General features: G+C 52.4%; 55 protein-coding genes and 4 pseudogenes (2 of these 59 cut by a window edge). 23 read left to right on the top strand and 36 right to left on the bottom strand.

From position 1 onward, the window contains the following. From GA0061070_RS05890 to GA0061070_RS05865, 6 genes are all read right to left on the bottom strand, one after another. Window positions 1-397: the start of an HDOD domain-containing protein gene (locus GA0061070_RS05890; RefSeq protein WP_090134469.1), read on the bottom strand. Its footprint begins 680 nt before the window's first position; 397 of the gene's 1,077 nt are visible here — the first part of the coding sequence; the start codon lies at window positions 395-397; the stop codon falls past the left edge of the window. A gap of 2 nt (window positions 398-399) precedes the next feature. Further along, on the bottom strand, window positions 400-1,494 hold the full coding sequence (locus GA0061070_RS05885; RefSeq protein WP_090134467.1) for a sensor histidine kinase: 1,095 nt from the start codon (window positions 1,492-1,494) through the stop codon (window positions 400-402). Continuing rightward, window positions 1,494-2,609: an FIST N-terminal domain-containing protein gene (locus tag GA0061070_RS05880; protein ID WP_090134466.1), complete on the bottom strand. Its 1,116-nt coding sequence runs from the start codon at window positions 2,607-2,609 to the stop codon at window positions 1,494-1,496. Before GA0061070_RS05880 ends, GA0061070_RS05885 begins: the two co-directional genes overlap by 1 nt. A 71-nt stretch (window positions 2,610-2,680) precedes the next feature. Then, window positions 2,681-4,345, bottom strand: a complete 1,665-nt coding sequence (locus GA0061070_RS05875; RefSeq protein WP_090134464.1) for a methyl-accepting chemotaxis protein — start codon at window positions 4,343-4,345, stop codon at window positions 2,681-2,683. 98 nt (window positions 4,346-4,443) lie between these two features. Then, entirely contained in the window at window positions 4,444-7,050 is a 2,607-nt protein-coding gene (locus GA0061070_RS05870) for a bifunctional diguanylate cyclase/phosphodiesterase (protein ID WP_090134463.1), read from the bottom strand. Between the two features lie 493 nt (window positions 7,051-7,543). Continuing rightward, on the bottom strand, window positions 7,544-8,008 hold the full coding sequence (locus GA0061070_RS05865) for a hypothetical protein (RefSeq protein ID WP_090134461.1): 465 nt from the start codon (window positions 8,006-8,008) through the stop codon (window positions 7,544-7,546). A gap of 527 nt (window positions 8,009-8,535) precedes the next feature. Here GA0061070_RS05865 and GA0061070_RS05860 point away from each other — a divergent pair. Next, complete coding sequence (locus GA0061070_RS05860) at window positions 8,536-9,078, top strand: FlhC family transcriptional regulator (RefSeq protein ID WP_090134459.1); 543 nt, start codon at window positions 8,536-8,538, stop codon at window positions 9,076-9,078. 324 nt (window positions 9,079-9,402) lie between these two features. Here GA0061070_RS05860 and GA0061070_RS05855 read toward each other — a convergent pair whose 3' ends face one another. Further along, entirely contained in the window at window positions 9,403-9,807 is a 405-nt protein-coding gene (locus tag GA0061070_RS05855) for an H-NS family histone-like protein (RefSeq protein WP_090118560.1), read from the bottom strand. Between the two features lie 602 nt (window positions 9,808-10,409). Beyond that, window positions 10,410-10,730, bottom strand: a pseudogene (locus tag GA0061070_RS05850) (BamA/TamA family outer membrane protein); the annotation flags it as partial. On the opposite strand from GA0061070_RS05850, the pseudogene GA0061070_RS25865 reads away from it, so the two are divergent. The 5 genes and pseudogenes from GA0061070_RS25865 to GA0061070_RS05830 form a co-directional block, all read left to right on the top strand. Continuing rightward, window positions 10,686-11,087: pseudogene (locus tag GA0061070_RS25865) on the top strand (VOC family protein); the annotation flags it as partial. The pseudogenes GA0061070_RS05850 and GA0061070_RS25865 sit on opposite strands and share 45 nt — an antisense overlap. Before the next feature lie 61 nt (window positions 11,088-11,148). After that, a pseudogene (locus tag GA0061070_RS25465) lies at window positions 11,149-11,220 on the top strand (putative quinol monooxygenase); the annotation flags it as partial. 138 nt (window positions 11,221-11,358) lie between these two features. Beyond that, window positions 11,359-11,535, top strand: a pseudogene (locus GA0061070_RS25460) (fatty acid desaturase); the annotation flags it as partial. Continuing rightward, window positions 11,501-12,319, top strand: a complete 819-nt coding sequence (locus GA0061070_RS05835) for a phosphate/phosphite/phosphonate ABC transporter substrate-binding protein (protein ID WP_167353536.1) — start codon at window positions 11,501-11,503, stop codon at window positions 12,317-12,319. The pseudogene GA0061070_RS25460 and the gene GA0061070_RS05835, both read left to right, overlap by 35 nt. 120 nt (window positions 12,320-12,439) lie before the next feature. Continuing rightward, on the top strand, window positions 12,440-13,531 hold the full coding sequence (locus GA0061070_RS05830) for an NADH:flavin oxidoreductase/NADH oxidase (RefSeq protein ID WP_090134453.1): 1,092 nt from the start codon (window positions 12,440-12,442) through the stop codon (window positions 13,529-13,531). A gap of 57 nt (window positions 13,532-13,588) precedes the next feature. Here the strand turns inward: GA0061070_RS05830 and GA0061070_RS05825 are convergent, their stop codons facing one another. The 3 genes from GA0061070_RS05825 to GA0061070_RS05815 all read right to left on the bottom strand — a co-directional run bounded on the left by GA0061070_RS05825 (window position 13,589) and on the right by GA0061070_RS05815 (window position 16,381). Further along, complete coding sequence (locus tag GA0061070_RS05825) at window positions 13,589-13,786, bottom strand: hypothetical protein (protein WP_090134452.1); 198 nt, start codon at window positions 13,784-13,786, stop codon at window positions 13,589-13,591. A gap of 126 nt (window positions 13,787-13,912) precedes the next feature. After that, on the bottom strand, window positions 13,913-15,622 hold the full coding sequence (locus GA0061070_RS05820) for a pectate lyase (RefSeq protein ID WP_090134450.1): 1,710 nt from the start codon (window positions 15,620-15,622) through the stop codon (window positions 13,913-13,915). Between the two features lie 57 nt (window positions 15,623-15,679). Then, the gene (locus GA0061070_RS05815; RefSeq protein ID WP_090134448.1) at window positions 15,680-16,381 is read right to left on the bottom strand and encodes an oligogalacturonate-specific porin KdgM family protein; all 702 of its coding nucleotides are present in this window, start codon (window positions 16,379-16,381) and stop codon (window positions 15,680-15,682) included. A 771-nt stretch (window positions 16,382-17,152) separates the two neighbouring features. Here GA0061070_RS05815 and GA0061070_RS05810 point away from each other — a divergent pair. After that, entirely contained in the window at window positions 17,153-17,713 is a 561-nt protein-coding gene (locus GA0061070_RS05810) for a helix-turn-helix transcriptional regulator (protein ID WP_090134446.1), read from the top strand. A gap of 94 nt (window positions 17,714-17,807) precedes the next feature. On the opposite strand, the gene GA0061070_RS05805 is transcribed toward GA0061070_RS05810, so the two are convergent. Together GA0061070_RS05805 and GA0061070_RS05800 are read right to left on the bottom strand one after the other, a co-directional pair. Continuing rightward, window positions 17,808-18,701, bottom strand: coding sequence for a proline iminopeptidase-family hydrolase (locus tag GA0061070_RS05805; protein WP_090134444.1), 894 nt, complete (start codon window positions 18,699-18,701; stop codon window positions 17,808-17,810). Window positions 18,702-18,785: 84 nt separating this feature from the next. Then, window positions 18,786-19,538, bottom strand: a complete 753-nt coding sequence (locus GA0061070_RS05800; protein WP_090134443.1) for a helix-turn-helix transcriptional regulator — start codon at window positions 19,536-19,538, stop codon at window positions 18,786-18,788. A gap of 268 nt (window positions 19,539-19,806) precedes the next feature. Between GA0061070_RS05800 and GA0061070_RS05795 the strand changes: the two genes are divergently transcribed. The 5 genes from GA0061070_RS05795 to GA0061070_RS05775 are packed head-to-tail and all read left to right on the top strand — an operon-like array spanning window position 19,807 to window position 25,096. Further along, window positions 19,807-20,745, top strand: coding sequence for an ABC transporter permease (locus GA0061070_RS05795; RefSeq protein ID WP_090118591.1), 939 nt, complete (start codon window positions 19,807-19,809; stop codon window positions 20,743-20,745). Continuing rightward, window positions 20,742-21,587 carry an ABC transporter permease gene (locus tag GA0061070_RS05790; RefSeq protein ID WP_090134441.1) on the top strand — a complete coding sequence of 282 codons (846 nt, stop codon included), beginning with the start codon at window positions 20,742-20,744 and terminating at the stop codon, window positions 21,585-21,587. Before GA0061070_RS05795 ends, GA0061070_RS05790 begins: the two co-directional genes overlap by 4 nt. After that, a complete protein-coding gene (locus GA0061070_RS05785; protein ID WP_090134439.1) occupies window positions 21,584-22,567 on the top strand; it encodes an ABC transporter ATP-binding protein in 984 nt (327 codons plus the stop codon). Before GA0061070_RS05790 ends, GA0061070_RS05785 begins: the two co-directional genes overlap by 4 nt. Further along, entirely contained in the window at window positions 22,564-23,601 is a 1,038-nt protein-coding gene (locus GA0061070_RS05780) for an ABC transporter ATP-binding protein (protein ID WP_090134437.1), read from the top strand. Before GA0061070_RS05785 ends, GA0061070_RS05780 begins: the two co-directional genes overlap by 4 nt. Then, window positions 23,582-25,096, top strand: coding sequence for an ABC transporter substrate-binding protein (locus GA0061070_RS05775; protein WP_090134435.1), 1,515 nt, complete (start codon window positions 23,582-23,584; stop codon window positions 25,094-25,096). The genes GA0061070_RS05780 and GA0061070_RS05775 overlap by 20 nt, the downstream gene beginning before the upstream one ends. A 68-nt stretch (window positions 25,097-25,164) precedes the next feature. Here the strand turns inward: GA0061070_RS05775 and GA0061070_RS05770 are convergent, their stop codons facing one another. Further along, window positions 25,165-26,031, bottom strand: a complete 867-nt coding sequence (locus tag GA0061070_RS05770) for a LysR family transcriptional regulator (RefSeq protein WP_090134433.1) — start codon at window positions 26,029-26,031, stop codon at window positions 25,165-25,167. 128 nt (window positions 26,032-26,159) lie between these two features. On the opposite strand from GA0061070_RS05770, the gene GA0061070_RS05765 reads away from it, so the two are divergent. Next, the gene (locus tag GA0061070_RS05765) at window positions 26,160-26,450 is read left to right on the top strand and encodes a YciI family protein (RefSeq protein ID WP_090134432.1); all 291 of its coding nucleotides are present in this window, start codon (window positions 26,160-26,162) and stop codon (window positions 26,448-26,450) included. A 46-nt stretch (window positions 26,451-26,496) separates the two neighbouring features. Here GA0061070_RS05765 and GA0061070_RS05760 read toward each other — a convergent pair whose 3' ends face one another. The 5 genes from GA0061070_RS05760 to GA0061070_RS05745 form a co-directional block, all read right to left on the bottom strand. Further along, a complete protein-coding gene (locus GA0061070_RS05760) occupies window positions 26,497-27,429 on the bottom strand; it encodes a nucleoside recognition domain-containing protein (RefSeq protein ID WP_090134430.1) in 933 nt (310 codons plus the stop codon). Window positions 27,430-27,580: 151 nt separating this feature from the next. Next, window positions 27,581-27,679, bottom strand: a complete 99-nt coding sequence (locus tag GA0061070_RS24670) for a YoaK family small membrane protein (protein WP_035889721.1) — start codon at window positions 27,677-27,679, stop codon at window positions 27,581-27,583. 312 nt (window positions 27,680-27,991) lie between these two features. Next, window positions 27,992-28,225, bottom strand: a complete 234-nt coding sequence (locus GA0061070_RS05755) for a KTSC domain-containing protein (protein WP_090134428.1) — start codon at window positions 28,223-28,225, stop codon at window positions 27,992-27,994. 263 nt (window positions 28,226-28,488) lie between these two features. After that, window positions 28,489-28,716: an Hha/YmoA family nucleoid-associated regulatory protein gene (locus tag GA0061070_RS05750; RefSeq protein WP_090134426.1), complete on the bottom strand. Its 228-nt coding sequence runs from the start codon at window positions 28,714-28,716 to the stop codon at window positions 28,489-28,491. A gap of 396 nt (window positions 28,717-29,112) precedes the next feature. Beyond that, window positions 29,113-29,679 carry a LuxR C-terminal-related transcriptional regulator gene (locus tag GA0061070_RS05745; protein WP_090134424.1) on the bottom strand — a complete coding sequence of 189 codons (567 nt, stop codon included), beginning with the start codon at window positions 29,677-29,679 and terminating at the stop codon, window positions 29,113-29,115. 310 nt (window positions 29,680-29,989) lie between these two features. On the opposite strand from GA0061070_RS05745, the gene yjbE reads away from it, so the two are divergent. The 5 genes from yjbE to GA0061070_RS05715 all read left to right on the top strand — a co-directional run bounded on the left by yjbE (window position 29,990) and on the right by GA0061070_RS05715 (window position 35,338). After that, window positions 29,990-30,238: an exopolysaccharide production protein YjbE gene (yjbE, locus tag GA0061070_RS05740; protein ID WP_090134493.1), complete on the top strand. Its 249-nt coding sequence runs from the start codon at window positions 29,990-29,992 to the stop codon at window positions 30,236-30,238. Between the two features lie 500 nt (window positions 30,239-30,738). Beyond that, window positions 30,739-32,352, top strand: a complete 1,614-nt coding sequence (locus tag GA0061070_RS05735) for a methyl-accepting chemotaxis protein (protein WP_090134422.1) — start codon at window positions 30,739-30,741, stop codon at window positions 32,350-32,352. Between the two features lie 116 nt (window positions 32,353-32,468). Next, window positions 32,469-32,801 (top strand): helix-turn-helix domain-containing protein, encoded by a 333-nt coding sequence (locus GA0061070_RS05730; RefSeq protein ID WP_043954427.1) that lies wholly within the window; start codon window positions 32,469-32,471, stop codon window positions 32,799-32,801. 426 nt (window positions 32,802-33,227) lie between these two features. Continuing rightward, on the top strand, window positions 33,228-33,920 hold the full coding sequence (locus GA0061070_RS05720) for a heavy metal response regulator transcription factor (protein WP_090134418.1): 693 nt from the start codon (window positions 33,228-33,230) through the stop codon (window positions 33,918-33,920). An 11-nt stretch (window positions 33,921-33,931) separates the two neighbouring features. After that, window positions 33,932-35,338, top strand: a complete 1,407-nt coding sequence (locus tag GA0061070_RS05715; protein WP_090134491.1) for a heavy metal sensor histidine kinase — start codon at window positions 33,932-33,934, stop codon at window positions 35,336-35,338. Window positions 35,339-35,348: 10 nt separating this feature from the next. Here GA0061070_RS05715 and GA0061070_RS25100 read toward each other — a convergent pair whose 3' ends face one another. Continuing rightward, on the bottom strand, window positions 35,349-35,525 hold the full coding sequence (locus tag GA0061070_RS25100; RefSeq protein ID WP_167353535.1) for a hypothetical protein: 177 nt from the start codon (window positions 35,523-35,525) through the stop codon (window positions 35,349-35,351). 18 nt (window positions 35,526-35,543) lie between these two features. On the opposite strand from GA0061070_RS25100, the gene arsC reads away from it, so the two are divergent. Beyond that, window positions 35,544-35,969: a glutaredoxin-dependent arsenate reductase gene (gene arsC, locus GA0061070_RS05710; protein WP_090134415.1), complete on the top strand. Its 426-nt coding sequence runs from the start codon at window positions 35,544-35,546 to the stop codon at window positions 35,967-35,969. A gap of 84 nt (window positions 35,970-36,053) precedes the next feature. Here the strand turns inward: arsC and GA0061070_RS05705 are convergent, their stop codons facing one another. The 4 genes from GA0061070_RS05705 to GA0061070_RS05690 all read right to left on the bottom strand — a co-directional run bounded on the left by GA0061070_RS05705 (window position 36,054) and on the right by GA0061070_RS05690 (window position 39,001). After that, window positions 36,054-36,308 (bottom strand): YdgH/BhsA/McbA family protein, encoded by a 255-nt coding sequence (locus GA0061070_RS05705; RefSeq protein WP_090134413.1) that lies wholly within the window; start codon window positions 36,306-36,308, stop codon window positions 36,054-36,056. 209 nt (window positions 36,309-36,517) lie between these two features. Continuing rightward, the gene (gene ompC, locus GA0061070_RS05700; RefSeq protein WP_090134411.1) at window positions 36,518-37,645 is read right to left on the bottom strand and encodes a porin OmpC; all 1,128 of its coding nucleotides are present in this window, start codon (window positions 37,643-37,645) and stop codon (window positions 36,518-36,520) included. 641 nt (window positions 37,646-38,286) lie between these two features. Further along, complete coding sequence (locus GA0061070_RS05695) at window positions 38,287-38,643, bottom strand: helix-turn-helix domain-containing protein (protein WP_090134409.1); 357 nt, start codon at window positions 38,641-38,643, stop codon at window positions 38,287-38,289. A 103-nt stretch (window positions 38,644-38,746) separates the two neighbouring features. After that, complete coding sequence (locus tag GA0061070_RS05690; protein ID WP_090134407.1) at window positions 38,747-39,001, bottom strand: YdgH/BhsA/McbA family protein; 255 nt, start codon at window positions 38,999-39,001, stop codon at window positions 38,747-38,749. 272 nt (window positions 39,002-39,273) lie between these two features. Here GA0061070_RS05690 and GA0061070_RS05685 point away from each other — a divergent pair, with 272 nt between their 5' ends. Both GA0061070_RS05685 and GA0061070_RS05680 read left to right on the top strand, forming a co-directional pair. Beyond that, on the top strand, window positions 39,274-40,170 hold the full coding sequence (locus GA0061070_RS05685; protein ID WP_090134405.1) for a LysR family transcriptional regulator: 897 nt from the start codon (window positions 39,274-39,276) through the stop codon (window positions 40,168-40,170). A gap of 360 nt (window positions 40,171-40,530) precedes the next feature. Beyond that, window positions 40,531-41,427, top strand: a complete 897-nt coding sequence (locus tag GA0061070_RS05680) for a LysR family transcriptional regulator (RefSeq protein WP_090134403.1) — start codon at window positions 40,531-40,533, stop codon at window positions 41,425-41,427. A 151-nt stretch (window positions 41,428-41,578) separates the two neighbouring features. On the opposite strand, the gene GA0061070_RS05675 is transcribed toward GA0061070_RS05680, so the two are convergent. The 11 genes from GA0061070_RS05675 to GA0061070_RS05625 all read right to left on the bottom strand — a co-directional run bounded on the left by GA0061070_RS05675 (window position 41,579) and on the right by GA0061070_RS05625 (window position 54,579). After that, the gene (locus GA0061070_RS05675; protein WP_090134401.1) at window positions 41,579-42,814 is read right to left on the bottom strand and encodes an EAL and HDOD domain-containing protein; all 1,236 of its coding nucleotides are present in this window, start codon (window positions 42,812-42,814) and stop codon (window positions 41,579-41,581) included. A 283-nt stretch (window positions 42,815-43,097) separates the two neighbouring features. After that, complete coding sequence (locus GA0061070_RS05670; protein ID WP_090134398.1) at window positions 43,098-44,384, bottom strand: Zn-dependent hydrolase; 1,287 nt, start codon at window positions 44,382-44,384, stop codon at window positions 43,098-43,100. 15 nt (window positions 44,385-44,399) lie between these two features. Beyond that, window positions 44,400-45,848, bottom strand: a complete 1,449-nt coding sequence (hydA, locus tag GA0061070_RS05665) for a dihydropyrimidinase (protein WP_090134396.1) — start codon at window positions 45,846-45,848, stop codon at window positions 44,400-44,402. 25 nt (window positions 45,849-45,873) lie between these two features. Further along, window positions 45,874-47,178, bottom strand: coding sequence for an NAD-dependent dihydropyrimidine dehydrogenase subunit PreA (gene preA / locus GA0061070_RS05660; protein ID WP_090134394.1), 1,305 nt, complete (start codon window positions 47,176-47,178; stop codon window positions 45,874-45,876). Next, window positions 47,171-48,562: an NAD(P)-dependent oxidoreductase gene (locus GA0061070_RS05655; RefSeq protein WP_090134391.1), complete on the bottom strand. Its 1,392-nt coding sequence runs from the start codon at window positions 48,560-48,562 to the stop codon at window positions 47,171-47,173. The genes preA and GA0061070_RS05655 overlap by 8 nt, the downstream gene beginning before the upstream one ends. 202 nt (window positions 48,563-48,764) lie before the next feature. Further along, entirely contained in the window at window positions 48,765-49,412 is a 648-nt protein-coding gene (locus GA0061070_RS05650) for a TetR family transcriptional regulator C-terminal domain-containing protein (RefSeq protein ID WP_090134389.1), read from the bottom strand. Window positions 49,413-49,453: 41 nt separating this feature from the next. Beyond that, window positions 49,454-50,467: an ABC transporter substrate-binding protein gene (locus tag GA0061070_RS05645; RefSeq protein WP_035886058.1), complete on the bottom strand. Its 1,014-nt coding sequence runs from the start codon at window positions 50,465-50,467 to the stop codon at window positions 49,454-49,456. A gap of 45 nt (window positions 50,468-50,512) precedes the next feature. Continuing rightward, complete coding sequence (locus GA0061070_RS05640; protein WP_244153046.1) at window positions 50,513-51,592, bottom strand: ABC transporter permease; 1,080 nt, start codon at window positions 51,590-51,592, stop codon at window positions 50,513-50,515. Beyond that, a complete protein-coding gene (locus tag GA0061070_RS05635) occupies window positions 51,589-52,470 on the bottom strand; it encodes an ABC transporter permease (RefSeq protein ID WP_090134386.1) in 882 nt (293 codons plus the stop codon). The genes GA0061070_RS05640 and GA0061070_RS05635 overlap by 4 nt, the downstream gene beginning before the upstream one ends. Beyond that, a complete protein-coding gene (locus tag GA0061070_RS05630; protein ID WP_090134383.1) occupies window positions 52,460-53,299 on the bottom strand; it encodes an ABC transporter ATP-binding protein in 840 nt (279 codons plus the stop codon). Before GA0061070_RS05630 ends, GA0061070_RS05635 begins: the two co-directional genes overlap by 11 nt. Window positions 53,300-53,811: 512 nt before the next feature. Further along, window positions 53,812-54,579, bottom strand: a complete 768-nt coding sequence (locus GA0061070_RS05625) for an SDR family NAD(P)-dependent oxidoreductase (RefSeq protein WP_090134381.1) — start codon at window positions 54,577-54,579, stop codon at window positions 53,812-53,814. Window positions 54,580-54,761: 182 nt separating this feature from the next. On the opposite strand from GA0061070_RS05625, the gene GA0061070_RS05620 reads away from it, so the two are divergent. Both GA0061070_RS05620 and GA0061070_RS05615 read left to right on the top strand, forming a co-directional pair. Continuing rightward, complete coding sequence (locus tag GA0061070_RS05620; RefSeq protein ID WP_090134380.1) at window positions 54,762-56,099, top strand: aspartate aminotransferase family protein; 1,338 nt, start codon at window positions 54,762-54,764, stop codon at window positions 56,097-56,099. 160 nt (window positions 56,100-56,259) lie between these two features. Next, on the top strand, window positions 56,260-56,967 hold the full coding sequence (locus tag GA0061070_RS05615) for a GNAT family N-acetyltransferase (RefSeq protein WP_090134377.1): 708 nt from the start codon (window positions 56,260-56,262) through the stop codon (window positions 56,965-56,967). Between the two features lie 34 nt (window positions 56,968-57,001). Here the strand turns inward: GA0061070_RS05615 and GA0061070_RS05610 are convergent, their stop codons facing one another. Then, on the bottom strand, window positions 57,002-57,053 hold the final stretch of the coding sequence (locus GA0061070_RS05610) for an ABC transporter ATP-binding protein (RefSeq protein ID WP_090134375.1). The gene runs 653 nt beyond the window's last position; only the last 52 of its 705 coding nucleotides appear in the window; its start codon lies off the right edge, out of view; it ends in the stop codon at window positions 57,002-57,004.

The raw sequence follows: 57,053 nt of genomic DNA, 5'->3' as shown, positions 1-57,053 counted from the left end.
CGACCAGCGTGACGACGGCGGGATCTCTGAAAAGCGTGCGCAGTGCCAGCGCGTTTGCCACCATCTCCAGTAATTGCGTACTGTCGCAGGGTTTGGAGACGAACCGGTGCGCAACGCCCAGCATACGAACCGTCGCTTCGGGTTCTGAGTAACCGGACAAAATGATCCGGATCGTGCTGGGCCAGCGGTTACGTACCTGCGTCAGGAACTCTGCGCCATCCATCAGCGGCATGCGCATATCCGACACCACAACGTCGGCCGGGGTTTCTTCCAGCAGGCTCAGCGCTTGTTGACCGCTGGTGGCGAATCGGCATTTCCACTCGCTGTCCTGCATCATTAAGGCGCGCTCAATCCCCGAGAGGATGCGTGTTTCGTCATCGACGAACATCACCTGCATGCTTACTCCTCCTGTTGCACGAAGAGGGGAAAGCTCATGATGAACGTAGCGCCAGAGCCGGGTTTCGACTCGCAGCGTATCTGTCCACCATGCTTGTCCACGACGGTCGAGTAGGCAATTGCCAGCCCCTGTCCGGTGCCTTTGCCCACCGCTTTGGTGGTGAAGAAAGGATCGAAAATGCGATCGCGTATCGCCTCAGGGATGCCGGTGCCATTGTCGGCGACGCGAATCTCCATCATATCGCCGACCTGCTCCGCAGAGACGAGGATATGCCCTTTTTCCCGCTCGCGGGTCTGAAGGCTGTCCGCAATAGCGTGTGCTGCATTGACAATAAGGTTAAGCATCGCCTGGCCGACCATATCGCGCAGACAGGGCAGAAGCGGCAAATCACTGGCGAAGTGGGTTTCCAGTTCCGCCACGTATTTCCACTCGTTGCGGGCGACGGTCACGGTGGTATTGATGATGTCGCGTATGTCCACATACTCCTTTTTATTTTGCGAGGGATGGGAGAACTCTTTCATGGCAGCGACAATCCGGGAGATATGACCAAGCCCGTCGAGTGATTCATCTAAAGACTGGGGGATCTGACGGCGCAGAAACTCAATTTTGCTGCTCTTGAGCAGAGTATCGAATGTTGCAAGCGTTGGCTCGTCGGCCATTTTTTCCCGCATCACGGCGGCCATGGCGATCGCCGCATCCAACAGGTTGAGCAACGAATAGTTGGCGGTCTTCACGAATCCGACATTGTCAGAAACATACTGCGTGGGTGTATTAATTTCATGAGCGATCCCGGCGGCAAGCTGGCCGATAGACTCCAGCTTTTGCGCCTGAAGAAGCTGCGCCTGTGTGAGACGTAGCTCAGCAAGCGCCTTCTCTAACTCATGGCGCTCGTTTTCCAGTTCGATGGTTTTACGGGCAACCACTTTCTCCAGTCCCACATTCTGCTCAAGAATGGCGAACGGGGTCATGTGGCTGTGTCGGCTCTCCTGCGCAATGCGTCGCTTTAACACTTCGATGGTTTTGTCCCGCGCGACAAGTTTGCGTTGATAATCGGCAAGGGAGAGTGTTGCGACTGCTGCTTCGGATGACGGAGACATTATTTACCTCCTATTGCCATGCCCGTGAATGTCTGGTTGACGTGCAGCCCGTTATACTGCTCGCCATAAGTTGAGAAACCCACGATCCGGTTTTGCACCATAAAATTGCCGATCTGCAAGTCAAGTTCTTCCTGCTCAAACTGCAAACGCCGCAGGATACAGTCGCAGCCAATAATCACAGCCGGTTCCGGTATGGTTTCATGAACTTTTGCCAGCGCCCGATTAAAAGTTTCGAGCGGATCTCCCGCAATGCCAATCGAGACGATCAACCCTTCCTCAATCGCGCAGTAACAGGTCAACGAGAGATCATCGTTCATTTTCTGGATCGAGCGGACATAAGGTTCGTCACCAAAAGAGAGCACTAGCGGATTGCGGGAAAAAACGGTGGGTGTTAGTTCTGCCACGGTGATACCCAGCGATTCGGCATACACCTGTGCGGCTGGCTCGCCGTTGATTTCCCGGATCAGCCGTTTTTCGGGATCGGCCTCGGTAATGATTAATTCCACCTCGCCGGGTTCGAAATGCTGAACTTTAAAAATCTCCACCGGTGAGGACGTTTCTATAACCGCGAACACTGCGGCATCGGAAAGAAACTCACCTTCACCGTTATAGACGTAACTCTTTTCGAAACGCAGATCGTCACCCGCAGAACCGCCGATAACCGGAATGTTTCCCGTCTGTTGATAGAGATTAGCGATAAGGCGTTCTTCAGCCATCGACAAGCCATCAACCAGTAACAAACCAAATCGTTGCAAATTGGGTCTGGCCGCGCTGTCGCGACGGATCTCCTCGGCAATTTCTGCAATGGTTGCGGAGTAATCGGTCAGGGGATGAATCACAAAAGAGCGGGTACGAAATTTGGCACCCAGACCAAGCCCTAACAGCCCGGAATGCTGGAAACCGTTGGTGCCGATCTGCCCGGATGAGGTACATCCAATACAGGGGCAGCGAAATGTTTTTTGCATCTCACGGCCCAGAATATTCAGGTCATAGTCCGGGGAACAGAAGAAAATAACCGTCTCGGGTTCGTCCGGAACCATCTGTCTGGCAAATTCCGCAACCGCCAGCACGGGGTCAGTCAATTCGCTAATTGCATATCGGATCTGGAAATTCACGTTGTTTCTCCTAATGCTAAAGCGTGGCCTGGCTGGCGGCGTTGTGCAATCAACGCCGCAGCGCGTTGGGTTTAAAATGATTGCCAGTTTTCGTTGGCAGTCGCGTTTCGGGTGACTTTGCGCGAAGGCGTTTTTGCCGCCGTGGTAGTTTGTGTTGCCTGCCCTGAAAGGGCGGTCACGGGGTGACCTCCTAAATCAAAGAGCGCAATGGCGTCGTTTAATCGCCCGGCTTCTTCTTCAAGAGCGATGGCATTTGCTTTGGCCTCCTGAACCAGTACCGCGTTCTGTTGCGTCGCCCGATCCATTTCTGTCATCGCCTGGCCAATCTGATCGATGCCCTTACTCTGCTCGTCGGAAGCAAGGGTGATTTCACCCATCAATGCATTAACCTGACCTACGGTACTGATAATTGTCGACATTGCCTCTCCGGCCTCTTGTACCTGCTCTGCGCCCGTTTTCACTCTGTTAACGGATTCACTAATCAGTGCGTCGATCTCTTTAGCGGCCTGGGCGCTACGCTGCGCAAGTAAACGTACTTCGCTGGCGACGACAGCAAAGCCTCGTCCCTGTTCTCCGGCGCGTGCTGCTTCCACTGCCGCATTCAGCGCCAGCAGGTTGGTCTGGAAAGAGATGCTGTTTATTACGCTGGTGATATCCGCAATCTTCTGCGAGCTTTCCGAAATACCGTGCATCGTGGCGACAACTGTCGACGTAATATCACCGCCTTGTTTCGCCACCTGTCTTGCGTTTCCAGCAAGTTTTTGTGCTTCGCGTACGTTTTGCGCGTTGTTTCTGACAGTCGATGTCAACTCTTCCATACTGGCGGCGGTTTGCTGAAGCGCCGCGGCCTGTTGATCCGTGCGACCGGAAAGATCTTCGTTCCCGGTGCGGATTTGGTTGGTGCTGGTAAATATGGTGGCTGAGCTGCCCTGAATCGCCTGCACGGTTTTGTACAGATTTTCCTGCATCCTCTGAATAAAGGGGATCAAGCGACCGGCGCAGTTACGACCAAACTCCTCAAGCCTGGCGTGCAGCTTGCCGCTGGCAATGGTCTCAAGGTGCCTGGCAATGGTTTCAAGCGGTTTAACCAGATAATTGACCAGATAACGATCGGTTAAGAACAGCGTCACAATACCGGCGATTAACGCGCTGATCAGTACCAGTTCGTTAAAACTAACTTTCGCCGTGGTTTGTGTGAAGAAGTCATCATTTTGAATGGCTTGGGTATATTTTTCTGCGGTCACGCCAAATTGCACGCTCAGCGGTGGATAGGTTTTGCGAAACAGTTCGCGGAACTGATCGGGCTGCTTATCCTGCGCTGCTTTATACATAGGAATAACGGCGTTGTTCAGCAACGTTTCCCAGTCCTGAACCATGCTCTGAACAATCTCATCGCTGACGCCGGGATGCTTGCTCTGGCGGAACTTCGCCAGCATATCCTGGCTGATCTCCAGCGCTTTACTTGCGGAAATCAATGTCTTATCTGCATTGGCATCATCGCCGGTCTGGCGGTAATCCACAGCGCGCAGCATGCGTGTTACGGTGCGGAAATATTGGTCGTTGCCTTTAACCAGGTAAGAGTATGAGTTTTTTTGCGTAGCATTCTGCGTTAATAAGTTTTCGATGGTGGCGAAGTTAAATAATGTCATCGCCGTGGCGATGCCCCAGATGCAACTGAACAGCACGAGGATGAGTAAAACCATTTTTCTGATTGTTATATCGCGAAGTATTTTCATCGTATTTCCCCACTACGTATTGGGTAAGCTTTTCTGCGGCACTGTGATGAGCCGCAAGAAAAAGAGTGCACTTCTTAAACTGCAATTATTGTTGGTTGTTATAGGGTCGCATCACACCTCGCTTCGATATTACATTCAATAATGTGCAGGTTATCCTTGAGAGCCTCTAATGAGACTGGACGACCTATGTAATATCCTTGTGCAACGTCACATTTGTATTTTATTAATTGCTGCAATTGCTCTTGTGTTTCAATACCTTCCGCAGTTACTTCAAGGTTGTAATCTTTGCCGAGCCCAATGATCTTTTCCACAATACTCTTTGCCGATTGTGAATCGTTCATCGCGAAGATAAATGACTTGTCGATTTTTATGCCATGGAAAGGAAAACTGTGCAGGTAATAAAATGAGGCATAGCCAGTACCGAAATCATCGATCAGCAGCCGGATACCTAAGGTTTTTAATTCTTGCATTACGGTATGTGCATTTTCGGGGCTACATAATGTCACGGTTTCAGTGACTTCAAGTTCAAGACGTTCTGCCGGGAAATGGGTTGCTGCCAGTACGTTTTTAATGCGTGTGGTAACATCGCTGTCTTTGAATTCTATCGGGGAAATATTGACTGATACAGAAATATGGTTAAATTCCTTGCCGATATCCCGGCAGGCATTGACCAGCACCCAATCCGTCAGGTCGGTAATAATTCCAGACTCCTCAGCCAGCGGAATAAACTGATCCGGCATCAGTAACCCGTGACGTGGGTGTAGCCAACGCACCAGCGCTTCGACAGAGTGAATGCGGCCTGCATGAATGTCGAAGCGAGGCTGGTATACGAGAAATAATTGATCTTCTTTAATCGCTTCCCGTAATTCATTTTCCAGTTCGCGTCGTTGTACGATCTGTTTCGCCATGTCAGCCTGATATAAAACAAAATTGTTACTACCCAGATTTTTGGCTTCATACAGAGCAATGTCTGAGAAGCGTAACAAATCGCTGGCCGTCAGGGCATCTTGTGGCGATTGTGCCGCGCCGATATTGACGCCGATAGAGACTTTATTGCCGGACACGTTAAATGGCTCGCTGATGACCGCAATAATGAGCTGGCAGAGATCCCGGATATCCTCTTTTTTATGAATAGCGGGGGCGATAATAATAAATTCATCACCGCCCTGGCGTGCGACCAGATCGGTTGCGCGTAAACAGTCACGCAATCTCTGTGCCACCTCGCCCAGTACCTTATCGCCAGCTCTATGACCGTAGATATCATTGACCAGTTTAAAATCGGTCAGATCGAGACTAAGCATCACCAGCGTGCTATTCGCTTCACTGCGTGAGTGCAGTTTTCCGTCGAGGAATTCTTGCATCATGACGCGGTTCGGCAGACCGGTTAACTCATCGTGATAGGAGAGGAAGCGAATACGTTCATTGGACTCCACCTCCAGCGTCACGTCAGAAGCCGTACCACGAAAGCCGATCGCGCCATCCGGCAGGGTGATTCTTTTTAATGTGATATTGCAGTAGCGTTGGCTGCTGAGCGCGGAAACATAACGGCAGTGCGACAACGTTAAATAATCGCCCGGATGCGGCAGTGTTAACCAGTGGCTGATGGTTTGCTGGCTGTCGACTAAAAAATCGGTGAAGCTTCGCCCCAGCCACTCTTCAATTCGATGACCTGTGATCACCGGAAAGCGGGCAGAAATCCAGGTAAGGGCAAAGTTTTCATTGGCTTCCCAGATCCAGTCTGTCGTGGTTTCAACAATATCTCTGAAACGCTGTTCGCTGGCGGATAACGCTGCGCGGCTTTGTTCCAGCAGAAGGGTTTTTTCATCATGCATGCGCGCTTTCGTTAATGCTTTACGCATCAAACTTATGGCGAATAGAACAGAAACCACCATCAACAACATCAGTAAAGGCAGCACTTTGCTTAACAGTGTTTCAACGGGGTTTTTGCTCTGCCATTCGACATAAATGCGATCGTTTCCAGCCGTAAGAAACATAGCATCTTTGCGCATTGCTGCCACTTCAGGCGACAAAGTGCTTAACCCATTAATTTCGTACTCGTTGCCAAGTTGCTGAAACTTTTGCGGCGTGAGCTTATCGACAAAGATCATCACCGCATGCTCTGCTGGATTTATCCCGGCAGTAGTGGCATCCTCCGGCATGATCCATGATGCGGCGACGAGTGTGGGCTGGTTATGGATAGCGATCAGCCGGGTGAAAGCGGCTCCCTGGTTAGTGGCTAATGTTGTCATTAACGTGTTGGTCAGGTTCACGCCTAACCAGGTTTCAAAGGAAACATGCCCGAGCTGGCCCTCCAGCACGCTATAGCGGGTTACGCCATCCGGCGACAGGACAAAAACGCCTTCATATTGAAACTTATTAAAAAGCGATTTTCCCAGGTTCTGCATGCCCCATGCCCAGTGCACATTCACGGTACTTGTCAGATTTTGAAAAGCCTCATCCCAATTGGCGTAATCAGCAAGATGTAATCGTAAGTTTTCCTGACTGTTTTCAAGTGCTTTAGTCAGCAAATGCATTTTTTGCCGATGCTCAGTTTTCTGAAGGTCGCTTTTTGTCTGGATGAGGGTGAAAAGGATGGTAAAAAAGATGAATATCATTAGCACCAGCATTAATGTTGCTGTCTGCTTGAGTATCCCATGCGTATTGCCTGCCAGCGAAGGCAGGTTTTTATCATCGAGAACATGCATGCTTCACCTTTTTCTTGTGATGAATAAAATACGCGGGTCTTTTTACATTAACGGCCTGCGCTGTGTTTTATTTAATGCAAATATCATCGGTGACACTTTTTTGTGATAGTTATCAAACTTCATTCTGTTTTTAATTTTTATATGTGCCTAAGTATTGATTTTTCCTTAAGTTGGTGGTCTGAAATGCTATAAAAACGTTTTTTGCAAGATTGATATTTTTTAATGTCGGTAACTACTAATATGAAACACCGGTTTTAAATATATTTTATATTCTTGTTTTGCCAGTGATGTATTTATCGTATGCAAAATCAATACGTTGTTTATTAATAGTAAGTATTTTCTTATGCAGGATAGTGTAAATACCTCCTGGTGGGTATTTTTGGCGTGAGTCTGCTAGCGGGATGACAGAAAAAGAGGCCTGTGCGTGTCTTGCTAATCCCCTACAAGCCTTTGCGGTGGGAGGTTATTGTTCTCCCACCGGGTTTACTTCACATTAGAATGTTTTACGCAGACGCAGGCTGATTGCCTGAGCGTCGAAGTGCGGCGCAGTAGAAAGGTCATAACGCGCGCTGAGACTCAGGTCGTCATTCTGTACCAGCGCTACTCCGGCACCGATATCCGCAGTATCGGACACCGGCATGGCACCGAAGCTGGTGAAGCGCGTTTCGCCCTGCACATCGGCGACGTACCCGTTGTTGGAGAACAGATCTACAGACGAACTATTATCGATATACATACAGGAATCGTTGCTGTTACTGCCGGAACTCATAAACGTGCCGTTATTGGTAAAGGTACCCATATTGACAGACTGGAACGAGAGCGCGTTACTCGTGGGGCTGGCGACACTTCCGGTAGAGGTGATTGCCACCGTATCAAATAAACCAATAAAAGAACTTTGACCTTCTGCTGTGGAAATCTCTGTACCAATTGCTGCCTGACTTGCAGGAGTGAATGACATCCAGACAGTCGCCATTGCAAGCAGCAATGGCTTCTAACGAAAGGCAGACCTATGCATAATTTTTCATTCAAAAATAAAATATAATTGCTGGATCTTTGTCCAGGCAGGAGTGGCAGCAGAAAAGGACGTACCTGAAACGTGGGATGATGATGTCCTTACCGATATTACTTTATCGGCATGTTCCCGAAGGGCTGTAGGGGAAAGATCAAAATATATAGTGCATTTATTTACCTATTGCGTTTGCCAGATTGCCTCTTCGGTCAGTGTTAAGTGTTAAAAGGGGCCGCGTTGGTTTTATTCTTTTATATACACTGTTCGTATGGCTTTCCATTAAAATGAGAATGAGATTCATCTCATGTATTAATTTCTTTGAAACATTAAGAAAAAATTAATTTTTCATTTCATTGATGCGTTTTTTTGCAAAATGAGTAACATAATTGATTCATTGATAAATAAATTACCTGTGGTAATGTTTCATTTAAAATCAATGTCCGGGTCACCAATGAAATGAGTCTTATAGTTGCATCATGGTAGATAAAAGCATTTACTTCGAGCTGCAAAAGTTATCTTTAGCTCTATTTTTAGCGACAAAAAGTTCAGCAGCGAGATTATTTATCGACGATGATAACCAACCTGTTAATAATTCAGCAGTTAATGAACCTTCCCGGGCGATCGATGCAGAGGATCCGCATACCCGATTGCATGTGCGACATTTTTTCAACAACATGCAGTTGTTGAAAACACATACCCGCACGAGTGAATGTCAGCAGGTCATCGAGGCCTGGCGCTATTACTGCAACGACTGCCTGATTGATGGTCAATCGGTGCCGCTGCTTAATCTTGTCCAGGGCTGGGATTTGATCGAGACCTGCCAGTCGCAACGCGAAGGATGTATCACGTTGCGTGGTTTTGATGAGTGCGGGACATTGCATTGTGCAGACTCTGTTTTTCAGCAATATTTGCCGCCACTAACAGAATTAGCCACACAGGTTCGGGAAAAAGACGGCTGTGAGCATTGTTGCTGTCAGTTGAATATTCCTCATACGCAGAGCTACACAGCGGATAAATAAGCTGCATTATTTCTTTATTTTTCATGTGGCTACATTATGTAGCTTGATTTATTAACATTTTCCCCGGATCTGGTGATGGGCATTTAATTGTATGCCGGAGAATAAACCCTGCCGCCAGCATAGACGAGAATGTTGTGGGTACGGAGCATGCTCAGGGAAAAGCGACATAAGCGTCTGATGACCGTTACGATCGTTTTGGTATATCACGATGGCTATTCTGTGCGGTAGTTAGCACTAACAGAGGTTACTAAACAGATTAACGGAAGCGGTAATGGGAAAAGGCAGAAATAAAAAAAGGGGCAGTTGCGCTGCCCCTGATACATTTTAGAGCTCGAAGTCTTCCAGCTTTTTGCCGCCTTCAATGGCTTTTGCAATTGCTTTCGGTGTACGGCCCTGGCCGGTCCAGGTCTTTTCGCTGCCGTCTTCGTCAATATACTTATATTTAGCAGGGCGAGGCGCACGAATAGATTTAGACTTCGTGGTTTGCCCTTTCAGGGAAGATAAAAGCTCGGTTGGATCGATCCCTTCATCCAACAGTTTTTGACGGAAGGCCGCCAGCTTGGCTTCTTTCTCTTCTTGTTCTTTACGAATTGAAGATTCTTCCTCACGGCGCTCTTCAACAACAACAGACAGTTTCTCAAGCATCTCTTCCAGTGCTTCGAGTGTAACTTCACGAGCCTGAACTCTCAGGGTGCGAATGTTATTTAATGATTTTAATGCTTCTGACATAGCGTCGCTCCGTGTGCAGAGAATGTAATTTATATCGGAATTAATTTTTAGTGATCATGAGATAAAAATCAATACTGAATTATATTTTTTAGCAAATATAAATTCACTTTCGTAAACATACTCTACCTCGACATGTGGATAAAGCAGAATTTAGCCAGCGATATACAAGAAAAGGCCTATCCCTTAAGGGTTATTTAATGTTGAGCCGTAGTTAAGGCCGCCGGGCTTGTTGAGGAAATAATGCACAACTCATCGTTTTTCATCCATACAAAGGTAAGGTTGCTCGCAAAAGCCCGTCATTCCATGTTTAGCACCTGTTTCAACCGATAAAAATTGTCTCTGAAGAGACACCTTTTCTCTTTCTTGTTACTCGTTTCGTCAACTGCGATTTCAGCACTGCTGAATGTTTCGTTAAACATTACCACATATTGATGGTTCAGATTCCGACACAATTAAGTGACTAAGGAATTTCACCCGCGTCAAACATTGTTAAGAATAATCTTGATCCGTCGCCAGTACGGCGCGCTCCAGCACATAGCGGAAATCAAAGAAATCCACCTTGTGGACGACCATATATGGTTTTTTTTTCATACCATCCTTTTTTATTCTGCCGGGTAATGGCGTAAGCGGCGTTTCCAGGTCTTGCCAATATTAAACTGGAACTGTTCAGCTTTATCGTTCATGTATTTTTTTAATGGCTGGGCATAGGAAAAGAGCAGCGGCCCCAACGGTGACATCCATTGTAAGGCGATGCCTGCGGAAAAAAGGATATCATAAGGCTCGCTGGAATCTGGCAGATCGCCAGTGTTATGCCTGGAGGTATTCCACACCGTACCGACATTGACAAATAATGAGGTGCGCAAACTATCGGCATATTTATGGCCAACAAATGGTGTCGGGACGATAAATTCACTGTTCAGCAAAAGAGTCGGGATGCGCACTTTCACTTTATATTCGATATCTACCTGATCCGGTCGGCCGGAAACTGGTGTGATATGGATCTCCACGGTTTCGAAACAGCCTGTGAGTTCCAGCCGCGCTTTCCCCTGTTACACTTTCTCATCATTCAGCCATGCGCCTTCCATCCGGCCCTGGTGACCTGGAATCACGGGCTGGGCAGCGTGACGATTGCCATGATCCGCTGCGGTAATGACGCGAACATTGAATTGTTCGCTTATCAGGACGCCAACGGCAGTAAGCAGATGCCGACGATGCAGGATATCGGCGCCTCGCACATTGCGTTTTACACCGATGATATTCAGGGCGGCGTGGCCTTCCTCAAGTCGAAAGGCATTGCCATTAGCGGTGAGCCGATGACGATGACCAGCGGCGACACGGCGGGTGAAACCTGGGTGCATTTACTACGCCTTTGCTCAGGATCTGGCCGACGCCAACGCCTTTCATCTGGTGGAAGGCTGGGCTGATGAAGCCGCGTATGAGCACCACGAAAACGCCGCCACCTTCCTTCAGGCGCTGGTGACGGTGGTGAAAAATGTGCACATCCTGCATCGCGAAGGCGTGCGTTACGACGTGGCACAGCAACATACTGACGATCCGCCTGGCGTACCCTGGTATGGATTGCGCACGCTCTACCTGCGTGACCGGCAGGCTTACCGCCAACGTAATCGCGGATTTCTGGTTCGGGGCTATAGTGAATGGTTACGACGCTTTTTGTTTACATCGGTGGACGTGAATGCACACCCAGGCTGCAAGCAACCCAACGACTAACCTGTTCTCTTTGCCCATGTACGATCTGCACCGCGCAGATACCGTGGCGCTGGGCGGTGTGCTTAAAGAGCTGTTCGCCGCCCGTGGCATAATAGCAACGCATGTCTGGCCGCAGCCGGATCTGTTGACGCACTGGCAGGAAGATACACTGCTGTTAAGCCAGACCTGCGGTTATCCGCTGGTCACGCAGCTTGATAAAGTGCAAACCGTCGGCTGTTTTCACTATCAGGCACCGGGCTGCGAAGGCATCGGCTATTGCAGCTTCCTGGTGACGCGTGAAGAAGAAAGCAGGAAAACGCTGGAGGATTTTCGCGGTCAGCGTGCGGTCTGCAACGCTATCGAATCACAATCGGGCTATAACGCCCTACGGAAAATGGTTGCTGCGCTTTCCGACGGAGAACGTTTTTTTGCCGCGGTGGAGTTTAGCGGCAGTCACCGGCAATCACTGGTGGCGCTGCGGCAAGATCGGGCGGATATCGCCGCCATCGACTGTGTCACCTGGGCGCTGGTGCAGCGTCATCAACCAGACTTACTTGAAGGGCTGACAATTATCGGGCAAAGCCCGCTGACGCCCGGACTACCGCTCATCACCTCCGCCTCAACCTCCGCCACCAAACTGGCGCTGCTGCGGGAATCATTACAGCAACTGGTCAGCGATGCGCAGTACCAGCACGTTTGCGCGGCGGCTTTGATTGGCGGTTTTGCTGCTGTCACACGCGATGATTACGCTTTATTGCTGGAGTGGCGGGATGACGCGGCAAAGCATGGCGTGGTCAGCTTATAAATAGTGAAATATTTCATCATGTTGTGAAAACCAAAAGCCAACAAACGGCACGTTCCGCCAAAGACAATCGCGCACGGCAGGCAGAAAGTCATGAGTCTTAGCCGGAATAAAGGAGGGGAAATGAGCAAATTATTTACGCAAGCAAATGTGGGCAGTGTTGCGCTGGATAACCGCATTGTTATCGCTCCGATGTGTCAGTATTCCGCCGAGGCGGGGAAAGCGACCGCCTGGCACCGCATTCATTTGGGTAACCTGGCGCTTTCTGGTGCCGGGCTACTGATTATTGAAGCCACTGCCGTAGAGGCTCAAGGACGTATCTCGCCGCAGGATCTGGGCTTGTGGGATGATGAGACACAACAGGCACTGCGCGTGGTGCTGGATGATATTCGCCACTATTCACCGATAAAGGTGGGCATCCAGTTGGGCCACGCGGGACGTAAAGCCTCCGTCAGCGCGCCGTGGCTCGGCGGCAAACAGCTCAGCCCGGAAGAGGGCGGCTGGCAAACGATCTCCGCTTCGGTCATGCCGTACGATCCGGGCGAACGCCCGCCGCGTGAAATGAGCCAGCAGGATCTACAACGCGTCAAACAGCGCTTTGTCGACAGTGCGCGTCGCGCCGTGGCGCTGGGTATTGATGTGATCGAAATTCATGCCGCTCACGGTTATCTGCTGCATCAGTTCCTTTCACCGCTTTCCAACCAGCGCACCGACGAGTACGGCGGTAGCCTCGAGAACCGTCTGCGCTTCACGCTGGAAGTCTTCAGCGCGGTGCGTGAAGCAGTGCCGTCATCCGTGGCAGTTGGCATTCGTATTTCCGCCACCGACTGGGTAGACGGGGGTTGGGATCTGGAGCAGTCCGCCGTACTGACTAAGAAAATCGAAGCGGCGGGCGGCGATTATGTTCATGTCTCCAGTGGCGGGTTGTCGCCGTTGCAGAGCATTAAGGTGAGCGCCGGGTATCAGGTGCCGTTCGCCAAAGCGCTGCGTCAGCAGACCAGTATGTCGGTGATAGCCGTTGGGCTGATTACGGAACCTCAACATGCGGAAGATATTCTGCAACACGGAGAGGCTGATTTGATTGCGCTGGCGCGCGGTGCGCTTTACGATCCGCGCTGGCCATGGCATGCTGCCGCAGCGTTGCATGGCGCGGTGCATGTTGCGCCGCAGTATCGTCGTGCGGAGCCGCACGGTGTAAAAGGCACGGTAAAATAATCAATCCAGGCGAGCCTGATCGCAGCTGGCTCGCCTGCCTGAAAGCATTAAGCGGAGCTAAACACCTTTGCGTACCAGCTCCGCTGCTTTCAGAAAAACCTCATCTTCAACCCCATCACCCCGACGTCTGCCTTGCCGTTCGATCTCCTGCACAATGCTGTCGCGGTTAATTGCCTTCCTTTCTGAAACCAGCCCAATTACTGCTGCGCCAATGGCTAATCCAATGAGTCCCGTGTGCTCATCATTGAATTTCATGCTCCACTCCTCCAGATGGTTGGTGTAGGAAAAATCTAGCACAGGGATATATTTTCGTCATTTGCGCAAAGCACCGCGCGATCAGCTGGATAGCCTCTCACTGGCTGGCAGTGAGAGGCCGTTCAATCACTTCTTACCGTTAGGTTTTAACTGTTCACCCGGCTTGAGTCTGAACAACTCGTCGTCGCGGGTGGAGTAGCGTACCGTACCATCATCCAGCCGGTATGCACCTTCGGTAAACCCTGCGCCATTGAGGAACGGTGCCACTGCGTCCGGCTGATCGCGCATCGCCGCTTCCAGCGCCAGCAAGGCATAAGGGGCAATATTGTCGATATTGGCGTAGATATACTGCTGATCATCGACAAAAAAGCCGTTAAGGCGTTTGTGGGCAATAATGTTGTCCGCCACTTTATCCGCCAGCGTGAGGTAGTTTTTATCGCCAGTTGATTGCGCCAGATCGATCAGTGCAAAAATGGCGTACGGCTCACTGTTTTGCGTGTTGAGATCCAGTTTATGGTTTTTTCCGCCGGATTCGCCAATATCTCCCAGCCCCTGGCTACGGGCAATGCCGCGTGCCACTTTCCATATCTCTGCATCCGGCTCCAGTGTCCAGGCGCGGGCGTAAGAGAGCAGGAATTCATTGCCTGCCGGGTAGGGCTTCAACACGGTGCCTTTTTTACCGTAGTAGCCGTCACGTTTTAGGGTATAACCCGACAAATCGCTGCCGTTTGCCAGCATCGGACGGAAGGTGTTGCTGTTCGCATCATAGGCATATTTGGCGAAAGCTTTCAGGCCATCCAGCGTCCACTTTTTGATCTCCTCCCCGTCGCGACCGAGGGATTTCGCCAGCGACAGTTGCATCAGCGCATTTTCCGAATAGAGCGTGCTGGTGCGGCCTTTCAGCATCATATTGCCTTCCAGCGCATCCGCACCAAACTCCGGGCCAAACTGGCGCTGCGCGCGGTCGCCATATTTTGAGTTGGTATCGCTGTCGTCGTTGGTTTCGGCACGTTTTAACGCCTGGGTAAACTGATAAACTCCCAATCCGGTCTTTTTATCGCGCGGCAGGACATACTGTTCCGCCAGCCGTTTTGCCCAGATAAGCGCGCCTTTGTCACCATCGTGTTGATAGAGCAGCGAGGCGGAGTAGATCAGATCGTTCCCGGCATTGAGGAAGCTCAGGCCTTTGGTAGCAAAGAACGGCGGCTGTTGTTCAAACTCGCTGTTCCACAGTTTGCCCATTGCTTTGCCATATTCGCCGTGGCGGCTGGTTTCCAGTATCTTCCAGTCGTAAACATGCGCATTCCAGAACGCGCGGATAAAGCGTTCGGTCGCTGGTTTATCAACGGCAAACATCAAATCATAGTAGGGGTAGGCGTTCTTCAGTTCGTGGACTTGCTCTTTCTCGCTTGGCCCTTCCGGTTGCAGTGTATTGAGATCGATAAAGCGATGTCCGCCCCACAATAGCAGCCCGCTCTTGTCCTGGTAATGGCGGAAATAGTAGCGAACGTTATCTTCGGCCAGCTTTTTGTATTTTGCCTCACCACTCAGGTTACTTAACCCAACCAGCACGCGCATCAGGTTCTGTTGCGCGGAAAAATTCGACAGCACCGCAATTTTCCCATCCGGGAAAATCCATTCCATCTGCTTGCCGGTGCGGGGATCAACGCCATCGGCCAGTAACGGCACGTTAGGCTGCTTTTGCGCGCTCGCTTTCGTCATCACCGTGTCGGCAAAGGTTTTGACGCTGCTCAGGCGTGCGCTTTCCTGTGCAATAGCCGCGCAGGAGAAAGTACTCAATATTGTTAATGCCAGAGTCATTTTTGACAGTTTCATTATTCGCCTCTTTAAAAATAAGGATTCCTGCCGAAACCCTTATTTATATCCGTATTATCAGAAATTATATTTCACACCGACGCGATAACGAGTTTGACGTTCGTTGGTATATTTACTGCCGGATACATTACCAATCGCAACATACGGCGACCAGTTTTTATCAAATTTGTAGGTTAATTTCACATCATGCGTCCATTCGTAATTTTCATTATCAGCAATCAGTACGCCAGCAGACGTTGCGTGTTTATAATCCAGTTCGTAATCGAGCTGATAATCATTAAACAGTTTCCACGAAATGACCGCCGTTAGGTTGTAGCCGTTTTCACTGGTGTCTTTTTTGGTGCCGATGTTGTTGGAGTTGCGCTTGAAGTAAGGGCGGTAACGCAGTGTAGCTCCGACATCGCTGGAGAAGTTGACCTTGCCGCGCAAATACGGGCGATAGTTGTTCGAGGTTGAACTACTGTCCAGTGAAAAACCCGGTTCAATCTGGAAGGTTGGATTAATTTTATAAACATAACTGGCGATCACTTCCGTACCATTACTGACGGTTTCGTGATATGCCTTGTCTTTATTTTGTGAGCCTTTCCATTTCCCTTCCAGCGATAAACCAAAACCATTTGCAAAGCGGTGCGACATTAATAAACGATCTTTGTGGTTATTACCTCCACTATCATTTGTTTCATGACGATAATCAAAAGTCACTGCATGAGCCGCAATACTGAACAACGGTATGGTAGTTAATAACAACGTGCGCAACATAATATCCCCTATTATTTTAATCCAAAGGTACAGAAGATTCTCCGCAAAAAAATTGCAGATAAGTTTAATTCAGAGGGAATGTGACATAACCCTTCTGATAAAAATTGGTGTAATCAGCAAGCATAATAAATGTGGTGTGTGGTGCCGGGTGCCTCCCGGTGAACTGGAAGCCGATCTTTCCAGTTCGTCCATAAAAATGAAACATAATTGAGGATAACCTCATATCAGCATGACCCCGCCGCTTAGGGGGATTCACCACACAGAATACGTTATCAACCAAATTTTTAGGGTTAGTGAGATGCCTTAATTTTGTTGCTTTCACATCCCATCTATAAATGTGAAACGCACTTTTACACAAATTGAAATTATGTTTTGAGACTGAGATCGAACATTTAAATAGAGATGAAAAATTATTCAAGTGATGGTGTTAAAGATAATCCTATTTGCAATAATTTTATTATAAACAATGACATAAGTTTTACAGGTAAGACAAAAAAGAAAGGGGAATAGTGTTGGTTGACGGTCGTAAATAAATAAGTGAATAAATTTATTCCTGGAATAAATTGTGAACGTTGGACGAAAAATGCAATACATTGCGCATAGCAGGGAGAGAACGAAATGCAGAACCAGACTGGAGTCATCAACAAACTAAACAAAAGCTAAACAAGACAGTAAACCAGGCTTGATCTGCCTTAATACATCCCTAACACTCAGAAAAAAATGCCTCCGCTAACGGAGCGGAAAATATAAAAATGATCCTCTGGAGCCGCTATGACAATCTATGGAAAGGATTGCCTTTTCATCTACGGTATTGAGAAAATATTCAGGCAACTGTGCAAGGAAAAAGGCAGCCGTTTTCGCAGCGATGGCACCGTAATATATGTGACCGCAGGAATGGGTCTCGTGGAAATGTATTCACTGTTTTTCTCCAGACCGCCGCCGCATTACTCTATTTTCATCTCATCTGAACGCCATTTCGATTCACTGACGCTACTTTTCCCTGGGCTGGTGAAACTCTGCCTCGCAGAAAATGTCCACGTGCACGAGCTGCGCCAGGCGCTGGAAGTGATGATCCTGCTTTGTCAGCAAAACCAGCAGCCTGCCTATATTCACGGCGCTTTTAAGTTCACCAGCGCCGAGCAGCAAATTATGCGTTTGCTGCTGCGCGGGCATTCGGTGGAGGATATCGCGCGGATACGCGGCGTCAGCCCGACCACTGTCAGCGTGCAGCGCAACAGCCTGATGAAGCGTACCGGCACCAAAAGCTTGCAAGCGCTCTGTTCGCTCTATTCAGCAATGCGCAGCGGGGGGGAGCCCGCAATGTGCCGTTAATGTGCAGCGTTGCTGGTCCGCAGGCCGACAGAAAAAAAGCGCCTGGCCGGCGCTTAAAAACAACAAACACAATCCACCTGGTGTGGGAGGAGTATCAACAGGTTTTCGCCAAAAAATCACTAACGGTCTGCATGCACAACGACCGCTCTTCAACATGGGGCATATGGCTGGAGGATTCGAAAATCACCCATTGCGCCCCGGTAATATGGTCCATAAACGGCTGCACCACTTCTGGCGTGGCTTCGTCATAGCGCCCGGAAATCAGTAATGTCGGTACACGCACCTGCGGCAAACGGTCGATAATCGTCCATTCTTTCATGCTGCCGATAACGTGGAATTCCGTCGGGCCGTTCATCGCGTGATATACAGTCGGATCGGCATCCATTGCATCAAAGGTACGCTGCACTTCTGGCGGCCAGGGGGAGAGACGGCATACATGGCGCTGGTAAAATACTTGGCTGGCCGCTTTGTATTCAGCGCTGTCCAGCGTGCCCGCCGCTTCGTGTGCCAGCAGCGTCTGCTGCACCTCCGGCGGAAGCTGAGCGCGCAGTTTCGCCGCGCCTTCCAGCCACAGCGCCATTGATGCCGGTGAGTTGGCGATAATTATTGCTTTCAACCCTTGCGGTTGGGTGACCGCGTGTTCTGCCGCCAGCATTCCGCCCCAGGATTGCCCAAGCAGCGCGTAGTTGTCGGCAATCTCGAGTGCCTGAAGCAGATGATTCAATTCGTCGAGAAACAGTGAAGGTTGCCAGAAATCAGGGCTTTTCTCCGGCAGATGGGTGGAACGTCCGTTACCCAGTTGATCATAGTGGATCACTGCGCGCCCGGTTTCGGCGATATCTTTGAATGCATCAACATAATCGTGAGTGCAGCCGGGGCCGCCGTGCGCGACCACCAACGGCGTCTGACCGCTGTGCAGATCGCCGCAGATGCGAAACCAGGTCTGATATCCCCGGAAGGGGACATAGCCTTCTCGAATGGTGTACATGAGTGACGTTTACCCTGTTAAGTGAACTGGCTTTCAGGTTAGAACGTCACTGCTTGCGCTGAACACTAGCAAAAATGCTAGTTCTTAACTGTCAAGCAAACGGTAATGCAGCGCCCGGACAACAGCCTGCACGCGGTTGGTCGCGCCGAGCTTTTTCGCCGCCGTGTTGAGATGCAGCGTGACAGTGGCGACCGAGCGGTGTAGCTTGCGGGCAATCTCTTTCGCCGTCAGCCCTTCAGCGGACCACGCCAGACATTCGCGCTCGCGGTTGCTCAGTTTGACATGTCGGCAGGTAAGCATTGAGGCATCAAACAACGGAAACGCCGACTCCTGAAAACGGTGCGCCAGAAAGGTCAGTTGTGCCAGCGTTTCGCTTATATCCCGCTCTTCCCGCTGGTCGGTCACAATTCCGGTCAGCGTGACAAAACCGCCATTCGGCAGATGCAGCGGCACGGTGGCGCCGCAGGGCATATTGTTATCGCGCATATAGTGCGTCACTTCTTGCGCATTTTCACCCAGTCGCCCCTGCAATGCACTGCGATCCGGGCGTTGATAAGACCAGACGAACGGCGAGCAACTCTCCAGCGCAAAATGCTGAACCGGATCAACCTGATAGTAGCCTCGCTCGCACCACAGCCGGCGCATATCATCCGGCACATTGCGCATCTCCAGCAACGATGGCGTAATCAGCGAGCCTTCCAGCGAACGCGGTACTGGCGTGTAGTCGTAAATCACCGCATCAAAACCCAACGCCTGCGTCCGGGCAAACAGCCCAGCAAAAGCCTCTTCGAGCCTGGTAGCGTTGGTTGCACCAGGGCTTTCGATATTAATGCGCATAATGAACTCCCTCAGAGTAAACGGTGCCATGCCACGGGCACGGTTTGTGCAATTTCCCCGTGGCTTCGCCAAAGCATGCAATTCCGGTGCCGTCCTGCGGGAAGGGTAAAACTAGTATTTTTGCTAACTACCCAGCCCTGAATGATGTCGTTAGCGTAAAGAAAACGCCCGCTAAGGCTGACCGGGCGCAAATTTATGACGCAGGGTTGCACTACGGCGGAGCGATTTTTTAACTCTTCACCACCGTATGCACCATGGGAGTTCGCTGATGCATCGTTACCGTTTTCTGTTATTTCGACCCTTACAACTGCTGCCTGTACTGCTTGGGATCAGCATTATCACCTTCGCGATGGTACGGGCGATCCCCGGCGATCCGGCGCGTATTCTGCTCGGTGTACGCAGTACGCCAGAGGCGCTGGCGCGTATCCGTGCGCAGTTTGGTCTCGATGAACCGTTATGGGTGCAGTACGGCTATTTCCTGCGCAATTTATTGCAGGGGGAACTGGGCAAATCGATTGTCTACCGCGTCGATACCCTGAAGCTGATTAACTCACGGCTCGAACCAACATTGTGGCTGGTACTGGGCAGCGTGCTGCTGGCGGTGATCCTGACGGTTCCGCTGGCTTCGCTGGCGGCGCGACAGCGCGGGCGGGCGGCGGATCAACTGATCCGTCTGTTCACCACCGCCGGGTTAGGGTTTCCGGCATTCTGGCTCGGCATCATGATGATCATCATTTTTAGTGTGGTGCTCGGTTGGTTCCCGGTCTCCGGTTACGGCAGCGATTTTGCCGACCAACTGCACCATATGGTGCTGCCGTGCCTGACGGTAGCGCTGGCACTGGCGGCGGTATTGATCCGCAACCTGCGCGCCAGCCTGCTGATGGAGATGAGCAGCGATTATGTGGTGGCAGCCAGGGCTCGGGGCCAGCGCGAAAACCGTATCTTCTGGCGTCATGTGTTGCCCAACTCACTGGTGCCGACGCTAAACCTGCTGGCGGTGAATATTGGCTGGCTGATTGGCAGCACGGTAGTGATTGAGAGCGTGTTCGCTATTCCGGGGCTGGGCCAGTTACTGGTGAAAGCGATTTTTAGCCGCGACTACATGGTGGTGCAGGGCGTGGTGATGGTGTTTGCGCTGGCGACCGTGGCCGTCAATCTGCTGGCCGATGTATTGACCGTAGCGCTGGATCCGAGGGTGAAATTATGAGTGCTCTCAGCGTGATTTCCGGGTTACGCCGCCGGGCGATCCCACGCCAGCACGCGTTGCGCGCCGGGGTAGTGATTGTCGGTCTGTGGTTGTTTATCGCCCTGTTTGCTCCGTGGCTGGCGCCGTTTGATCCCATTACGCAGGATGCAACGTCGAGCCTGCTTTCCCCCGGCGGCGCGCACCTGTTCGGTACCGATAACTTTGGCCGCGATATCTTCTCACGCGTGCTGTGGGGCGCACGGGTGGATCTGCAAATCTGCCTGCTGGGGGTTATCTTCCCGTTTTTTCTGGGCACTACGCTCGGTGCGCTGTCCGGTTATCTCGGCGGCGTGGTGGATGCGGCCATTATGCGGCTGATCGACATCGTACTGGCGTTTCCTTTTCTGGTACTGATGCTGGCGATTATCGCCATCCTTGGGCCGGGTCTGGGCAGTTTCTACATTGCAATGGCGATGGTCGGCTGGGTCTCTTACGCCCGGCTGGTACGGGCGCAGGTGCTGACGCTAAAACAGCGGGATTTCATTGTTGCGGCGCGCAGCCTTGGCTATGGCCATGGGCGCATTCTGTTCCGCCATCTGTTGCCGAACGCCATCACCGGCGCGTTGGTGTTCTCTATGTCTGACTGCGTGCTGGTACTGCTAAACGGCGCGGCGGTCAGCTACCTCGGGCTGGGCGTGCAGCCACCCACGGCGGAGTGGGGCGTGATGGTGGCTGAAGGACAGAGCTTTATCACCACCGCGTGGTGGATAACCACCTTTCCGGGGCTGGCGATTGTGCTGCTGGCGATGGGCTTCAGCCTGCTGGCCGATGGCCTCGGCGATAAACTGGGAGCGCGCATATGACACTGCTGACTGTCTCAGAGCTGACCATTACCCGCGAGCCGGATATCGCGCTGGTGGATAAAGTCTCATTTACGTTGAATGCCGGAGAGATGCTCGGCCTGGTTGGCGAGAGCGGTTCCGGGAAAACCGTGACCTGTCGGGCATTGATGCGTCTGTTGCCCGGCCAGGGGCTGGCTATTACTGGCGGCGAAGTGCGGTTGGGCGGTCGCGACTTATTGTCGTTAAGCGAAGCGCAAATGTCGGCGGTGCGCGGGCGCGAAATGGGGATGATTTTTCAGAACCCGGCCAGCCACCTCAACCCGGTGATGACCATTGGAGAGCAAATTGCCGAAAGCCGCCGTCGTCATTTCGGTGCCAGCCGCGCACAGGCACGGGAAGATGCCAAAGAACTGCTGCGCCAGGTCGGTATTCCCGATCCGCAAAACCGCATTCATAACTATCCGCATGAATTTTCCGGCGGCATGCGTCAGCGCGCGATGATCGCTGTGGCGCTGGCTCCGGAGCCGTCGCTGCTGATTGCCGACGAGCCCACCACTGCGCTGGATGTCACCGTGCAGATGCAGATCCTGCGTCTGCTCAGCGATTTGCGGCAGCAACTGGGGCTGGCGGTGATCATGATCACCCATGATCTCGGCGTGGTGGCGCAAACCTGCGATCGCATCGCGGTCATGTACGGCGGGCGGCTGTGCGAAGTGGGTGGTAAGCGCGATGTGCTGGCGCAACCACTGCATCCCTACACCCGTGGATTAATTGATTGCCAGCCAGCCAGCGAAGGCGGGCAGGGGCGTCTGGTGACCATCAGCGGCCAGCCGCCAGTGGCGGATAACTTCCCGGCCGGTTGCCGCTTTCATCCCCGCTGCCAGTATGCCAGCGCCGCTTGTCAGCAACAGCCTGTACTGCGGCAAGGGCGCGACACGCTGGCGCATGCGGCGGCTTGCCATCACGCATTACAACCACTCAGCCAGCGGGAGGGAGCATGACGACATCAGCAAACTGGCCCTTGTTAGAGGCGGATAACGTCAGCGTGACCTTTCTGGTTTCCGGTGGCCTGCCGGGTGCCGGGCGGATGGTGCACGCAGTTAACGACGTCACACTGAAAATTCACGCCGGGGAAACCCTCGGTCTGGTGGGCGAATCCGGCAGCGGCAAAAGCACGCTGGGGCGTGCGTTATTGCAGCTTGAGCGGATGACGGCGGGCGAGGTTCGCTTCGATGGACACCGTATTACTCATGGGCTGAAGAGCGACGTGGCGCGGTTGCGCCTGCAAACGGCGATGATTTTCCAGGATCCTTTCGCCTCGCTTAATCCTCGCCAGACCATAGGTGACAGCATTGCGGAAGTGCTGCGCGTGCATCAGAAAGTGCCACGCAGCGGCGTGAATGCGCGAGTGGCTGAACTGCTGACATTAGTCGGGTTGCGCCCGGAGCAGGCAAAGTCCCGACCCGGTCAGCTTAGCGGCGGGCAGTGCCAGCGTGCCGGGATTGCCCGCGTGCTGGCGATCGAACCACGGTTGATTGTGGCCGATGAGTGCGTGGCGGCGCTGGATGTCTCTATTCAGGGGCAGATCGTTAACCTGCTGATGGAACTGCGCGAAAAGATGGGGCTGGCGATTTTGTTTATCGCGCATGATCTGGCGATTGTGCGCCGCCTGTGCGATCGCGTGGCGGTGATGTACCTCGGACGCATTGTCGAAGAAGGCCCGTCCGAAGAGGTGTTCACCCAGCCGCGTCACCCCTATACCGCAGCGCTGGTGGCGGCGATCCCGGAAATCGATCCTGATAAACCGCTGCCTGCGGATCCGCTCGGCGGCGAACCGCCCAGCCCGTTATCCATTCCACAGGGTTGCGCTTTTCATCCGCGCTGCCCCTATGCGCAGGTGCAGTGTCGCACCGGCGCGTTACCTCCAACCCGGCAGATTGCCGATCACGCATATTCCTGTGTGTTGACCCACACAGGCGATGAGACTGTTTTTCCTTTGAGCAGGAGATCTTTTGATGAAGCACAGGCATGTTAAGTTGTTGGCGGCCAGCGTTTTTCTGGCGCTCAGTGTGGTCAGCGAAATGGCGCAGGCGGCAGGTGTATTAACCATTGGCCGTCGCGAAGACAGCACCACGTTCGACCCGATCAAATCGGCGCAAAACGCCGACAACTGGGTGTTTTCCAACGTCTTTGATCCGCTAGTGCGGGTGGATAAAACCGGCACCAAACTGGAGCCGGGCGTGGCAGAAAGCTGGAGCATTTCGCCGGACGGCAAGGTTTATACCTTTAAAATTCGCGACACCAAATTCTCCGATGGCACGCCGGTGAGCGCCAGCGATGCTGCATTCAGCCTGCTGCGTATTCGTGACGATGCCGGATCATTATGGCGCGATTCGTACCGCATTATCGACAAAGCTGAAGCGCCGGATGCGCGCACGCTGGTCGTCACGTTGAAATCGCCGTCAGCGCCGTTTCTGTCACAACTGGCATTGCCGAATGCGTCGGTGATCTCGCAAAAAGCGCTGGAGGCAGAAGGGGCAGAGACGTTTGCCGAAAAACCGGTCGGTTCCGGCGCGTTTAGCGTGAAAGAGTGGGTACGTGGCGAGAAAATCGTGCTGGTGAAGAACCCGAACTTCTGGCAGGCGAAGAACGTCAGCCTCGACGAAGTAGACTGGCTGACCATTCCCGATGACAACACCCGCATGCTGAAAGTGCAGGCTGGCGAGCTGGATGCTGCGCTGACGGTGCCGTTCTCGCGTATTGCATCACTGCAAAAAGACAACAATCTGAAGGTGGAACTGGATCCGTCAACCCGTGAAGATCACCTGCTGATCAACCACTCGCACGGCGCGCTCGGCAAAGTGGAAGTACGCCAGGCGCTGGACTTCGCCATCGATAAAGATGCGATCGTGAAAACCGTGACCTTTGGCTACGGCCAGGTGGCTAACTCTTATATCCCGGCTGGTGCGCTGTATCACTACAGCGATAACCTGCGCCGCGCCTACGATCCGGAAAAAGCCAAACAGATGCTGAAAGACGCTGGCGCCTCCGATTTAACGCTGAATTATGTGGTTAACGCCGGAGATGAAGTGGATGAGCAGATCGCCATTCTGCTGCAACAGCAACTGGCGAAAGCGGGTGTGAAGGTGAATTTGCAAAAAGTCGATCCCAGCCAGAGCTGGGATATGCTGGTGGCGGGCGAATACGATATTTCAGTGATGTACTGGACCAACGATATTCTCGACCCGGATCAGAAAACCACCTTCGTGCTGGGCCACGATACCAACATGAACTACATGACGCGTTATAAGAATGACAAGGTGAAAGCGCTGGTCGCTGCGGCTCGCGTGGAAATGGATGCGAAAAAACGCGAACAGATGTATATCGATCTGCAAAAAATGGCCAAAGCCGATGTGAACTGGATCGATCTCTACTACAGCCCGTATCGCAATGTGAGCCGGAAAAATATTGAAGGTTTCTACCAGAACCCGCTCGGTCGTTTCTTTCTCGAAGATACGGTGAAGAAATAACCTGGTGTCTGATGGCGCTACGTTTACCGGGCCTGGGGGAGTGAATCCAACCAGCCCGGTGAACGGCGCTAATCGAAAGCCGCGAGGAGACGCCGCACCAGCGGCTTTGTTTCGTTTTTTCTCCATACCAGGTGTAGTGCGATCGCCAGCGGTAGCCATGGCAGAGCAACTAATGCCACTTTCTCTGACGCAATGCGCGCCAGGCTTTGCTGAATAAAGGTGAATCCCAGCCCCGCTTCGACACAAGAGAGCGCGGCCAGCGGGCCAGAAACTTCCAGGCTGATGCGCGGGGTGAAACCTTTTTCCTGACAAGCGTGAAGTAATTGCGCGCGCGCTGCCGGGTTCAGGTTTTCCTGCTCGGCTATCCAGGGATAGTACTCAAGCTGCGCGGGCGTGGGCGAGGGGAGAGCTATCTCTTTCGGCATTGCCAGCAGCACCGGCTCGGTAAGGACGATTTTCTGGCAAAACTGTGCGTCGCTTGACGGCGGCGGCGTGTAGAGGAATGCCACATCAATTAACCGCGCCTGTAGTTGCTCAAGCTGCTGTTTTGAACGCATCGAATGCAGCTTGATATCGATATCTGGCGGTAGCGCTAATTTTGCCAGCGCATCGGGCAGCAGGCGTGAGTGAATGGCCGCTTCGACATAGCCGATATCAATGCGTCCGACGTTGGCCTGACCCAGATGTCTGGCGTGATCTTTCAGCCGATCGTAGTGCTGGAGAAAAGACCCCACTTCATCGAGAAATTTTTCCCCTTCGCTGGTCAGATGGAGGCGTTTTTTGTCGCGATGAAACAGCATGACGCCTAATTCATCTTCCAGCATCTGAATTTGTCGGCTCAGCGGGGATGATGAGATATTTAGCCTTTCAGCCGCCTGGCCGATATGTTCAAGCCGGGCAACAACGGTAAACGATCGCAGCAGTTTGATGTCCACAACAAATCCGGTCTCAACTGGGTTAAAAATGGCAATAGCCTGAACGGATATTTAACCGCAATATAACCCTTATGAATACTGCACCGTAACGTGTTGATAATTCACTATTCATAGAGAGGAGTTTGCGCATGTTTATCGTAACGCTGAAATATAAAAAACCGTTAAGCGAGGTTGATCGCTTCGTTGAGGCGCATCGCATGTATCTCGACGCGTGCTTTAAAGAGGACTATTTTCTGGCTGCCGGGCCAACAAACCCGCGCAGCGGTGGCGTGATTTTAACCCGCGCGCTGGCCCGCACGGCACTGGATGCACTACTGCAAGAAGATCCTTTTTACCGTGAGGGTGTGGCCGATTATGAGATTGTTGAATTCGAGCCAATGAAATGCAGCGCCGGAATGGCCGCCGCACTGGGAAAATAGCGCAGACCAACCAGGGCACAAATCGTGCCCTTGCGCTTTTTCCGCGTTAAAACACCATCACATGTAACAGCGTGCGGATCAGAATGCCGACAATCGCGCCGGGTAGTACAAAGCGGAACAGGCGAACAAAGCGGCTGGCGATGCCGAGAAAAATCCCGATCCCCGGTAAATCGAGGGTTTGCACCAGGAAGCCCGCCGAGGCGTTGATCTGCTGTGCCGTCAGTTGTCCGTGCTGCACCATCTCTGAGGCCACGCCAAAATAGGCCGTACCGCCCGCCAGGCATTTGGTCAGCGCCAGCAGCACATATACCGTGGAAATATGGAAGAACGCCAGCATGGGCGTTAACAGCGAGGTCAGCGCCTCCACCACGCCTGCCGCTTTCAGTAAGCCCACCACCGTCAGCGATAACAGCAGCATCGGCAACGACCCCAGCGACAGGCGAATCGCATCTGCGCCAGCGCCGTTAATCACCGAAATCAGCCCGGCGCGAGGCTTATCTTTATTCAGTTCGCCCTCTTCATTGTGCAAGCTGTCGGCAGAGAGCCTGCGTCCTGTGACGTACCAGGTCAGCGTTGAAGCGGCAAGACCGCCAATCAGCGAAATCACAATCGCTATGCCCCAGTGCAGGCCGAACGGAGTAAGAGGGTAAAATACATTCGCTTGACCCATGGCAAACAACATAGCGAGTGTGGCGGCAAGATGTCGGTCGGAGGTTCCGCGGCGCTCCATAATAGCCAGCGCGGCGAGCGGTGCGGCAAAACTGACGAAATTAAGCTGAATCAGGGCGAAAATCCCCATTCCGCTGATGCCAAAAGGCTTTAATACCGGGGAGGTGAGACGAACAATACCATCCAGAACCCCTTTTTCCTCCAGATACTTCATTATGATGAGCATCACCACCATGATCGGCAGCAAGGTATACAGTGCAACATCCACGGAAACCTTGCCCGCCGACATGATGATTTCAATGATATTCATGAACCACTCCGGTAAACGTACTTGCCCGGTAGTTTACACCCGCTGGCGGAACGGTAGGCTCATTCATTCCATTGGTTTTACTTATTTTCTGTAAGCGTATACAGCTTTCGCGAATGCGCTGTGTACATAAATCAGAGTGCGGGGAAAGACGTCAGGAACCTGGGTTGGCGTAGCCGCCGAGGATAAACCAGGCAAGGAAAGCGACTGCTACAATAAAAACCAGCACCGGAAAGGCAATACCAATTCTCATATACCCTCTTACGTTGTCAAAAGCCTGGAGCCTGGCCCATTAGGCTATTTTATTTGCCATTTTGGCCCTGGGCAGTGCTCGCACAAAATGTTACAGCATTTTGAACGCCACTTGCGGCGGCCCTTTAGGGCGAGTGAAGCGAGTCATCCTCACGTACTGCGTGTACGTTCCGGTTGTTGTGCGCTGTCCGTATCCAAACTGGCTGCAACAATATACGCCTACTGGGCCAGGCTCTTAGTCTACAGGAAGCCGCGTTATCTGCGCGGGAAGACAATGTTAACACAAAAACAATAAAAATGACCGTGTTACAGTCTAAAAGCGGCTACGATTCGCTGGCTCAACGGTGATTTTCAAGTAGCTGTTGGCAATATTTTCGCGGAAGTAGGCTTCCTGCTGCTGACTCATCAAAAAAACCTGCCAGATCTTCGGTGGTACGCCGAGGTACTGCTCAACGCGGCCATTACTGTGCTCAAGCTCCAGCACACTGGAGTTCGGGTCATAACCTGCTGCCTTTAGCGCTCTGCAAGAAAGGGGATGTCTTTTCATTTTTTGTCCTGTCAACGTCATAAAAGACTTTTAAGCTATCGGCAGGCGATTAAAAAGATTTACTACTGATAAGACTTTTTTTGCATAACAAAGAGCCTGGCCCACCAGGCTATTGTATTTGCCATTTTGGTCCTGGGCAGTGCTCACATCCTCACGTACTGCGTGTACGCTCTGGTTGTTGCGCGCTGTCCGTGCCCAAACTGGCTGCAACAATATACGCCTACTGGACCAGGCTCTAAGGTGAATAAATGACGCTCAGTAACCTACACATTGCGCCATGCGCTGGCCGGAACTTTCAGCCAGCGGCAGTGGTGAACAAGCTCGGCGCGGCGATGATCGCTGGCGCTGATCAGCGCTTCCAACTCTATTCCGGTTAGCTTTTGGCTCCGAAGCTCATAAATTTGTTCAACTGCATTGAGCGAGGAATAGCGGCGTAAAATACGCAGATAATAGTGGCGCAGGGTTGTCATACTACAAAGGTTAGTAGGCATGGTAATTTTCTCTTGTTTTTAAATGAATACATGTTTTCAAAATAACGTTTGTAGTGAGGTCAGTCTTATTTTCTGTATCAGCTATTGACGCGCTACGCTGTTCAGCAGTTAATAAAGTCTCCTCTCTTTGGCGAGTGCGAAAAATGATCATCATTGAACTGGCTGTGATTGGTATGCTGCTGGTTATAATTGTGTTTTCATTTTATAAACATTTTAAAGTGATTCGTTCCAGGACCGTCGGAAACACTAAAAAAAATCACCGACGATAACCTTGCTGTTATTGTTTTTTTATGCTACCCAACTCAAACGTAAACCAGGTACAGAGCATTTTTTATACGGAATTATTATGGTTTACGTTGTGAGTATTACATTTTTATTTCGACTTATCGACTGTAATCAACTGTAGGCCACCACTTTACGATTTGGTGTTTTTTGCTGGGGGCAAGGCATTATTTCTTCCTCATTTTCTGCCAGTCCAAAATCTTTGAATGGAAAAATACTGAAAGCGTAAAAAATATCAATTCTGGAGTTGGCTGAGATTTTCTTCTTAATGTTGTCTTTATGTGAGGATACTGTTTTTTTGTTAATACTCAGTAGGTTAGATATCTCATCATCGCTCTTTTCGAAGATCATGCCCTTCAGGATTGCGATTTCTCGACGACCTAGTCGAATGGTTTTTACATGGCTACTGACGCGGCCATTTATGAATTCAGTTAAAATATCTAATAAAACATCCACTTGTATCTTATCGGGAATCACAATTATAGGTGTGTGCACCAGGGTAAACGGCAAAAAATGACCTTTAGTCACAACCAGCATCCCGCGATTGGAAAAAGGCGCACTAAAATTAATGGCAATCTGTATTTCACTGCAATTTCTAATTTCTTTTACTAATTGAATTATACCTTTTTTAGTATAAGAGCAATTAATTTTGAACAATACGATATCTATATTTCTTCCCATATTAACATCCTCCCGGATCGTATGAAACTGTGTGTAAAAACATTGGCGAGTAAAAAATGGTTCCTGCTTTTTGATCCTTCTTATCTTTTCTTTATAGTTTGATCTGTATCATACTGCCAAAAAGTTGTTAACTGAGGATATTCTTATTTTTGTTTTATGCAAGCTATTACCGCTTCGCTTAGATAATTTATTTTAGCTGAGGAATCTCCCAATTGTTTCCATATTGTCGAGGAATGTCTTAATTTGCGATCTTATTTTGTGAATGAGATTTAAAGTGCTGATGGTCCCAATAAAATATGAGGGTTGGATCATGACGCATTTACATCGCATTATTTTGGTCGTTAGTTTAATTATTTCTGGATTGGCACACGCAGCACCTGTAGCCGAAGGTTCGGCTGCGGGAAGTAATGCTTCAGAGAGTGCTATTGGGAGTTCGGCCTGGGTTGGTGTCGCAGGCGTTGCCGCTGTCACCGGGCTGGCATTGCTGGCAATTGGCGGCGGGGACAACGGCAGTAACACGTCGACCAGTACCACCACCACCACCACACCGTCGAAGTGAGGTGAATTAAGACCGTAATGTGTTGCCTGATAAAAAAGGGAGCCAGGATGACTCCCTGCTGCCCTGCATAACGGACAACATCGACCAGGCTTTAGGCTGTGTCCCGTAATTGTGCGCGAGTGGCGCTGATTGCACCGCGTCTTACAGCCTGGCAACGTAGCGAATCCCCCGGTGGGACGTGAACCTATAATAAGTATTCGGGTGCCAGCATTTCAGCAATAAATGCTCGAACCGCTTGTGGGCAGCGGCGGTGCATTCGGCTTCTTCTTTATTACTGGGTATAGTGGCCTCTGCCTTTTATTACCAGCGCGGCTTGCTGGCGCTTACCAGCACTGTGATTAAAGCGGTTATAAACCCCACCTGGCGGCATGACAAGGGGCTAATGCCATTCAGCGATCCCATCGTAATTTCATATTTTCCGTAAGGTTATGGTCTTCGTATAGTGAAATCACACACATTGCTCAGATTGCGGAATTCGTTGAAACACTACGAGGGATACTATGCGAGTCATCAAACCCTTCTCTCTTGGTGCGCTTTTAGGCACCGGTTTTGCTTTCATTATTGTGATCAGTTTGTTGGTGGCGATTTTTGGGCGGACAGAATTACTCAGCACCAGCAAGCACATTGAATATTACGAGAAATATCATCTGACTAACCTGCTAGTGATGCAGGAGCTAAAGGACACCTTAAATAACGCCACTAAAGCAACCTTTATTATGGTGTTTCAGGATGACGCCGATAAACAAGAGGCAGAAGAGAAGGTCACCGAAACGGCAATCCAGCGTATCGACACGCTGGTTAAACAGTTACAGCAGAATATTCAGGGCAGCGATATTCAGCAGATGCTGGAGCGTTTTAAACAGACGCAGGCGCAATATGCCGCAGTTGTGCGCCAGACGGTGAGCATGGCTAAAAATGGCCAGATGCTCGACTCTCAGTCGATGGCGGTGGATAAACTGCAACCGGTTCAGGCACAACTGTTTAATGAAATCACCTTGATGATCCAGCGCCAGCAGGCCAGCACGACCACGGCGGCAGCGGAGACCACTGGCGGTGCGCGCGCTTCCGGCGATCTGCTGCTGATGCTGGCCGCAGCGGCAACGCTGCTTGGCGTGTTGATCGCCTGGTTTGCCACGCGGTTTATCAAGCGGCAACTGGGCGGTGAACCGGCTTATGCACTGCGTGTGGTACACGATATTGCCGAGGGCAATCTGGCAATGCCAGTGATGCTGGCGGCTGGCGATCGCCACAGCTTGTTGGCCGGGATGGAGGCAATGCGTCAAAGCCTCAATCGCATTGTGGCGCAGGTTCGTGAGAGCAGCGAATCGATCTCAGCAGGCGCCAGCGGCGTGGCGGCGGGCAGTATGGATCTCAGCCAGCGCACGGAGCAGCAGGCGGCCAGCCTGCAACAAACGGCGGCGTCAATGGAGCAAATCGGCCAGACCATTCGCCAGAATGCCGACACGGTTCGCGTCACCAACCAGCAGGCCACCGCTGCCAGCGACATTGCCGCTAAAGGCGGAGAAGCGATCGACAATATTGTGCGCACCATGGATGAGATCAGCCAGAGCGCGCGCAAAATCGGCGAGATCATTACCGTTATCGACGGCATCACCTTCCAGACCAATATCCTGGCGCTCAATGCAGCAGTGGAAGCGGCGCGAGCCGGTGAGCACGGGCGCGGCTTTGCCGTGGTTGCAGGAGAGGTGCGTTCACTGGCGCTGCGCTCCGCCACGGCGGCGAAAGAGATCAAAGGGCTGATTCAGGCCAGTATTGATTGTGTGGATAACGGCGCAACGCTGGTCAACAATGCTGGTTTCACCATCGGCGAGCTGGTTAAGCAGTCGCACCATGTCGCTGAAATGATCAACGAAATTGGCATGACCACCCAGGAGCAGGAATTGGGTGTTGCGCAGGTGAACGATGCGATTGCCCAACTCGATCAGGTAACGCAGCAGAATGCCGCGCTGGTGGGCGCCTCCAGTTCGGCGGTCGATCATTTGCGCGATCAGTCACGGAATCTGGTGGCGTTGATGAGCGTTTTCCGCACCGAACACGCCCGGCGGGAAAATTCGGCACAGCCGCTCAACACGGCACGGCTTGCTGACGCCTGAAAACCTTACCTCTGCCCGCTGGGGTAACAAAACTGACAGGATTATCATTTTCGCGTCACTTTTGAGTCAGTATCCCTGCGTTAAGGTGAAAGCTCCTTAATAAGGAGGCTTTCTCGATGGGTATGCAACAGATGGTGGTACATGAGATCCAGCAGTGGATCGATGAAAACCTCGACCGACCGCTCAGAATTCGCGATGTTGCCACGCGGGCTGGTTATTCAAAATGGCATTTACAGCGTCTTTTTCAGGAAGTGATGCAGGTACCGTTGGGGATATATATCCGCAATAAGAAGCTGGAAAGCGCTGCCGAAGCGTTGCTGACGACGGAAGATTCGATCATCACCATTTCTACGCGTTATGGTTATGACTCACAGCAAACCTTCACCCGCACCTTTGCCCGTAAATATCATATGCCGCCGGGTGTATGGCGTCGGTACCATCAAGGCTAGCGCAGAATTGACGTCACGATATGTGGTTAATCATCAGGTTGCATTTTGTCGCTAAAACGGTGAAAAAATGTCAACTAAATTTCAGCCCAACAGCGGTAAAATTGCGGCTATACCCGTCATACTTCAAGTTGCATGTGCGCTGGCTTTTTTATTCGGCTCATCCCTGAGCCTTACCCCTTCGGGGCTGCTGCTTGCAGCGTTCAAATCTGCTCCCGGCAGATTTGTCGCTCACCCCAGTCACGGACTTATGTAAGCTCCTGAGGATTACTGAGAGACATCCTGTCTCTCACCGGAGGCCAACCTTCGGTTGGGCAAATTCGTTTCCGACGAATTTGTCACTGTGTTGTCGCCTTTATGCAATTCGAATTATTTAGGGTATATGAATAGGTTTGCGGCAGGTGCCGGAACATTTAAGGAGTCGCCCCTTTGAAGCTGTTACTCATCGAAGACGAGGAAAAGACCTCGTCATATATTAATCGTGCGCTGAGCGAACAGGGTTTCACCCTTGATGTCGTTGATAATGGCGTCGAAGGGCTGCACATGGCGCTGGAGTACGAGTACGATGCGATTGTGCTGGATATCATGTTGCCCGGTATGGACGGTTACCAGATTCTGGAGCGGCTGCGTGCCTGTAAACAGACGCCGGTGCTGATGCTCTCGGCGCGCGGCTCGGTTGAGGAACGGGTAAAAGGGCTGCGCCAGGGCGCGGATGATTATCTGCCAAAACCCTTTTCGCTGATCGAACTGGTGGCGCGCATTCAGGCGCTGCTGCGCCGCAGACCTGGCGACGGCGCGGACATCACTCAGTTGCATATCCACGATCTGCACCTCGATCTGCTGGCGCGGCGCGTAACGCGCGGCGGTGACCGTCTCGAGTTGACGGCGAAAGAGTACGCGCTGCTGAGCCTGCTGGCGCGTCATCAGGGCGAAATCTTGTCGAAAATGATGATCGCCGAACAGGTCTGGGATATGAACTTTGACAGCGATGCCAATGTGGTCGAAGTGGCGATTAAACGCCTGCGCGCGAAAGTTGATAATCCTTATTCCGTTAAGCTGCTGCATACGGTGCGCGGTATGGGATATGTGCTGGAAACCCGCGTGGAGAGCAAAGCCAGTTGAACGCGCTCTCTTTGTGTAAACACTCGATTGCCGGACGCATGGCGCTGATGTTCGCCGTGGCGTATGTGTTTATCGTCGTCACCTTTGGCGTTGTGCTCAGAAGCTCATTGTATGAGTCGCTGCAAAGCCAGATGCATAACGAACTATTATTCCGCGAGTCGCTGATGGCGCCGTGGGTGGAAAACCGCCAGTCGATCGACGGCTGGAAATCCCTGTCCACCAAATTTAACACGCTCTCCTCCTATGAAGGCGGGCGCGTGAAGTACTGGCTGGTGGCCGATGACGCCCACTTTGATATGGGCGGCCCGCCGCCGAAAGGTGTTGAATGGGCTTCGCTGAAAGAGGGGTTCAGCACCGCGCCTGGTGAAACGGAAGCGTCCTGTCTGCTGTTCCTCTACTCGCGCGAAATCCCGGCGAGCGGCGAACGTCCGGCGATGCGCTATGTGGTAGCGATCGATTCCACGCCTTATATGGGCACGCTATATGAATTTACCCGCGCACTGGTGCTGGCCAGCTGTATCGGTGTCTTCCTGATTGCGCTGCTGGGTTACCTGATCGCCCGTTTCGGTATGCGTCCGGTGAATACATTGAGCGAGCAAGCACACCAACTTGCGCCGGGTAACCATGGCCAGCGTCTGCAAGCGCACACCTTGCCGGACGAGCTGCAAACGCTGGCGGTCTCGTTTAATGGCGCGCTGGAGCGCCAGGAGATCGCCTGGCGACAACTGGAGAGCTTTAATGCCGATGTAGCGCATGAATTGCGCACTCCGCTGACCAACCTGATTGGTCAGACGCAGCTTGGCTTGTCGCGTCAGCGTTCCGTCGAGGAGTTACAGGATCTGCTGGAGTCCAACCTCGAAGAGCTGGAGCGCATGACCTCCATCGTCAACGATATGTTGTTTTTATCCCATGCCCAGGCGGGCGAACACGCCACGCAACTCACCACGGTTTCTCTGCGCGAAGAGGCTTACAAAACCTTTGAGTATGTCGAGCCTTCGTTTGCTGAGAAGAACCTTCAGGTGCAGGTCGAAGGGGATGTAACGGCATCTATTGACCGCCGTCTGTTCCACCGTTCGCTGGCGAATTTACTGGAAAACAGCGCCCGCCATGCGCCGCAGGGCAGCACAATTATTGTGCGGCTGAAAAATGTCGGTGAACTGGCGCATGTCGCAGTGTCGAATCACGGCGAGGAGATTGCACAAAACCACCTTGCGCGGCTGTTTGAACGTTTCTATCGTGTGGATGCCTCCCGCACCCGCAGCGATACACACCACGGGCTGGGGCTGTCGATTGTCCGCGCAGTGGCGAATATGCATCAAGGTGATGTGTTTGCCACCAGTGTCAATGGGATCAATACCTTCGGCTTTACCCTGGCACTGAAGCGTGAGGCGGACAACCTTGAGGCTGAAAAGCGCTAAGAGCACTTTTTTATGCTGAAGCGGCGGGGAAAATCCCGCCGCACTCCTCGCGACGCAGGTTACTCCGAAGCGAAATACGTCGTTCTTCTACGTCAGATTCATCGCCTAAAGGCGTACCGGCATAGTCATGACGCTGCCGGTACTGTTTGTCACGCTGGTAGCACTGGCGCTGCGCCTCTCTATTCACCCATAACGGGACATCGCTATGAGCAACATTACCATTTATCACAACCCGGAGTGCGGCACGTCACGCAATACGCTGGCGATGATCCGTAACAGCGGCGAAGAGCCGACCGTTATTCTCTATCTTGAAACGCCGCCATCGCGTGATGAACTAACGAAGTTAATTGCGGATATGGGCATTTCGGTGCGAGCGCTGCTGCGTAAAAACGTCGCGCCTTATGAACAACTGGGGCTGGCGGAGGAGACTATCACTGACTCGCAGTTGATCGATTTTATGCTGAAATATCCGATCCTGATCAATCGTCCGATCGTGGTGACGCCGTTGGGTACGCGGCTATGTCGCCCTTCGGAAGTGGTGCTGGATATTCTGCCCGGTCAGCAAAAAGGAGCATTCACGAAAGAAGATGGCGAGCAGGTTGTGGATGCCGCAGGTAAGCGGATCGCATAACGGCTTTTCTGAGTGAGAAAAGAGAAGGGAGGCGCGACTGGCCTCCCTTTTCATTCACTGTCTGCCGGATATCCGGCCTGCGGCTTATTTATACAGTGTTGCAACACCATAATATTTATCATCGCCACCGGCAGAAACGATTTTAAAGCTGCTGGCACCATCCTGAGTTGCTTTCTGTCGCAACTGGTGTTGCAGGTCACTTAAGGTATCTGCACCGGACACGGAGACGCTGCCAATCTCGTTCAAACCGGCTGTGGACGTCACTTGCGTTGCTGCCCATGTTGCCGTTGAGAAAATAACCAGAGTCGTTGCGAAAAGCGCTGCTGTAACCTTTTTCATCTTAACCACCTCATACTATACAGAAGTAAAAAATCGTCTTTACAGCTGCTATTTTACGCGGCGAGGCTGACAATATTCTGACCTGAAAATTACGAACTTGTCAGATAACAAAACTCAACAATTCTTTTAATAAAAAGAGGTTACGTACAGAGAACAATACAATCTCCGCGGAGGGGAAAAGAGGCGGCGAGTGCCGCCTCTGTAGAGAATCAGAACTGGTAAACCATACCTACAGCAACAACGTCATCGGTATTGATGCCAGCCGCCTGGGTGAATTTATCATCATCGATCAGGTTAATTTTATAATCGACGAACATATTGAAGTTTTTGTTGAAATAGTAAGTTGCACCCAGGTCAACATATTTTTCGATATCTTCATCACTATAGCTAACACCGCTGGTATTGCTGCCGATTTTTTTGCCTTTCAGCGCGTTATACGCAACGAACGGCTGTAAGCCAAAATCGAACTGATAGCTGGCGTAGGCTTCGAAAATCTGCGATTCGTTAGCATAACCGAAGGTTTGCGTATCGCTGGATGAACTACCAAAGCGTGAAGCGTTATACGCCTGAGTAAACATGGCTGCCAGATAAATATTATTGGCATCATATTTGATTGCGCCGGAATAGGCTTCAGCGCGTTTGCCGCTGCCATAAATATTGGCCGTATCATTCTGCGCATTAGTACGATCAGCAGAACTCATTGCACCGACAACGCTTACGCCTGCGCCAATTTTATATTCCAGCGACATACCATAGCCGTCGCCATTCTGGCGCAGCACATTACGGCCGGCACCAGATTCTCCCGCTCCGTCATTTTTACCCTGATATTGCAGGGAGAAATTCAGGCCATCAACCAGGCCGAAGAAATCAGAGTTGCGGTAAGTCAGCATGCCGTTACCACGGCTGAACATAAACTGATCGGAACCGTAGGTCATGCCATCGAACTCAGGCTGCATATCGGTATAACCCAGTGAGTCATACAAAACGCCTTTATTACGACCGTAATCCAGTGAGCCGTAATTGGCGAATTTTAAACCAGCAAAACCATAACGAGTGCGTGGTGTATTGGTGTCGCCTTCGGATTTATTGGCATCGATATGCATCTGCCACTGGCCGTAACCCGTGAGCTGGTCGTTGATTTGGGTTTCACCACGGAAACCAAGACGCATATAAGTCTGGTCACCATCCCAGCCGCTATTATCAGAAAAATAATGTTCTGCTGAAATTAAACCATATAAGTCTAACTTATTACCGTCTTTATTATAGATTTCTGCTGCCTGTACGGAAGAGCACAGTACCGCAGCAGAGACTAAAAGACTCAGTTGAGAAATTTTCATATAAATAAACCCTTAGAAATTGCCACTGTTTTTTAATAGCAACAAGAATCTGCCACCATTTATGAAAATGGTTCATGGTTAATTCAAGTTGTAACGTACTGTTTATCACCCAGGATCCGCTGCTGTAAATATGTAAATTATTTTTAGCACAGATTGATAAATATTTACCTTGATTCAGTTGAACTATTTTTTATCGCACATATCGATAATATTTTAGGGCCATAACCAGGTTAGGTTGATAGCGTTTTATTAACCTCATTGCATTTTTTAGTTGTCTATTGCTTATTTTTTATATCCCGGGGTGTTCCCCGGGAGTTTTATTGGCAATATGTGCTTTTAAATTTCAATGGTTAATCAGGCAGTTTTTATTGTTCACTGCTAATAGCAGATGTTTGATTTTCGAATATCTGTCGCTGCCGCATGGCTAAATATAATTAATATGAATAGAAAATATTAACATAGCAGTAAAATAAAAAAGACCGGAAATTCCGGCCTCTTGCTTGAAAATTTGTTGTCCTCATCGTGGCTTCTCGTGCCGGGGAAACGGTGGCGGCTTACCAGCGGCAACATGCCAGGCAAAAATGGGGCGGCTGATGAAAAAATCCGACATCAGGATCCTCAAAAGAAAAGGGCAGGTAGAATCAAATTGGTGCGTGGGAGGTGTTTGTCTTGCCGTTCAAACGCCGAAAGCGCGAGGGTGGTAAACGGTATTTTTTTGCAAAACTACGGGTGAACGACTGCTGCGAGTCGAAGCCATATTTCAACGAAATTGAGAGTATGCTTTCGTCACTCTGGATTAAATCGCTTGCCGCCATTTCCAGTTTTTTGTCGCGAATATAATTCGCCAGGTTGGTATTTTTCACTTGATAGAAAACACGTTGCAGATGCCACTTTGAATAGCCGGAACGCTGTGCCACATCTTCTATTTTCAGTGGCTTATGAATATTTCTGTCAATCCAGATTATTAACTCATCAATGATATGTTCGAGTTTAACCACTGAAGCATCCTTTTTAGTAACCTTGATTTTTTGTCAAATACAATCCCGGTTGATTAAAATACCAGACGTCTTCGGTGAATGAGCGGAGGGGATTGCCGCGCCGTTATTTATAGAGTTCGGCATCACCGTGAAGTTTATTATTGCCGGTTGTTGCTAAGACCCGAAAAGCGCTCGCGCCTTGCTGATCGGCTTTATCGGCAAGCTTATTCACCAGTTCGTCCAGCGTCAGCGCATTGCTGACAGAGACCACGCCAATTCTTTGTTTGCCGGTACTGTCGCTAATTTGCTCAGCCGAAAAGGCCTGTTGTGCTGTACCTAAAATAAACAGAGTGGTCATGATAAAAGTAAAACGTTGCATAAAAACCTCGTCAGTTTTGTGGGGAATATTACTGCCATAACGAGCGTGATAATACCGCCTGGATGAGTGCTGATTAAGAGGTGATTATTACTTGAGGTTATGAAGTAAATTCATTAAAGGTGATCTAAAAAGTCGGCTATAGCATGAAAACAAGTGACCTGCTTCGCAGTTAGAGCCATTTTGCCGCACGATTCGTGAATTATGAACATATATTTAATGGCAGGCAGAGTGTAGCATAACTCGCAATGATGTAATCTGACAAAGGAGCAGAAATGCTAAAAGATAATTTTAACGATCTGTTCTATTTAATTGTGGTGGCGCGGGAGCGGAGTTTTACCCGAGCGGCAGCAAAATTAGGTGTATCGCAATCTGCGCTCAGCCATGCTATTCGCGGGCTGGAAGAGCGGCTGCAAATTCGCTTATTAACACGCACTACCCGCAGTGTTACGACAACCGAAGCGGGTGAATCATTAATTAATAGTATTGGCCCGCGTTTTAACGAGATTGAGGAAGAACTGATTGTGCTGACCGATATGCGCGATCGGATAGCGGGAAATATTCGTATCACACTTGGCGAACACGCTTTGCATTCCACCGTATGGCCTGTGCTGCAACCTTTTCTCGAAACCTACCCCGATGTTCACGTTGAATTAACTATCGATAATACCCTGACTGATATTGTTGACGGGCGTTATGATGCCGGTATCCGCCCTGGCGAGCAGGTTGCCAAAGATATGGTGGCGGTGCGTATTGGCCCCGACTGGCGCATGGTTGTGGCGGGTTCTCCTGCTTATTTTGCTCGTTACGGTAAACCGCAAACACCGCATGATTTACAGAACCACAACTGTATTAATATGCGCTTGCCGACGCCTGGTGGGTTATATGCATGGGAATTTTCTAAAGACGGACAGGAGATCCGCGTGTGGGTGGAAGGGCAATTAACCTTCAATAATCTGGCTTCGCGTATTAATGCGGCAACCAGCGGAATGGGGCTGGCGTTCGTACCGGAAGATTGCGTGGCCGATGCGGTGGCACAGGGAACACTTGAGACAGTGCTCGATGAATGGTGCGAACCTTTTCCGGGCTACTTTCTCTACTATTCGAGCCGTAAACAGCATACCGCCGCCTTTGCACGTTTAATTGAAACGCTGCGTTATTTTGTGCATTGAATAATGCCAGATGGCGTAACACCATCGTCCCTGAGGTTACTGCGTTTCTATATCAATTTAATAGATTCTGGTAACGAGAAAATTATCAATTGGTTAATAAAGCGATTATGCGGATGTCTTTATGAGCGATATTCATAGATAAAAGCAGCAGCGAAATAACAAGCGGAAAAACGCAATCTACCAACACGCTGACAGCTTGATGGCCTTCTGGTTAGGTGTGCATGCATTATTCCATTGCTAAGAATAATAGCTTGAAGTGTTAAATGACTTGGCGAAATATCAGCGTATGCTGACGCCGGGAGTTGCCTGAAAAGGATTTCTACACATAAAAATTAATGTTGGGAATAGCGCACAAAATCAATGCTACGAGAGAATATTGTCAATCTGTTATCGTTTATTGAAGTGGCTCGTGAGTGCAGTTTTACGAAAGCGGCGGCAAGACTCGGCGTTACCCAATCGACATTAAGTCATTCGGTGAAAACGCTGGAGGAGCGTCTGGGGGTGAAGTTGCTGATCCGTACCACACGTAATGTCGCACCAACGGAAGCTGGCGAACAGTTGCTGAATATCCTTGTTCCGCGTCTGGGAGAAATTGATGAAAAGCTTAACGATCTAGCGAGCAATAATAGTTTGCCAGTGGGGAATATTCGCATTGCCACCAGTGAACATGCGGCGGATGCTTATTTATGGCCAAAAGTAAGAGAATTCCTGGAGGCCTGGCCAAAAATTAATGTCGAACTGTTTATTGACAATGGTTTTAATAATATTGTCGCTGAACGTTTTGATGCTGGCGTCAGGCTGGGAGAATCCATTGAAAAAGATATGGTTGCGGTACGCATTAGCCCCGATTTTCGTATGAAAGTTGTCGGTTCTGCCGATTATTTTTCACGTTATTCCGCACCTGTGACACCGGATGATTTACATCAGCATCAGTGCATTAATTTTCGTCTCTCGACGAGCGGAGGGATTTATTGCTGGGAATTCGCCGGGGCCGGGCAGGAAATAAAAGTGAAAGTGAAAGGGCGATTTATTGTCAATACGGTGAGGCAGTGTGTTGAAGCTGCGAGCGCCGGGCTTGGTCTGGCTTATGTACCTGAGGATCTTGTTAACGATGCGCTGGCATCCGGCGAATTGGTACAGGTATTAGATGAGTGGTGCCCGGTTTTTCCCGGTTATTTTCTCTATTACCCGAACCGGCAACAGCACAGTAATGCTTTCCATTTGTTTATTGAAGCCGTGCGTAGCCATCCGCTTTGAAAAAACCTTCCCGATAATAAGGTTTAAGCACCCTTTCAGCAGGGAACGTGTAACCTTTCTCACCACCTGCAGTATTGGTAAATCAAATTGCTCCAGCTTGCGCTTCAGATGATGCATTATCTGCCACAAACGCTAGCTGGAGCTGATGGCCTCAGAGGCTGTCAGAAGGAATATCGTTGGTCCATTTGGTTGCCGCTTTAACCAGCTCCGCAATCATGCTGCGGTTGAAACCCAGACGGTGACCAAGGGCGCTTACCTCTTCCCACTGATGCTGTTCGTAGAGTTCGATCAGGCGCAGGTAAGGGTACAACGCGCCTTTCTTTTCCCGCAGCGCCAGCATGACGTTGGCAGAAATATCAATCTGACTTATCAGATCCGCCATCGGCATTTCAAAAATGCTGTCGAGCTGTGAAAAGAGGCCGACAATAAAGGCATCGTCTGCGGAGTGGCGGCTGATAGAGTGCGCCGAGGCCAGTTCGCAAAACTTGGCGCGAATCAGGCTCTGGCGATAAATATCATCGGTCTCATCTTTATTCACCGATGTCAGGCAGGAGACCAGTACGAAGCGGCGCAACTCGTTGGCGCCAAGATAGAAGATAATGTCTTTTAACGACTGGCTGCGGATATGTTTAATGCCGCGGGCGTTAAAGACAATGTTTTGTGCATAACGCATGATTTTGAACGACAGCGCCAGATCCTGCTTCAGCAACGCTTCGATCTTATTGAAATCCGGTGAATCGGCATTCACCTCTTTCATCAGCTTCAGGGTGATGGCCTGGTTCTGGATCAGCTTGTTGGCGGCGTGGATCACCGGCTTGCTGAAAAAATGACCCTGAAACAGCGTGCATCCTATATTTTTAAAGCACTCATACTCTTCCTGAGTTTCGACTTTTTCTGCCAGAAACACCGTATCTTTTAGTAAGGTGCCTTTGTCTTTGATATAGCCGCTTATTTCTTCCGGGGTGTTTACCCGCACATCAAATTTAATGATGTTGATGTAGGGGAGAAAGTCATCCCACGTATCACCAGGCTCGAAGTCGTCCAGCGCAAGGCGAAAACCGTGAGCAGAGAGCTGTTTTACCGTGTGCAGCAGCAGCGACGTTGGTTTGGCCGTTTCGAGGATTTCCACTATCACCCTGTCTTTCGGCAACGTTTCCGCCATGCCCTGCACCAGCAATTCATAGGGGAAGTTGACGAAAATAGCGCTGTATTCTTTCAGGCGGCCCAGTGGCGAACCGAGAAATTGTTCCACAATAATTTGAGCAGTCGCGTACTCCGGCGTTACGTCCGGAAATCGGTTTGTCATACTGTCTCTGAACAACAACTCGTAACCGACTGTGTTCATATTTGCATCAAAAATCGCCTGGCGGGCGACAAAAGAGAACATGCGAAACTCCATTTACAGATGCCAGTAAATCTTTTAAAAGTCGGTAATACGCGAGCTTGACCAGGTCAATCCCCGCCATTTTTTCCGTAGGGTAAAATGGAAGCCTGGACGAAAACGGAAAAGGCGCAAGTCGGAGCTGGGGAAGGCAGTATCTTTTGTAAACTTCTGCGGAATTTAAGTCAAATTCAGAATTGCAGGATCGTACAGTATTGCGATATTTATCGGCAACTGAGGCAAGAAAATAACCCGACGGCAGACAATCGGGCTACTTCCCATACTGACATCAGATCTTGCGCGCCACAACACCGGCTTTTTCCAGCATCGCGTGCAATAACACATTGGCGCCGACGCTTACCTGTTCTGGCGATGAATATTCAATTTCGTTATGGCTTATGCCGTCTTTGCAGGGAATAAAGATCATTCCGGTCGGTGCCAGCATACTCATATATACGGCGTCATGTCCGGCTCCTGAAACAATATCCATATGAGAATAACCTAATTGCTGCGCCGCCCGGCGTACAGCCTCCTTACAATCGGCATGGAAGGGCGCTGCCGGGTACTGCGACACCTGGCGCAGAGCGATATCCAACCCGGTTTTCTGCGCTGTTTGCTGGATAACGGCTTTCAGTGCCACATCCATCTTATCGACCTCTGCATCGGTCATATTGCGAAAATCGATAGAGAAGGTGACGCTGCCCGGCACCACGTTACGGCTGTTAGGATGCACCTGCACCATGCCCACGGTTCCGCGCCCGTGCGGGGCAAACTGGTTGGCGATGGTGATCACCTCCTGCATCAGGCCGGTTGCTACTTGCAGTGCATCTTTGCGCATCGCCATTGGCGTTGGGCCAGCGTGCGATTCCATACCTGTAACCGTACAGTCATACCAACGGATCCCCAGCACCGCCTGCACTACGCCGATGGCAATATCCTGCTCTTCCAGAATCGGCCCCTGCTCAATATGCGCTTCAAAATAGGCGCCAATCGGATGCTGGCCTGGCGTATGCTCGCCCGCATAGCCAATTTTGCGCAGTTCATCATATACTGTTTTGCCTGCGGTATCGGTCGCCGCATAGGCCTGCTCCAGCGTAAAGATCCCGGCAAAAACACCAGAACCCATCATCACCGGAACAAAGCGTGAGCCCTCTTCGTTCGTCCAGAACACCATTTCGACAGGCGCGTCGGTTTCAATAGCGTTGTCGTTGAGCGTGCGAATCACTTCCAGTGCGGATAACACGCCAAAATTACCGTCGAATTTGCCACCGGTCGGCTGGGTATCGATATGGCTCCCGGCCACGATGGGCGGCAGGCTGTTATTTCGCCCTGCACGACGCATAAAGACATTGCCGATTTGGTCTATTTCCACCGACAGTCCGGCCGCTTTGCCCCAACCGACTACCAAATCGCGCCCCTGGCGATCAAGGTCGGTGAGCGTCAGGCGACAACAACCGCCTTTCGGTGTCGCGCCGATTTGCGCCAGATCCATCAGCGATTGCCACAGACGCTGGCCATTAATGCGCAGGTCGCCCGTCGCAACCACGGCGTTCGGTGCGGAGATCGTTTCACTCATCTTTTTTCTCCCAAATTAACGTTGTACGGCCTGCGGCGCGCGATGGCGCTCCCAGACCGCAGCGGCGCTGAAATCCGGTCCGAAGGCCGGGCGTTTGATATAGCGGCCTGCGCCTTCACGCGCGCGCAGTGCACCGTCAGCCCAGACCACCACGCCCTGGCTGAGGGTATAGACCGGAACGCCAGTGACGATGCGGCCCTCGAAAATATTGAAGTCGTTGCGTGAATGATGGGTCGCAGCGGACAGCACCTTGCTGCCCTGCGGATCCCACAGCACCAGATCAGCATCCGCGCCGGGCGTGACCGCACCTTTACGTGGGTAGATGTTAAAGAGCCGCGCAGTATTGGCTGAAGTGATGGCGACAAACTCACTCGGCGTCAGACGGCCGCTGTTAACCCCTGTATCCCACAGCACTGCCATACGCTCCTCCACGCCGCCGCAACCGTTCGGGATCGTGGTGAAATTATCCTGTCCAGCGGCTTTCTGGCTGGCGCAGAAGGTGCAGTGATCGGTGGCGGTGGTATGAAGCTGACCGGACTGCAAACCATGCCACAGCGCAGCCTGGTGCGATTTATCGCGAAACGGTGGGCTCATTACATGGGCGGCGGCGAAGGCGAAATCGGGGTGGCGGTAAACGCTGTCATCCACCACCAAATGGCCGGCCAGCACTTCACCGTAAACGCGCTGACCACGGCCGCGCGCGCGGGCAATCGCTTCTGCTGATTCCCGGCAGGAGACATGCACTACGTAAATCGGCACGCCCATAATGCTGGCGACGGTAATAGCGCGGTTGGCGGCTTCGCCTTCCACTTCCGGTGGGCGCGAGAGAGGATGTGCCTCCGGACCGGTGATCCCTTGTTTCAGCATCTCCTGTTGCAGCAGGTACACCATCTCGCCATTTTCCGCATGCACTGTTGGCATGGCGCCTAACTCCAGGCAGCGGCGAAAACTGTTCATCAGCGTTTCGTCATCGCACATGATGGCGTTTTTGTAGGCCATAAAGTGTTTAAAACTGTTCACCCCTTCTTGCTGTACAAGTTGTCCCATATCCTCGCGTACGCTCTCATCCCACCAGGTAATGGCGACGTGGAAGCTGTAGTCGGCGGCGGCTTTTTCTGCCCAACCGCGCCACTGCTGATACGCCTCCATCAGCGGTTGCTGCGGATTGGGGATAACAAAATCGATAATCGTTGTGGTACCGCCCGCCAGCGCGGCGGCTGTGCCGCTGTAGAAATCATCGACCGTTGTCGTACCCATAAACGGAAAATTCATATGGGTATGCGGATCGATACCTCCGGGCATCACGTACAGGCCTCCGGCATCGACAACGTCTGTATGTGCCGGAAGATCCCACTGCGAGGCGTCGCCAACGGCGGCGATCAGGCCATCAACGCACAACACGTCGGCGCGGCGCTGACAGTCCGCATTGACCACCGTGCCACCTTTAATCAACACATTACACATGCTCTTCTCCTGGGCCTGACCCGGTTTATGCCGTGGTCGCCATCGGGTTATTGGGGTGGGTTGTCCAGTTGGCGTACTGGTCGGAAACCACGTTTCCGGTACGTTTATCCACTTCGCCGGGTTGCAGGTGGCGCAGCGAAATACAGTTTTCTACCGGGCAAACCGAGGCGCAGAGGTTGCAGCCAACGCAATCTTCCTCGCGTACGGCGAAGTGACGCTCTCCCATCAGGTTGGTGGAGATCGCCTGGTGCGAGGTGTCTTCGCACACCAGGTGGCAGCGCCCGCATTTGATGCAGCTTGTCTGGTCGATAACGGCTTTTTCGACGTGATTGAGGTTGAGGTAGCGCCAGTCGGTCACGCTGCCCAGCGCCATGCCGCGAAAATCCTCCAGCATGCGAAAATCTTTTTCATCCATGTAGTTTTCCAGGCCGCTTATCATGTCGCGCACAATCTGGAAGCCGTGCACCATCACTGCCGTACAGACCTGAACGGTCCCGCAGCCTAGCGCGATAAATTCGGCGGCATCGTGCCAGGTGGAGATACCGCCAATGCCGGAGATCGGCAATCCGCGCGTCGGTGTGTCGCGGCCAATTTCCGCCACCATATTCAGCGCAATGGGTTTCACCGCCGGGCCGCAGTAGCCGCCGTGTGAACCTTGATCGCCGGTGTGCGGTGTCATCAGCATCTGGTCAAGATCAACGCCCATCACCGAATTGATGGTATTGATCAGCGATACCGCATCAGCACCACCCGCTTTTGCCGCCCGCGCCGGATAGCGGATATCGGTAATGTTCGGCGTCAGTTTGACGATCACTGGCAGGCGGCAGTACTGCTTGCACCAGCGGGTGACCATTTCGATATACTCTGGCACCTGCCCAACTGCTGCGCCCATGCCGCGTTCGCTCATACCGTGCGGGCAACCAAAGTTCAATTCAATGCCGTCCGCGCCGGTCGCTTCCACCTGCGGCAGGATCCACTTCCACGCTTCTTCCTCACAGGGCACCATGATCGACACCACCACAGCCCGATCCGGCCAGCGCTGCTTAATGCGTGCGATCTCTTCAAGGTTGGTCTCCAGCGAGCGGTCGGTGATTAGCTCAATATTGTTCAGCCCAAGAATACGGCGGTCCGCGCCGCGAAAGGTGCTGTAGCGCTGCCCACAGACATTAACAACGTGCGGATCGAGCCCCAGCGTTTTCCATACCACGCCGCCCCAGCCAGCCTGGAAAGCGCGTTCGACGTTGTACTCTTTATCGGTGGGCGGCGCGGAAGCCAGCCAGAACGGGTTGGGGCTGTGAATGCCGAGAAAATTACTGTGCAGATCAGCCATGAGAAGGCTCCTGGAAAAAGGTGGCATTGGCGGCGTCGGCTTGCGAAATAGCCAGTACCAGCATGATGGAGCGCGCGGCGGCTTTGCCCTGCCTAACCGCATCGACAGTGAGATCGAGCCCGCCTGCGCAGCAGTCGCCACCGGCCCAGACGCCGGGTAGCGAGGTGCGTCCTTCCTCGTCAACGGCGATGCGCCCACCGCTTAACGCCACGCCCTGCGCCGGACGCGGATCGTAGCTTTGCCCAATCGCTTTCAGCACCATATCCGCTGCCAGCGTGAAGGTTTCACCGCCAGGCATCAGCCCTGCATCGGTCTGTTGCGTCCGGGAAAAGGTCACACCAGTTAACTGATTATTTTGCTGCTCAAAACGCAGTGGCGCGGCCAGAAAGCGCAATGTGACGCCACACGCTTTTGCCCACAGTTGCTCTTTCAGAGAGGCCTTCATCTGGCTTTCTCCACGGCGGTAAACCAGCGTTACTTCGCGCGCGCCAAGCTTTTTCGCTTGCACTGCGGCATCCACTGCAGTCATTCCGCCGCCAATCACCACCACATTGCGGCCCACCGGCATCTGGCTGAGATCGGCGCACTGACGCAGTTCAGCAATAAACTCGACGGCTTCGTGCACGCCGTGTGGTTCTGGCATGTCACTGTCGAGCGCATTTACGCCCGCTAAACCGGGGCCAAGGAATACCGCGTTATACTCTGCGCGCAGTTGCGCCAGCGTGAAGTGCTGGCCCAGCGCCTGGCCGCAATGCAGGGTGATACCGCCCACCGACAGCAGCCACTCCACTTCCTGCGCCGGAAAATCCCCGGCTACTTTGTAACGGGCCAGGCCGTATGCGTTCAGACCGCCGGGTTTCGCGTGGGCATCAAACAGGTCAATCTCATGTCCGGCGAGCGCCAGCGCATGCGCTACAGTCAGTCCGGCAGGCCCGGCGCCAACAATCGCCACGCGTTTACCGCTACTGGCGGCGCGAGTAAACAGCGGTTTGCCGGGGGAGGTGAAAAAGCGATCGGTGGCATAGCGCTGCAAACGGGCGATATCCAGAGGACGTCCATCCTGCGCATTACGCACGCAAGCCTGTTCACAGAGGGTTTCTGTCGGGCAGACGCGCGAGCAGGTGCCGCCAAGAATGTTGGCCCGCAGGATCACTTCCGCCGCGCCGCGATCGTTACTCTGTGCAATACGCTGAATAAAGCTCGGTACATCGATCTCCGCCGGGCAGGCGCGGGTGCAGGGGGCATCAAAGCAGTAGTAGCAGCGTTCCGCTTCCAACACTGCCTGAGGGGAAGAGAGCGCGGGGTCGCCATCGCTGAACGCACGGGCATATTCCGCAGGCGTCAGCCGACCGGGGCAGATCCCCGGCGTATCGAGAGTGTTCATTATGCCTCCTGAATAATCCTGACCAGATGGTTAAGTTTTCAGAAATAGCCATGCGATTTGTATGCCATCTTGACGGCAACGACAACAGGGCTGGCGGAATCAGTGGTTCTGGGATCTTCAGGATCGATTGCACTAAAATGATCGTCGCATTTTGGTGCATTTCGCACCAAATTTATCGTTTATTGCTGCATTTAGCAGCAAGCTATTCCAGACCGCAGATACGCCAGACGGCGCTCAGCACATGCTGCGTGGCGCGCGCCTGCATCGTGTCGCTGTAAGCGTCTTCGCCGCAAACGGCTTCCACCTGGATATCAAAATCGGCATAGGTTTGCGTCATCGACCAGACGGTAAAGAAAAAGTGTGTGGTATCCAGCGCACGCATTTTGCCAGCGGCAATCCAGCCATCGAGAATGCGCGCTTTCTCTTCCACCAGTTGCCGCAGTTCGCTTTTCAGTAATGGATGTACGATCTGCGCGCCTTGCAGGATCTCGTTGGCAAAGAGTTTGGAGGCTTCCGGGCGGCTGAAGCTAAAGTGGATTTTGCGCCCGACATACTCCGCCAGCGCGCTTTTCGGCTCGGCGCTGGCGCAAATCCCCGCAAGCGGCGACAACCAGTCGTGGAGAATGTTTTCCAGCACCCGCAGGTAGAGATTGTGTTTGTTGCCGAAGTAGTAGTGCAGATTGGCTTTCGGCAGACCTGCGGCGTCGGCAATCTGTTGCATCGTCGCGCCGCGAAAGCCGTAGCGAGCAAACACGCGCTCCGCCGCTGGCAGGATAATGGCTTCGTTATCCTGACGAATGCGTCCCTTATCGGGTGATTCCACCACGCCGTGGAGAAGAACCTCATTCATAGTGTGCTCCGTGAGAAAACCGCCCTCCCTGGCGGTGGGGGTTATTTCAATTTGGCGGCGGCGTCCCAGACTTCGTGCGTCATGCCACTGTCTCCCGGATCTTTTTTGATAACCGGCGTATCGCCGCCGCTGTGCAGCAACACATCAATGGTGCGGCGGTACGCGGCCGGATCGAGATAGCCGATTTTCGGCGTATTGGCATTGGTGATAAGCTTCGCCACGTTCTCCATCTGGCGAGTCTGCACCTCTTCCGTGGCGGCGCCGGAGGCATCTTCTGCCACCACGATTTTCGCCGCCTCATCCGGGTGTTTCACCGCGTAATCCCAGCCTTTAAACGACGCTTTGAGGAATTTCGCCATTTTGCTGACGAATGCCGGATCTTTCAGATCGGAGCCGAGGACATACAGCCCATCTTCCAGTGTGGAAACACCCTGGTCCTCATACGGGAAGGTGATTAAGTCGTCTTGCTTCAGCCCGGCGTCGATCAACTGCCAGTATTCGTTGTAGTTCATGGTCGAAATACAGGCGGCCTGATCCTGCAACAGCGGATCAACGTTAAAGCCCTGTTTTAAGATGGTGATGTCTTTACCCGGCTTGAGACCCAGTTTGTTCATCCAGTTAAAGAACGGATATTCGTTGCCGCCGTACCAGACGCCAAGAGTTTTGCCTTTGAAATCGGCCGGGGTTTTGATGCCGCTCGATTTTTTACAGGTCAGCATCATCCCGGAGCGATCGTATACCTGGGCGATATTCACCAACGGCACGCCCGCTTCGCGTGAGGCCAGCGCATCCGGTAGCCAGTCGACAATCACATCGGCGGATTTACCGGCAATCACCTGCACTGGAGAGATATCTGTGCCGCCGGGTTTAATGGTGACATCCAGCCCTTCATCCTGATAAAACCCTTTTTGCTGCGCCACGTAGTAGCCGGCGAACTGTGATTGCGGCAACCACTTCAGTTGCAGTGTGACTTTCTCGGCGGCGGCCGCCTGAAAGGCCAGTACAGACATTGCCGCCAGCAACAACCCCCGGCGCAAAGCGAAACTTTTTATCATTAGAGAACTCCTCGGGTTAGTGAACCTGGATAGGTGCTAATTGCCTTACTTCTGAGCGGCGCTCCCACGTAGCGTGGGGTGCCAGAAATTTACGCGCCGGTCGAGCTGAACCAGCAGGCTGTAAAACAGGGAACCGGCAACCGAGGCGACAACAATCGCCGACCACACCACCGGCATATGCATACGCGCTGACTCGGTGGAGATGCGAAAACCCAGCCCGGCGGTCGGCGAACCAAAAAATTCCGCCACAATCGCGGTGATAAGCGATAGCGTGGCATTCACTTTCAGGGCGCTGAAAATAAACGGCATCGCGGCAGGCAGACGCAGCACCCGCAGGCTTTGTCCCGGCGTGGCGGCGTAGCAATACATCAACTCCTGTTCCAGTTTGCCGCTGGCTTTTAACCCGGCCAGTGTATTGACCAGCGCCGGGAAGAAGGTCACCAGCGTTACCACCGCGGCTTTGGAAGGCCAGTCAAAGCCAAACCACATCACCGCAATCGGTGCGACGCCGACCAGCGGTACGGTGCTGGTGAGGCTGGCCACTGGCAGTAATCCGCGTTGTAAAAACGGCAGGCGGTCAATAAGAATCGCCACGCCAATCCCCAGACCGCTGCCGAGCAAATAACCTGCCAGCACGGATTTGATGACCGTTTGCAGCACATCGCCTGCCAGCAGTGGCACGCTGTTGACCAGTGCGGCAAGAATGTCCAGCGGCGCGGGCAGAATGACCTGCGGAACGGCAAAACCGATCACCAGAATCTGCCAGAACCACAGCAACCACAGGCCGAGCAGCGCCGCAACGCTGGCTGCCGGAAGCGTTGAACGCGCCAGACGTTGCACGCTGACCATCGCCAGTAGCGCCACAGCACACAGCGTCAGACCATGAATCGGTTGCCATGCCAGCCACAGAACGCTTGTCAGCAGTGTGACGGCGAACAGACCGCCGCGCAGACGACTGAAGGTGGCGGTGCAACCTGCCAGCGCGCACAGCACCAGCAGTACATTGACCAGCAGCAGCGGAGCCGATAACGGTGTTTGCCCGCTCAACTGGATCAGCGACAGCATCAACAACAGCAGCGCGCCGACCAGCAAAAATGTGCCGGGTATCGCAGTGCGTTTCATCATCCCCCCTTACGCTGGCGCATCACCAGCCGTTCCGTGAGCGTGACCAGCCCGGTTAACGCCAGCCCAAGCAGCGAGGCCATCACCAGCGCCGACCAGATCTGAATGGTGTTGCCATAGTAGGAACCGGTCAGCAGGCGCGCGCCCAGCCCGGCCTGCGCCCCGGTGGGCAGCTCGGCCACCATCGTGCCGACCAGCCCGCTGGCAATCGCCACGCGAAACGCCGGAAACAGATATGGCAGCGAAGAGGGCAGACGCACAGTCCAGAAGATATCGACCCGCCGGGCAGCCCAGGTGTGCATCAGTTCCATCTCCATTTTTTGCGGCGAGCGCAGCCCCTGCACGGTGGCGATGGTGACCGGGAAGAAACAGAGATACATGGCGATAGTGGCTTTTGGCAGCATGCCGGTGATACCGATGCTGCCCAGAATGATCAGCACAATGGGTGCTATCGCCAGCACCGGAATGGTTTGCGAGGCGACGATCCACGGCAGCAGGGCTTTATCCAGTGTGCGCGAGTGAACAATGCACACCGCCAGCACCACGCCGAGTACGACGCCCATGGCAAAACCTGTCAGCGCTGCGCTGGCAGTGACCCAGGTATGTAACAGTAGGTTACGTGGCGAGGTGAGTGGCCACTGGGTGATGCTGTTCCAGATATCGATGGCAATCTGGTGCGGCGCAGGCAGCAGCGGACGGCTGGCATTCAGCGCCGCCTGCATCACATCGTGATAATTCCATGCGCCGCGCGGGGCCAGTACGCGGTCAATCACTCCGGGCGCATTCAGCGCCAGAGCCAGCAAATACCACAGTACCAGCGCAACCAGCAGCACCATACCCACCGGTAGCGCGTTCGCAATAAGACGCCGGTCAGTGATCATGATGCCCCTCCACCAGCGCTTCGCGCACCTCACGTGCCAGCGCCAGGAACGCGGGCGTATTACGGATCGCCAAATCGCGCTGTGCCGGAAGCGGGGAGTCGATCACCTTCACAATGCGTCCCGGACGCGGCGACATCACTACGATTTTGGTCGACAGATAGACCGCTTCGGCAATGGAGTGGGTGACAAATACCATTGTGCGCTGCTCGTCGTACCACAGTTGCTGAAGCTGCTGGTTGAGGTTGTCGCGGGTCAGTTCATCGAGCGCACCAAAAGGTTCATCCATCATTAAAATCTTTGGCTCAAAGCCAAGCGCTCGCGCGATAGACACGCGCTGTTGCATGCCGCCCGAGAGCTGCCACGGGTACTTTTTCTCAAAACCCTTCAGGCCAACGCGTGAAAGCTGCTCACGGGCGATCTCATCGCAGCGTTCTGGCGGTACGCCCTGGATCTGCAATGGCAATTTGACATTAGCCACCACGGTGCGCCACGGCAGTAGCACTGGTGCCTGAAAGACATAGCCGTAAGCCCCAGCCTGGCGCGCTTCCGACGGTGACATATCGTTCACCAGTACATCGCCGGAGGTAATCGGTTCAAGATCGGCAATGACCCGCAGCAGGGTGGTTTTGCCGCAGCCGGATGGTCCGATAAACGAGACAAACTCGCCCTGACGAATCGTCAGATTAATGTCCTGTAACGCGTGTACGGGTTTATCCGCCGCCGGATAGATAACGCTGGCCTGACTAACGGTTATGGCGGGTCGCGCTGTGGCGCTGGCGGTCTTTAAGGACACCACTGCGCTCTCCTCAGTAAACATCACCTGGCTCATCCTGCTCCCCTTGTTTTTTGACTAACTGGTTAGGTTTCTTCTCTCCATGCCATTTTTGTGCCAGGGGTTAATTCGAGCATTTTTGCGGTATTTGTCGGCACGATGACGAATTTTGTTCATCAATTTAGTGCAGATATCGGCGAGTTTGCTTTGTGATGGGGCAGGAAGGGGATTGAGGCGGGAAACGGCAGCATAAACAGGCGCAGCGCGCGTGGTTAGTGACAGTTGTCGTATTTCTGTGAGCCAGTTGCGCGAAAAGAATGATCGACGTCATACATCTTTCGCGCCGTGTGCCTTACGTATTGCCAGGATTAATCTGATTAACTACTATATCCATACCCCTTACAGAGCTAACGCCACATTAATGTGAGTGCCGGAGATAAGCGCCGGGCGGGGTAAAACCTTTCAGGTATGTTAGATACACTTAAAACACCAGCCCTGGCATTAGCCGGGGCGTTTTGTTTTGTATGTCAGCCAAACCCTCTTCCCGCCGGAAGAGGGCGATAACTCAGTTAGTCGCGGTCGATGGCAAATGGCTGCCAGGCCTGGCGTACCGGCATCACTTCCACGCGGTTGATATTCATATGATCCGGCAGAGTGGCGATGTAGAACATCTGTTCGGCAATATCCTGCGCGGTCAGCGGCGTGGTGCCTCGGTAGAGGTTATCCGATGCGGTCTGGTCGCCTTTGGTGCGCACTAGCGTAAATTCCGTTTCCGCAATCCCCGGAGCCAGATCGGTCACACGCACTCCGGTTCCGAGTAAATCGCAGCGCAGGTTATAGCTGAACTGCTTCACAAATGCTTTGGTTGCGCCATAAACATGGCTACCAGGATAGGGCCACTGCCCGGCAATCGAACCGATATTGATGATAGAAGCGCCTGCGCCGTGTTGAATCAGCGTGGGCAGCAGGGCGTGAGTCACATTGACCAGCCCGGTCACGTTGGTGTCGATCATGGTCTGCCAGTCTTCAAGATCCACGCGCTGTGCAGGTTGTGGCGACAGCGCCAGCCCGGCGTTGTTGATAAGCGCGGTAATATCGGCGAACTCAGCCGGCAGCGTTGCTACGGCGTTTTTCACTGACTCTTTATCGCGGACATCCAGCTCAATAATATGCACCGGTACTTTTCCCTGAAGGCGGTCTTTAAGGCTTTCGAGACGTGCCAGACGACGCCCGCTTAGCACCAGTGACCAGCCCGCATCGGCAAACACCTGTGCTGCCGCTTCGCCAAAACCGGAGGTCGCGCCGGTAATAAACACCACTTTCTTTGCTTCACTCATCGTCTTCTCCTGTGCGGGGTTGTGACGTCACTATAAAAACGCCCGTCCGCCCCAGACAGTGCCAGTTGCTATGTCGCGGTGTGACACCTGTGTCACATGTTGCTAACACGACTGGCTCTATCCGGGGTTTGCCCGCGCGCCGCATGATACGGACAACAATAACGGCATGAGAGGAGCAGGATATGAAACTGGCACTTCAGAGCGAGATGGCGATAACCAACGACGACGTACGTCAACTGGACCGGTCGTATGTGTTTCATTCATGGTCGATGCAGGGCAACCTTAACCCGATGGTAATTGCCGGAGCGAAAGGCTGTGAGTTGTGGGACTACGAAGGCAATACGTATCTCGATTTCAGCAGCCAACTGGTGAATGTCAATATTGGTTATCAGCATCCGCGCGTGCTGGCGGCGATGAAAGCGCAACTCGACGAACTGGTGACGATCGCACCAGCGACGGCCAACCTGGCGCGCGGCGAAGCGGCCAAACGTATTGTCTCGCTGGCGCCGGAAGGCTTCAGCAAAGTCTTCTTTACTAACGCCGGGGCAGATGCCAACGAAAACGCCATCCGTATGGCTCGTCTCTACACCGGGCGTGACAAGATTTTCTCCGCCTACCGTTCCTATCACGGTAATACCGGTAGCGCGATTGCCGCCACTGGCGACTGGCGGCGCGTACCGAACGAATATTCACGCGGGCATGTACACTTCTTTAACCCGTACCTCTATCGCAGCGAATTCAACGCGACGACGGAAGCAGAAGAGTGCGAACGTGCGCTGGCGCACCTGCGCCGGATGATTGAGGTCGAAGGGCCGACGTCTGTCGCCGCGATCCTGCTCGAATCCGTGCCGGGAACGGCGGGTATTCTGGTGCCGCCGGAAGGCTATATGAAGGGCGTGCGCGCACTGGCCGATGAGTTTGGTATTGTGCTGATCCTTGATGAAGTGATGGCCGGATTTGGCCGCACCGGTAGCTGGTTTGCCTTCGAACAGGATGGCATCGTGCCGGATCTGATCACCTTCGCAAAAGGCGTTAACGCCGGTTATGTGCCTGCGGGCGGCGTACTGATTTCAGAACCGATTTCGCACTACTTTGACGATCACTTCTTCGCGGGCGGTCTGACTTACTCCGGCCATCCGCTGGCGATGGCAGCGATTGTCGCCACGCTGGATGCGATGAAAGAGGAAAATGTGGTGGAGAATGCGGCGCGGGTGGGTAACGGCGTGCTGCGTCCGGGGCTTGACGCGTTGGCGGCGAAACATAAGCTGATTGGCAACGTGCGCGGGCGCGGTATGTTCCAGGCCATGGAACTGGTTAGCGATCGGCCACGCAAAACCCCGCTGGCGGCGGCAGAGATGGGGGCCATCAAAGCGGCGCTCACGCAGGCCGGTATTTTGAGTTTTATCGTTGAAAACCGCATCCACGTGGTGCCGCCTTGCACCATGAGCGCGGAAGAAGTGAATAAAGGCCTGGCCATTTTTGACCGTGTTTTAGCGCAATTTGGCAACTTCGCGAAATAATCCCTCTGGCGTCAGAGTCTTCTGACGCCAAACCTGATCAGCCTCCTGATTTGATGAATTTTTTTAACAACAAAACCTCCAATTTTTAGCACTGTATTCCCTCGCGCAGACTTGATAAAACATCTCTTTTACATTGTCCTTTTTTGCTGGGGGAAAAAACGTGCCGGAAACCAATCACTTCGGTCAAATAGTCGGCGACAGGTTGCCGCACTGGAACGGCGTTCAGCCGTTGCCGCGCAGTGTGTTGCCGGGCCAATATTGTCGGCTGGAACCGCTCGACGCCAGAACGCATACACACGATCTGTTGCGGGCTTACGCGCAGGCGGAAAATGACAGCGGCTGGACCTGGCTGGCGGGTGAAAGGCCTGACGGGCTGGAAAGCATGGCGCGCTGGATCGTCGGCAAAATGATTGACACCAGCGTAGAGCCTTTTGCCGTGGTGGAAAATGCCAGCGGCGATGCGCTCGGTGTGATTGCCTGGCTGGCGATTAACACCGACAACGGTTCGGTAGAAATTGGTCATGTGACCTGGTCGGCGCAGATGAAAAACAGCATTCTCGGCACGGAAGCGATATGGCTGATGCTGCGCCACGCTTTTGCCTGCGGTTACCGCCGTGTGGAGTGGAAATGTGATTCGCTGAACGTCGCTTCGCGCCGCGCGGCAGAACGCATCGGTTTCACCTGGGAGGGGCGTTTCCGCCAGCATATGGTGCGCAAAGGGCGCAATCGTGATACCGACTATTTATCCATGCTGGACAGCGAATGGCCGCTGCGCGACGCCGCCATTTCTGCGTGGCTGAACGCGGATAACTTTGACGCGCAGGGACAACAAAAACAGAAACTCGACATCTTCCACGAACAGCAGTAAGCCACAGCGCACCGATCTCTTGCGGTGCGCTGCATTACCCCATCCGATGTTCGCCGCGCACCAACGCGCTACGGTCAAAGAAGCGC

The organism is Kosakonia oryziphila (assembly GCF_900094795.1).
Classification (GTDB): domain Bacteria; phylum Pseudomonadota; class Gammaproteobacteria; order Enterobacterales; family Enterobacteriaceae; genus Kosakonia; species Kosakonia oryziphila.
Note: the sequence above shows the minus strand (reverse complement) of the source record. Positions and strands in the feature narration are given on the sequence as shown.

Bases quoted from the DNA above. Each gene is read 5' to 3' on its own strand.
- GA0061070_RS05810 (WP_090134446.1), top strand. From the start codon at position 17,153: ATGACAATCTATGGAAAGGATTGCCTTTTCATCTACGGTATTGAGAAA.
- GA0061070_RS24670 (WP_035889721.1), bottom strand. From the start codon at position 27,679: ATGAGAATTGGTATTGCCTTTCCGGTGCTGGTTTTTATTGTAGCAGTC.
- GA0061070_RS05865 (WP_090134461.1), bottom strand. From the start codon at position 8,008: ATGTCATTCACTCCTGCAAGTCAGGCAGCAATTGGTACAGAGATTTCC.
- GA0061070_RS05675 (WP_090134401.1), bottom strand. From the start codon at position 42,814: ATGTTCTCTTTTGTCGCCCGCCAGGCGATTTTTGATGCAAATATGAAC.
- GA0061070_RS05825 (WP_090134452.1), bottom strand. From the start codon at position 13,786: ATGAAATTCAATGATGAGCACACGGGACTCATTGGATTAGCCATTGGC.
- GA0061070_RS05690 (WP_090134407.1), bottom strand. From the start codon at position 39,001: ATGCAACGTTTTACTTTTATCATGACCACTCTGTTTATTTTAGGTACA.
- GA0061070_RS05750 (WP_090134426.1), bottom strand. From the start codon at position 28,716: ATGCCTACTAACCTTTGTAGTATGACAACCCTGCGCCACTATTATCTG.
- GA0061070_RS05780 (WP_090134437.1), top strand. From the start codon at position 22,564: ATGACGACATCAGCAAACTGGCCCTTGTTAGAGGCGGATAACGTCAGC.
- hydA (WP_090134396.1), bottom strand. From the start codon at position 45,848: ATGTGTAATGTGTTGATTAAAGGTGGCACGGTGGTCAATGCGGACTGT.
- GA0061070_RS05885 (WP_090134467.1), bottom strand. From the start codon at position 1,494: ATGTCTCCGTCATCCGAAGCAGCAGTCGCAACACTCTCCCTTGCCGAT.
- GA0061070_RS05820 (WP_090134450.1), bottom strand. From the start codon at position 15,622: ATGAAACTGTCAAAAATGACTCTGGCATTAACAATATTGAGTACTTTC.
- GA0061070_RS05830 (WP_090134453.1), top strand. From the start codon at position 12,440: ATGAGCAAATTATTTACGCAAGCAAATGTGGGCAGTGTTGCGCTGGAT.
- GA0061070_RS05705 (WP_090134413.1), bottom strand. From the start codon at position 36,308: ATGAAAAAGGTTACAGCAGCGCTTTTCGCAACGACTCTGGTTATTTTC.
- ompC (WP_090134411.1), bottom strand. From the start codon at position 37,645: ATGAAAATTTCTCAACTGAGTCTTTTAGTCTCTGCTGCGGTACTGTGC.
- GA0061070_RS05875 (WP_090134464.1), bottom strand. From the start codon at position 4,345: ATGAAAATACTTCGCGATATAACAATCAGAAAAATGGTTTTACTCATC.
- GA0061070_RS05645 (WP_035886058.1), bottom strand. From the start codon at position 50,467: ATGATAAAAAGTTTCGCTTTGCGCCGGGGGTTGTTGCTGGCGGCAATG.
- arsC (WP_090134415.1), top strand. From the start codon at position 35,544: ATGAGCAACATTACCATTTATCACAACCCGGAGTGCGGCACGTCACGC.
- GA0061070_RS05625 (WP_090134381.1), bottom strand. From the start codon at position 54,579: ATGAGTGAAGCAAAGAAAGTGGTGTTTATTACCGGCGCGACCTCCGGT.
- GA0061070_RS05805 (WP_090134444.1), bottom strand. From the start codon at position 18,701: ATGTACACCATTCGAGAAGGCTATGTCCCCTTCCGGGGATATCAGACC.
- GA0061070_RS05790 (WP_090134441.1), top strand. From the start codon at position 20,742: ATGAGTGCTCTCAGCGTGATTTCCGGGTTACGCCGCCGGGCGATCCCA.
- GA0061070_RS05855 (WP_090118560.1), bottom strand. From the start codon at position 9,807: ATGTCAGAAGCATTAAAATCATTAAATAACATTCGCACCCTGAGAGTT.
- GA0061070_RS05650 (WP_090134389.1), bottom strand. From the start codon at position 49,412: ATGAATGAGGTTCTTCTCCACGGCGTGGTGGAATCACCCGATAAGGGA.
- GA0061070_RS05630 (WP_090134383.1), bottom strand. From the start codon at position 53,299: ATGAGCCAGGTGATGTTTACTGAGGAGAGCGCAGTGGTGTCCTTAAAG.
- GA0061070_RS05730 (WP_043954427.1), top strand. From the start codon at position 32,469: ATGGGTATGCAACAGATGGTGGTACATGAGATCCAGCAGTGGATCGAT.
- GA0061070_RS05620 (WP_090134380.1), top strand. From the start codon at position 54,762: ATGAAACTGGCACTTCAGAGCGAGATGGCGATAACCAACGACGACGTA.
- GA0061070_RS05755 (WP_090134428.1), bottom strand. From the start codon at position 28,225: ATGAAAAGACATCCCCTTTCTTGCAGAGCGCTAAAGGCAGCAGGTTAT.
- GA0061070_RS05775 (WP_090134435.1), top strand. From the start codon at position 23,582: ATGAAGCACAGGCATGTTAAGTTGTTGGCGGCCAGCGTTTTTCTGGCG.
- GA0061070_RS05815 (WP_090134448.1), bottom strand. From the start codon at position 16,381: ATGTTGCGCACGTTGTTATTAACTACCATACCGTTGTTCAGTATTGCG.
- GA0061070_RS05655 (WP_090134391.1), bottom strand. From the start codon at position 48,562: ATGAACACTCTCGATACGCCGGGGATCTGCCCCGGTCGGCTGACGCCT.
- GA0061070_RS05745 (WP_090134424.1), bottom strand. From the start codon at position 29,679: ATGGGAAGAAATATAGATATCGTATTGTTCAAAATTAATTGCTCTTAT.
- GA0061070_RS05640 (WP_244153046.1), bottom strand. From the start codon at position 51,592: ATGATGAAACGCACTGCGATACCCGGCACATTTTTGCTGGTCGGCGCG.
- GA0061070_RS05635 (WP_090134386.1), bottom strand. From the start codon at position 52,470: ATGATCACTGACCGGCGTCTTATTGCGAACGCGCTACCGGTGGGTATG.
- GA0061070_RS05680 (WP_090134403.1), top strand. From the start codon at position 40,531: ATGCTACGAGAGAATATTGTCAATCTGTTATCGTTTATTGAAGTGGCT.
- GA0061070_RS05795 (WP_090118591.1), top strand. From the start codon at position 19,807: ATGCATCGTTACCGTTTTCTGTTATTTCGACCCTTACAACTGCTGCCT.
- GA0061070_RS05735 (WP_090134422.1), top strand. From the start codon at position 30,739: ATGCGAGTCATCAAACCCTTCTCTCTTGGTGCGCTTTTAGGCACCGGT.
- GA0061070_RS05835 (WP_167353536.1), top strand. From the start codon at position 11,501: ATGCACACCCAGGCTGCAAGCAACCCAACGACTAACCTGTTCTCTTTG.
- GA0061070_RS05760 (WP_090134430.1), bottom strand. From the start codon at position 27,429: ATGAATATCATTGAAATCATCATGTCGGCGGGCAAGGTTTCCGTGGAT.
- GA0061070_RS05685 (WP_090134405.1), top strand. From the start codon at position 39,274: ATGCTAAAAGATAATTTTAACGATCTGTTCTATTTAATTGTGGTGGCG.
- GA0061070_RS05800 (WP_090134443.1), bottom strand. From the start codon at position 19,538: ATGCGCATTAATATCGAAAGCCCTGGTGCAACCAACGCTACCAGGCTC.
- preA (WP_090134394.1), bottom strand. From the start codon at position 47,178: ATGGCTGATCTGCACAGTAATTTTCTCGGCATTCACAGCCCCAACCCG.
- GA0061070_RS05860 (WP_090134459.1), top strand. From the start codon at position 8,536: ATGGTAGATAAAAGCATTTACTTCGAGCTGCAAAAGTTATCTTTAGCT.
- GA0061070_RS05765 (WP_090134432.1), top strand. From the start codon at position 26,160: ATGTTTATCGTAACGCTGAAATATAAAAAACCGTTAAGCGAGGTTGAT.
- GA0061070_RS05670 (WP_090134398.1), bottom strand. From the start codon at position 44,384: ATGAGTGAAACGATCTCCGCACCGAACGCCGTGGTTGCGACGGGCGAC.
- GA0061070_RS05870 (WP_090134463.1), bottom strand. From the start codon at position 7,050: ATGCATGTTCTCGATGATAAAAACCTGCCTTCGCTGGCAGGCAATACG.
- GA0061070_RS05785 (WP_090134439.1), top strand. From the start codon at position 21,584: ATGACACTGCTGACTGTCTCAGAGCTGACCATTACCCGCGAGCCGGAT.
- yjbE (WP_090134493.1), top strand. From the start codon at position 29,990: ATGACGCATTTACATCGCATTATTTTGGTCGTTAGTTTAATTATTTCT.